The 57,671-nt window shown below is 35.6% G+C and carries 54 protein-coding genes, 3 tRNA genes, 2 pseudogenes and 1 riboswitch (1 of these 60 running past the window's edge); of the genes and pseudogenes, 31 read left to right on the forward strand and 28 right to left on the reverse strand.

Going from position 1 to position 57,671, the window contains the following annotated elements; genetic code table 11:
* Positions 1-3 precede the first annotated feature (3 nt).
* The 5 genes from ACFQ32_RS09635 (at position 4) to ACFQ32_RS09655 (ending at position 6,124) form a co-directional block, all read left to right on the forward strand.
* Positions 4-76 (forward strand) — tRNA-Asn (locus tag ACFQ32_RS09635).
* A 260-nt stretch (positions 77-336) separates the two neighbouring features.
* On the forward strand, positions 337-1,179 hold the full coding sequence (locus tag ACFQ32_RS09640) for a PRD domain-containing protein (RefSeq protein ID WP_046324091.1): 843 nt from the start codon (positions 337-339) through the stop codon (positions 1,177-1,179).
* 39 nt (positions 1,180-1,218) lie between these two features.
* Positions 1,219-3,105 carry a beta-glucoside-specific PTS transporter subunit IIABC gene (locus tag ACFQ32_RS09645; RefSeq protein ID WP_046324092.1) on the forward strand — a complete coding sequence of 629 codons (1,887 nt, stop codon included), beginning with the start codon at positions 1,219-1,221 and terminating at the stop codon, positions 3,103-3,105.
* Between the two features lies 1 nt (position 3,106).
* The gene (locus ACFQ32_RS09650) at positions 3,107-3,817 is read left to right on the forward strand and encodes a glucosamine-6-phosphate deaminase (RefSeq protein ID WP_046324093.1); all 711 of its coding nucleotides are present in this window, start codon (positions 3,107-3,109) and stop codon (positions 3,815-3,817) included.
* Positions 3,818-4,243: 426 nt separating this feature from the next.
* A complete protein-coding gene (locus tag ACFQ32_RS09655) occupies positions 4,244-6,124 on the forward strand; it encodes a flavocytochrome c (RefSeq protein ID WP_046324333.1) in 1,881 nt (626 codons plus the stop codon).
* Positions 6,125-6,166: 42 nt separating this feature from the next.
* Here ACFQ32_RS09655 and ACFQ32_RS09660 read toward each other — a convergent pair whose 3' ends face one another.
* Together ACFQ32_RS09660 and ACFQ32_RS09665 are read right to left on the reverse strand one after the other, a co-directional pair.
* Positions 6,167-7,006: a triphosphoribosyl-dephospho-CoA synthase gene (locus ACFQ32_RS09660; protein WP_244885249.1), complete on the reverse strand. Its 840-nt coding sequence runs from the start codon at positions 7,004-7,006 to the stop codon at positions 6,167-6,169.
* Between the two features lie 150 nt (positions 7,007-7,156).
* Positions 7,157-8,071: a LysR family transcriptional regulator gene (locus ACFQ32_RS09665; protein WP_046324094.1), complete on the reverse strand. Its 915-nt coding sequence runs from the start codon at positions 8,069-8,071 to the stop codon at positions 7,157-7,159.
* 517 nt (positions 8,072-8,588) lie between these two features.
* Here ACFQ32_RS09665 and ACFQ32_RS09670 point away from each other — a divergent pair.
* From ACFQ32_RS09670 to ACFQ32_RS09705, 8 genes are all read left to right on the forward strand, one after another.
* Positions 8,589-9,788 carry an MFS transporter gene (locus ACFQ32_RS09670; protein WP_046324095.1) on the forward strand — a complete coding sequence of 400 codons (1,200 nt, stop codon included), beginning with the start codon at positions 8,589-8,591 and terminating at the stop codon, positions 9,786-9,788.
* 21 nt (positions 9,789-9,809) lie between these two features.
* Positions 9,810-11,579, forward strand: a complete 1,770-nt coding sequence (locus ACFQ32_RS09675) for an FAD-dependent oxidoreductase (RefSeq protein WP_046324096.1) — start codon at positions 9,810-9,812, stop codon at positions 11,577-11,579.
* Between the two features lie 40 nt (positions 11,580-11,619).
* Positions 11,620-12,534: a shikimate dehydrogenase gene (locus ACFQ32_RS09680; RefSeq protein ID WP_046324097.1), complete on the forward strand. Its 915-nt coding sequence runs from the start codon at positions 11,620-11,622 to the stop codon at positions 12,532-12,534.
* Between the two features lie 15 nt (positions 12,535-12,549).
* Entirely contained in the window at positions 12,550-13,308 is a 759-nt protein-coding gene (aroD, locus tag ACFQ32_RS09685) for a type I 3-dehydroquinate dehydratase (protein ID WP_046324098.1), read from the forward strand.
* Between the two features lie 313 nt (positions 13,309-13,621).
* Positions 13,622-14,623, forward strand: a complete 1,002-nt coding sequence (locus tag ACFQ32_RS09690) for a LacI family DNA-binding transcriptional regulator (RefSeq protein ID WP_046324099.1) — start codon at positions 13,622-13,624, stop codon at positions 14,621-14,623.
* A 175-nt stretch (positions 14,624-14,798) separates the two neighbouring features.
* Positions 14,799-16,010: an MFS transporter gene (locus ACFQ32_RS09695; RefSeq protein WP_046324100.1), complete on the forward strand. Its 1,212-nt coding sequence runs from the start codon at positions 14,799-14,801 to the stop codon at positions 16,008-16,010.
* On the forward strand, positions 16,003-17,979 hold the full coding sequence (locus ACFQ32_RS09700; protein WP_046324101.1) for an alpha-amylase family protein: 1,977 nt from the start codon (positions 16,003-16,005) through the stop codon (positions 17,977-17,979). The genes ACFQ32_RS09695 and ACFQ32_RS09700 overlap by 8 nt, the downstream gene beginning before the upstream one ends.
* Positions 17,980-17,988: 9 nt before the next feature.
* Positions 17,989-19,014, forward strand: coding sequence for an alpha-L-fucosidase (locus ACFQ32_RS09705; RefSeq protein WP_046324102.1), 1,026 nt, complete (start codon positions 17,989-17,991; stop codon positions 19,012-19,014).
* A 226-nt stretch (positions 19,015-19,240) separates the two neighbouring features.
* Here the strand turns inward: ACFQ32_RS09705 and ACFQ32_RS09710 are convergent, their stop codons facing one another.
* The 10 genes and pseudogenes from ACFQ32_RS09710 to ACFQ32_RS09755 all read right to left on the reverse strand — a co-directional run bounded on the left by ACFQ32_RS09710 (position 19,241) and on the right by ACFQ32_RS09755 (position 26,587).
* The gene (locus ACFQ32_RS09710; protein ID WP_244885250.1) at positions 19,241-19,495 is read right to left on the reverse strand and encodes a type II toxin-antitoxin system prevent-host-death family antitoxin; all 255 of its coding nucleotides are present in this window, start codon (positions 19,493-19,495) and stop codon (positions 19,241-19,243) included.
* Between the two features lie 392 nt (positions 19,496-19,887).
* Positions 19,888-20,118, reverse strand: a complete 231-nt coding sequence (locus tag ACFQ32_RS09715) for a cytochrome b5 domain-containing protein (protein ID WP_046324103.1) — start codon at positions 20,116-20,118, stop codon at positions 19,888-19,890.
* Between the two features lie 70 nt (positions 20,119-20,188).
* A complete protein-coding gene (locus ACFQ32_RS09720; RefSeq protein WP_046324104.1) occupies positions 20,189-21,076 on the reverse strand; it encodes a lysophospholipid acyltransferase family protein in 888 nt (295 codons plus the stop codon).
* The gene (locus ACFQ32_RS09725; RefSeq protein ID WP_046324105.1) at positions 21,073-22,020 is read right to left on the reverse strand and encodes a glycosyltransferase family 8 protein; all 948 of its coding nucleotides are present in this window, start codon (positions 22,018-22,020) and stop codon (positions 21,073-21,075) included. Before ACFQ32_RS09725 ends, ACFQ32_RS09720 begins: the two co-directional genes overlap by 4 nt.
* A 21-nt stretch (positions 22,021-22,041) precedes the next feature.
* On the reverse strand, positions 22,042-22,881 hold the full coding sequence (locus ACFQ32_RS09730) for a glycosyltransferase (RefSeq protein ID WP_046324106.1): 840 nt from the start codon (positions 22,879-22,881) through the stop codon (positions 22,042-22,044).
* Between the two features lie 10 nt (positions 22,882-22,891).
* Positions 22,892-23,656 carry a lysophospholipid acyltransferase family protein gene (locus ACFQ32_RS09735; protein WP_046324107.1) on the reverse strand — a complete coding sequence of 255 codons (765 nt, stop codon included), beginning with the start codon at positions 23,654-23,656 and terminating at the stop codon, positions 22,892-22,894.
* A gap of 283 nt (positions 23,657-23,939) precedes the next feature.
* Positions 23,940-24,776 (reverse strand): PTS system mannose/fructose/sorbose family transporter subunit IID, encoded by an 837-nt coding sequence (locus ACFQ32_RS09740; RefSeq protein WP_046324108.1) that lies wholly within the window; start codon positions 24,774-24,776, stop codon positions 23,940-23,942.
* A 15-nt stretch (positions 24,777-24,791) separates the two neighbouring features.
* Positions 24,792-25,637, reverse strand: a pseudogene (locus ACFQ32_RS09745) (PTS mannose/fructose/sorbose/N-acetylgalactosamine transporter subunit IIC).
* A gap of 18 nt (positions 25,638-25,655) precedes the next feature.
* On the reverse strand, positions 25,656-26,150 hold the full coding sequence (locus tag ACFQ32_RS09750) for a PTS system mannose/fructose/N-acetylgalactosamine-transporter subunit IIB (RefSeq protein WP_046324109.1): 495 nt from the start codon (positions 26,148-26,150) through the stop codon (positions 25,656-25,658).
* Positions 26,151-26,173: 23 nt separating this feature from the next.
* Positions 26,174-26,587 carry a PTS sugar transporter subunit IIA gene (locus tag ACFQ32_RS09755; protein ID WP_046324110.1) on the reverse strand — a complete coding sequence of 138 codons (414 nt, stop codon included), beginning with the start codon at positions 26,585-26,587 and terminating at the stop codon, positions 26,174-26,176.
* Positions 26,588-26,748: 161 nt separating this feature from the next.
* Between ACFQ32_RS09755 and deoC the strand changes: the two genes are divergently transcribed.
* Positions 26,749-27,456, forward strand: coding sequence for a deoxyribose-phosphate aldolase (gene deoC, locus ACFQ32_RS09760; RefSeq protein ID WP_046324111.1), 708 nt, complete (start codon positions 26,749-26,751; stop codon positions 27,454-27,456).
* A gap of 109 nt (positions 27,457-27,565) precedes the next feature.
* Positions 27,566-28,285, forward strand: a complete 720-nt coding sequence (locus ACFQ32_RS09765) for a GntR family transcriptional regulator (RefSeq protein ID WP_046324112.1) — start codon at positions 27,566-27,568, stop codon at positions 28,283-28,285.
* Positions 28,286-28,339: 54 nt separating this feature from the next.
* Here the strand turns inward: ACFQ32_RS09765 and ACFQ32_RS09770 are convergent, their stop codons facing one another.
* From ACFQ32_RS09770 to ACFQ32_RS09795, 6 genes are all read right to left on the reverse strand, one after another.
* Positions 28,340-29,080 carry a DUF4097 family beta strand repeat-containing protein gene (locus tag ACFQ32_RS09770; RefSeq protein WP_046324113.1) on the reverse strand — a complete coding sequence of 247 codons (741 nt, stop codon included), beginning with the start codon at positions 29,078-29,080 and terminating at the stop codon, positions 28,340-28,342.
* Positions 29,081-29,440: 360 nt separating this feature from the next.
* Positions 29,441-30,175, reverse strand: a complete 735-nt coding sequence (locus ACFQ32_RS09775) for a DUF4097 family beta strand repeat-containing protein (protein ID WP_046324114.1) — start codon at positions 30,173-30,175, stop codon at positions 29,441-29,443.
* A gap of 203 nt (positions 30,176-30,378) precedes the next feature.
* Entirely contained in the window at positions 30,379-31,269 is an 891-nt protein-coding gene (locus ACFQ32_RS09780) for a DUF4097 family beta strand repeat-containing protein (RefSeq protein ID WP_046324115.1), read from the reverse strand.
* An 80-nt stretch (positions 31,270-31,349) separates the two neighbouring features.
* On the reverse strand, positions 31,350-32,159 hold the full coding sequence (locus tag ACFQ32_RS09785) for a DUF4097 family beta strand repeat-containing protein (protein ID WP_046324116.1): 810 nt from the start codon (positions 32,157-32,159) through the stop codon (positions 31,350-31,352).
* Between the two features lie 2 nt (positions 32,160-32,161).
* The gene (locus ACFQ32_RS09790) at positions 32,162-32,806 is read right to left on the reverse strand and encodes a DUF1700 domain-containing protein (RefSeq protein WP_052724607.1); all 645 of its coding nucleotides are present in this window, start codon (positions 32,804-32,806) and stop codon (positions 32,162-32,164) included.
* Positions 32,787-33,113 (reverse strand): PadR family transcriptional regulator, encoded by a 327-nt coding sequence (locus ACFQ32_RS09795; RefSeq protein WP_046324117.1) that lies wholly within the window; start codon positions 33,111-33,113, stop codon positions 32,787-32,789. The genes ACFQ32_RS09790 and ACFQ32_RS09795 overlap by 20 nt, the downstream gene beginning before the upstream one ends.
* Before the next feature lie 531 nt (positions 33,114-33,644).
* On the opposite strand from ACFQ32_RS09795, the gene ACFQ32_RS09800 reads away from it, so the two are divergent.
* Positions 33,645-35,231 carry an ATP-binding cassette domain-containing protein gene (locus tag ACFQ32_RS09800; RefSeq protein WP_046324118.1) on the forward strand — a complete coding sequence of 529 codons (1,587 nt, stop codon included), beginning with the start codon at positions 33,645-33,647 and terminating at the stop codon, positions 35,229-35,231.
* Between the two features lie 247 nt (positions 35,232-35,478).
* Here the strand turns inward: ACFQ32_RS09800 and ACFQ32_RS09805 are convergent, their stop codons facing one another.
* Both ACFQ32_RS09805 and ACFQ32_RS09810 read right to left on the reverse strand, forming a co-directional pair.
* Complete coding sequence (locus ACFQ32_RS09805; RefSeq protein ID WP_046324119.1) at positions 35,479-36,564, reverse strand: DUF4097 family beta strand repeat-containing protein; 1,086 nt, start codon at positions 36,562-36,564, stop codon at positions 35,479-35,481.
* Positions 36,565-36,654: 90 nt separating this feature from the next.
* Positions 36,655-37,530: an alpha/beta hydrolase gene (locus ACFQ32_RS09810; RefSeq protein WP_046324120.1), complete on the reverse strand. Its 876-nt coding sequence runs from the start codon at positions 37,528-37,530 to the stop codon at positions 36,655-36,657.
* A gap of 139 nt (positions 37,531-37,669) precedes the next feature.
* On the opposite strand from ACFQ32_RS09810, the gene ACFQ32_RS09815 reads away from it, so the two are divergent.
* On the forward strand, positions 37,670-38,191 hold the full coding sequence (locus tag ACFQ32_RS09815; protein WP_046324121.1) for a zeta toxin family protein: 522 nt from the start codon (positions 37,670-37,672) through the stop codon (positions 38,189-38,191).
* A 63-nt stretch (positions 38,192-38,254) separates the two neighbouring features.
* Here the strand turns inward: ACFQ32_RS09815 and ACFQ32_RS09820 are convergent.
* The 3 genes from ACFQ32_RS09820 to ACFQ32_RS09830 form a co-directional block, all read right to left on the reverse strand.
* Positions 38,255-38,330, reverse strand: a tRNA-Lys gene (locus ACFQ32_RS09820).
* 84 nt (positions 38,331-38,414) lie between these two features.
* On the reverse strand, positions 38,415-38,555 hold the full coding sequence (locus ACFQ32_RS09825) for a hypothetical protein (RefSeq protein WP_167334229.1): 141 nt from the start codon (positions 38,553-38,555) through the stop codon (positions 38,415-38,417).
* 194 nt (positions 38,556-38,749) lie between these two features.
* A tRNA-Lys gene (locus ACFQ32_RS09830) sits at positions 38,750-38,822 on the reverse strand.
* Positions 38,823-38,962: 140 nt separating this feature from the next.
* Here ACFQ32_RS09830 and yycF point away from each other — a divergent pair.
* From yycF to ACFQ32_RS09875, 9 genes and pseudogenes are all read left to right on the forward strand, one after another.
* Positions 38,963-39,679, forward strand: a complete 717-nt coding sequence (gene yycF / locus ACFQ32_RS09835; protein ID WP_046324122.1) for a response regulator YycF — start codon at positions 38,963-38,965, stop codon at positions 39,677-39,679.
* A gap of 61 nt (positions 39,680-39,740) precedes the next feature.
* Positions 39,741-41,594, forward strand: coding sequence for a cell wall metabolism sensor histidine kinase WalK (gene walK / locus ACFQ32_RS09840; protein WP_046324123.1), 1,854 nt, complete (start codon positions 39,741-39,743; stop codon positions 41,592-41,594).
* A complete protein-coding gene (locus ACFQ32_RS09845) occupies positions 41,584-42,918 on the forward strand; it encodes a hypothetical protein (RefSeq protein ID WP_046324124.1) in 1,335 nt (444 codons plus the stop codon). The genes walK and ACFQ32_RS09845 overlap by 11 nt, the downstream gene beginning before the upstream one ends.
* A 2-nt stretch (positions 42,919-42,920) precedes the next feature.
* Positions 42,921-43,748: a two-component system regulatory protein YycI gene (locus ACFQ32_RS09850; protein WP_046324125.1), complete on the forward strand. Its 828-nt coding sequence runs from the start codon at positions 42,921-42,923 to the stop codon at positions 43,746-43,748.
* Positions 43,749-43,763: 15 nt separating this feature from the next.
* Positions 43,764-44,561, forward strand: coding sequence for an MBL fold metallo-hydrolase (locus tag ACFQ32_RS09855; protein WP_046324126.1), 798 nt, complete (start codon positions 43,764-43,766; stop codon positions 44,559-44,561).
* A 64-nt stretch (positions 44,562-44,625) separates the two neighbouring features.
* Positions 44,626-45,834: a S1C family serine protease gene (locus ACFQ32_RS09860; RefSeq protein WP_046324127.1), complete on the forward strand. Its 1,209-nt coding sequence runs from the start codon at positions 44,626-44,628 to the stop codon at positions 45,832-45,834.
* A 491-nt stretch (positions 45,835-46,325) separates the two neighbouring features.
* Complete coding sequence (rlmH, locus tag ACFQ32_RS09865) at positions 46,326-46,805, forward strand: 23S rRNA (pseudouridine(1915)-N(3))-methyltransferase RlmH (RefSeq protein ID WP_046324128.1); 480 nt, start codon at positions 46,326-46,328, stop codon at positions 46,803-46,805.
* A gap of 106 nt (positions 46,806-46,911) precedes the next feature.
* A pseudogene (locus ACFQ32_RS09870) lies at positions 46,912-47,750 on the forward strand (glycoside hydrolase family 32 protein); the annotation flags it as partial.
* 123 nt (positions 47,751-47,873) lie between these two features.
* Positions 47,874-48,257 (forward strand): GH32 C-terminal domain-containing protein, encoded by a 384-nt coding sequence (locus ACFQ32_RS09875; protein ID WP_244885253.1) that lies wholly within the window; start codon positions 47,874-47,876, stop codon positions 48,255-48,257.
* 39 nt (positions 48,258-48,296) lie between these two features.
* Here the strand turns inward: ACFQ32_RS09875 and ACFQ32_RS09880 are convergent, their stop codons facing one another.
* Both ACFQ32_RS09880 and ACFQ32_RS09885 read right to left on the reverse strand, forming a co-directional pair.
* Positions 48,297-48,950, reverse strand: a complete 654-nt coding sequence (locus tag ACFQ32_RS09880) for an energy-coupling factor transporter transmembrane component T family protein (RefSeq protein ID WP_046324129.1) — start codon at positions 48,948-48,950, stop codon at positions 48,297-48,299.
* 9 nt (positions 48,951-48,959) lie between these two features.
* Positions 48,960-50,390: an ATP-binding cassette domain-containing protein gene (locus ACFQ32_RS09885; RefSeq protein ID WP_167334230.1), complete on the reverse strand. Its 1,431-nt coding sequence runs from the start codon at positions 50,388-50,390 to the stop codon at positions 48,960-48,962.
* A riboswitch (TPP riboswitch) is annotated at positions 50,359-50,450 on the reverse strand. It overlaps the preceding gene by 32 nt.
* A gap of 163 nt (positions 50,451-50,613) precedes the next feature.
* Between ACFQ32_RS09885 and ACFQ32_RS09890 the strand changes: the two genes are divergently transcribed.
* Positions 50,614-51,552, forward strand: coding sequence for a helix-turn-helix transcriptional regulator (locus tag ACFQ32_RS09890; RefSeq protein ID WP_046324130.1), 939 nt, complete (start codon positions 50,614-50,616; stop codon positions 51,550-51,552).
* 30 nt (positions 51,553-51,582) lie between these two features.
* On the opposite strand, the gene htpX is transcribed toward ACFQ32_RS09890, so the two are convergent.
* The 3 genes from htpX to ACFQ32_RS09905 all read right to left on the reverse strand — a co-directional run bounded on the left by htpX (position 51,583) and on the right by ACFQ32_RS09905 (position 54,264).
* Complete coding sequence (gene htpX / locus ACFQ32_RS09895; protein ID WP_046324131.1) at positions 51,583-52,479, reverse strand: zinc metalloprotease HtpX; 897 nt, start codon at positions 52,477-52,479, stop codon at positions 51,583-51,585.
* Positions 52,480-52,495: 16 nt separating this feature from the next.
* Positions 52,496-53,056, reverse strand: coding sequence for a LemA family protein (locus ACFQ32_RS09900; RefSeq protein WP_046324132.1), 561 nt, complete (start codon positions 53,054-53,056; stop codon positions 52,496-52,498).
* A gap of 107 nt (positions 53,057-53,163) precedes the next feature.
* The gene (locus tag ACFQ32_RS09905) at positions 53,164-54,264 is read right to left on the reverse strand and encodes an SLC13 family permease (protein ID WP_046324133.1); all 1,101 of its coding nucleotides are present in this window, start codon (positions 54,262-54,264) and stop codon (positions 53,164-53,166) included.
* A 188-nt stretch (positions 54,265-54,452) separates the two neighbouring features.
* On the opposite strand from ACFQ32_RS09905, the gene ACFQ32_RS09910 reads away from it, so the two are divergent.
* From ACFQ32_RS09910 to ACFQ32_RS09925, 4 genes are all read left to right on the forward strand, one after another.
* Positions 54,453-54,812, forward strand: coding sequence for an iron-sulfur cluster biosynthesis family protein (locus ACFQ32_RS09910; protein WP_046324134.1), 360 nt, complete (start codon positions 54,453-54,455; stop codon positions 54,810-54,812).
* 177 nt (positions 54,813-54,989) lie between these two features.
* Positions 54,990-55,130, forward strand: a complete 141-nt coding sequence (locus ACFQ32_RS09915) for a hypothetical protein (protein WP_109917899.1) — start codon at positions 54,990-54,992, stop codon at positions 55,128-55,130.
* Positions 55,131-55,247: 117 nt separating this feature from the next.
* A complete protein-coding gene (locus ACFQ32_RS09920) occupies positions 55,248-56,165 on the forward strand; it encodes an HNH endonuclease (RefSeq protein ID WP_046324135.1) in 918 nt (305 codons plus the stop codon).
* A gap of 47 nt (positions 56,166-56,212) precedes the next feature.
* A protein-coding gene (locus tag ACFQ32_RS09925; protein ID WP_052724609.1) for a BspA family leucine-rich repeat surface protein crosses the window boundary here: on the forward strand, positions 56,213-57,671 show its 5' portion. Its footprint extends 500 nt past the window's final position; only the first 1,459 of its 1,959 coding nucleotides appear in the window; it begins with the start codon at positions 56,213-56,215; its stop codon lies off the right edge, out of view.

Below are 57,671 nucleotides of genomic sequence, written 5' to 3' on the forward strand. Positions count from 1 at the left end.
TATTCCGGCTTAGCTCAGTTGGTAGAGCGCTTGACTGTTAATCAAGATGTCGTCAGTTCGAGTCTGACAGCCGGAGCGAAGAGAGAAGAGGATCAAGAGGTCCTCTTTTTTTGTGCTTTTAATGTCTTGATATAGAGCATAGACTAAGATATCTATTAATAAAATTTAGAGTTAAAATATTATAATTTAAATGTTGTAAACGCTTTTTTTATGTGGTATATTTACTACGTAATGGAATAGTTACCAACTTTTGTTGGGCATAACCATAGCTATATTTGAGACTTATATGTCTCAAATATGGCTATGGTTTTTTGCTTTTTAGGAGGTTAAGTTAATGTGAAAATTAAACGAAGAATTAATAACAATGTAGTGCTTGCAACAGGAATCGGAGCAGGAAGAACGGAAGGTGTGATAATTGGCAAAGGACTCGGTTTTAAGGCACATCCAGGGGACATAATAAAAAAGAATCTAGTCCAGACGATTTATGTTCCTAGTGGTCAAAGAAATCTTCAACAAATGGCTGCAGAATTAGGAAATGCTGATGAAAAAGATATTAGTTTAACATATAAAATCGTTAAATTTATTGAAAAACAAATTGGAAAAACAGCAGGTGAGGGTCTTTTTTTTGGTCTTTTAGATCATTTAACTTTTACTTTTCAACGTTATAATCAGAGAATAAGCATTAAAAGTCCCCTTGATTGGGAAATAAAAAACTTTTATCCAAATATTTATAAAATTGGGCTTAAAGTTGTAAAGTTCATAAACGACGAACGTAAAATTAGTCTTCCGTCTTCTGAAGCAGCATTTATTTCATTACATGTGATAAATAATGTTGAAAATCTGATTTCTATTGATACTACTATTGACTGGCTTCAAGTGTCAAAAGATGTAAACCTATTAATTAGAATTAATAGTAATAAGAGAATAGATCAACAAACTATTTCTTATAAACGGTTTAATAAGCATTTACGATATTTGGTTTTAAGGTTAGCTAGTAAGGAAACTGTGCCGACCACTACAAATAATGAACCATTAATGCAAATGATTATCGAACAGTATCCTATTGAGTACAAAATCAGTAAGAAGATTAGCCAGTACTTAACAAAGAAATTTAACTCAAAAGTCAGCGAAGATGAATATCTTTATCTTACTTTGCATTTGGTACAGTTATTAAATTAGCTAAAAATTTCTAATATTAAAATATATTTTGGAGGAAAAATGTCTGAAGATAGTTTAGCAAGGGAAATCATTGAGTTAGTTGGCGGTCAATCAAATATTCAATCGCTGACTCATTGCGTTACAAGATTACGTTTTAATTTAAAAGATGATTCTAAGGCTGATGATAAAAAAATAGAGTCTTTAGAAAATATAATGGGAGTTCAACAAAGGGGTGGACAATATCAAATTATTATCGGTCCAAAAGTAAGTCGAGTCTATAAATCTATTATTAAAGAAATTCCGATACTTAGTGAAAATAACAGTAAAATATCAAATAAAAAAAAGGAATCACTTGTTAATAGAATGATTAACGCTTTATCAGCAATCTTAGTTCCTAGTTTACCACCAATAATTGGTGGAGGAATGCTTAAAGGCTTTTTATATTTGGCAACTACTTTAAAATGGACTAGTCCTAATAGTGGTACTATGCAAGTGCTGAATATTGCTGCAGATGCAATGTTCTATTTCTTTCCATTTTTGCTGGCTGTAAGTTCTGCTCATTTTTATCGAACAAATGAATATATGGCTGCAACTTTAGCAGGAGTATTATTATATCCAACTTTAATAGCTGCTGCTACAGCAGGAAAAGTTACGCAAATTATGTTTTTGGGATTTTTACCAATTCCAATATTTAATTATAGTCAATCAGTACTTCCTATTATTTTATCAGTTTGGTTTTTAAGTTATATTTATCGTTATTTAGAGGATCATCTTCCTAGCATGATTACGGTTATTTTTACGCCATTAATTTCTTTAATAGTAGTTGTACCAATTATGCTTTTTTGCATTGCACCTCTCGGATTTTATATTGGAGATTATGTTGCAAAGGGCTTACAAATATTAATTGATTTTTCACCTTTGTTAGCAGGAGCAATAGCTGGTGGCTTGCGTCCAATACTTGTTCTAACTGGTATGCATCATGCTTTAAGAACATTAACAATTCAACAAATTTCAACTTATGGTTATTCAACACTTGCTGCAATGAACTTTATGAGTACTATGGCACAAGCCAGTGCAGCTCTTGCAATTTACTTTATTGTTAAGAGCAAGAAAATGAAGCAAATTTCTTTATCTGCTACAATTTCAGGCTTCTTAGGAATTACTGAACCAGCTTTATATGGAGTTTTGGTAAAGTATCGTGCAGCATTTGTTGGTGCTTGTATTGGAGGAGCTTGTGGTGCCGGAGTTGGAGCAGCAATGGGAGCAAAGGCAATGGCAATGGTAATGCCAAGTGTACTTTCAGTTCCAGTATTTTTAAATGATAAAACTCTCGGCTTTTTAATTGGCGCAATTGTAAGTGTTATTAGTACACTGATTATTACCTATTTGCTATCTAAAACGGTCTTAAAAATCGATAAGATTCAAACTAAAAATACAGAAACCAGTGTAACAAATTTAAACTCTTTTGAAATTAAAAGTCCTGTAAATGGAGATGTTTATTTAACAGAAGATGTTCCAGATGAAACCTTTTCAAAAGAATTGATGGGTAAAACAGTAGCAATTATGCCTAAGGATGGTAAGATTGTAGCACCGATAACTGGAAAAATTAAAATGGTATTTAAGACAAAACATTCAATTGGGTTGTTTTCTGACGATTTAGGCGTCGAAGTCATGATACATGTTGGTGTAGATACTGTGAATTTAAATGGGCAATACTTTGATTGCTTGGTTAAGGAAGGAGACCATGTTAAAGTAGGACAACAAATACTAAAATTTGATTTAAATAAAATTAAGGAAAATAAATATGATCCTACAGTGATTTTGGTAGTTACTAATTCTGAAGACTATTTCTCTGTTCTAACTCCTTCAGATAGTAAGCCAATTAAATCAGGAGATCCATTAATTGAAATCGTACCATATCAAGATTCAGTAAGGAGAGTAAACTAAAATGAAAATTATTAAAGTAAAAGATAAATCAGAATTAAGTGTTTTAACTGGAGAAATGCTGATTGGTTTAATGTTAAGTAAGTCTACAAGATATAATCTTTCGATTACTGCGGGTTCTACTCCTGCAATGACATACAAATATATGGCATCACAAATTAGGCAAAGCCACGCCTTTGATCATGTTCATTACTTTAATTTTGATGAAATTCCGTCAACTGATCCAAATTTTATCGGAATAACAATGCGAGATTTAAAAAAGCTATACTTTGATCCTGCTGAAATAAGTACTAAAAGAATCCATCATTTAGATAGTTCAAATTATCAAGTACACGATCGAAAGCTGGCACAAGTTGGTGGCTTAGATGCAATGCTACTGGGTATTGGCAAAGATGGACACTACTGTGGCAATTTACCAGGAGCTACTAATTTTGAAGATCAGACAGTAAAAGTTAGTGCAAAAGGCGATTTAAGAAAGAGAATTTGTGGTCATTTTAGTAATTCAAAATTGGTACCTGACCATTGGATTACCATGGGTCCACGAAGTGTAATGGCTACACGAAAATTAATTTTAATTGCTACAGGAATTGAAAAAGCCGAAGCAATATGGCATTTAGTTGCAGGTCCTGTTGATAAAACATATCCGGCGTCTATTTTGAAATTACATCCGGATTTAACAGTGATAGTGGATCAAGAAGCAGCAACAAAAATCTAATTTTTCAAGGGGGGTAACATATTAGCTAATCAATTTGATTTAAAATATGTATAATATATTTCTTTTTAGTAATATGGTATCGTAGAAATTGATTTATAATGAAGCACTAAAGGTGGTTAATAAAGAGTAACTTGACTTAAAATCTTTTTTAATTAAATATATATAAGGATAAAAAGCAAAATTTCATTACAAGAAAGAGTGTAAGTAATTAAGCCCAAAAGTTAGATAACTTTTGAGGCTTTTTTATGGTTAAGCTATAGTTTTAACCAATGTTTGATTACTCTAACTAGTCCAAGAGTTTATAACTTTAAAATGATGATATTGAAAACAAAACTTACATTTAATAAACTTTCTTGATTTGAAGTACAGCTAAAAAGTTAGTAAAATTTAACTGATAAGTATTTAAAGAAAGGAAGTATATTAATGATGAAACCTGGTACTTACAAAGTTAAGGCTAAAGGTCATGGCTCCAGTTTTATGCCTATGGAAGTGACCCTTTCTGAGGATAAAATCAAAGAAATAGGTATAGATTCAAGTGGTGAAACTGCAGGAGTAGCCGATGAAGTTTTTAAACGTTTACCAAAGCAAATTATTGCTAGCCAAACTTTAAATGTTGATGCGGTTAGTGGAGCTACTATTTCCAGCCATGGAGTAGTCGATGGTGTGGCTCAGGCAATTAATGAGGCCGGTGGAGACGCACAAGAATGGTTAAACAGGCCAAAACCTCAGACCGCTAATAGTTCAGACGCTGAATACCAAACTGATGTTGTGGTGATCGGTGCCGGCGGGGCTGGTCTTGCTGCAGCCGCAAGAACAATTCAAAATGGTAAAAAAGTAATAGTATTGGAAAAATTCCCTCAAATTGGTGGTAATACTACCAGGGCTGGTGGTCCTTTGAACGCTGCTGAGCCAGAATGGCAGAATAAGTTCAAGGCTTTACCAGGTGAAAAAGAAAGCTTGGAAAAATTAGCTGCTACGCCGATTGCTGAAATTGATCCAGAATACCGTGATGATTTTAAAGAATTGCAAAAGCAAATTAAGGCTTATGTGGATTCAGGAGAAAATTATCTTTTTGACTCGGTATTATTACATGAGATACAGACTTATTTAGGTGGCAAAAGAACTGACTTAAATGGTAATGAAATTCATGGCAATTATGCTTTAGTTACCGAGCTTGTCAATAACGTACTTGATTCAGTTAAATGGCTAACTGATTTAGGAGTAAAATTTGACCGCTCTGATGTCACTATGCCGGTTGGAGCTTTATGGCGCCGCGGTCATAAGCCGGTTGAACCTATGGGCTATGCATTTATTCACGTTTTAGGTGATTGGATAAAAGATCATGGCGCTACGGTTTTAACTGAAACTAGGGCACAGCATTTAATTATTGAAGACGGTAAAGTTACAGGTGTTGTAGCCCAAGGAAACGATGGCAGTAAGGTTACTGTTCATGCCCAAAAAGTAATTTTGACTTCTGGCGGCTTTGGTGCAAATACTAAAATGGTACAAAAATACAATACTTACTGGAAGCACATTGATGATGACATTGCTACTACCAATTCACCAGCAATTACTGGTGATGGGATAGCTCTAGGCCAAGAAGCAGGTGCTGATTTAGTAGGTATGGGATTCATTCAATTAATGCCTGTTTCTGATCCTAAGACTGGTGAATTATTTACCGGTATCCAAACTCCGCCTGAAAACTTTATTATGGTTAATCAAAAGGGTGAACGTTTCGTTAACGAATTTGCAGAGCGTGATACTTTAGCTAAGGCAGCAATTGCTAATGGTACTTTGTTCTACTTAATAGCAGATGAAAAAATAAAGGCTACTGCCTATAACACAACTGAGGAATCACTTGAGGCCCAGGTAAAAGCCGGCACATTATTAAAAGCTGATACTCTTGAAGAACTAGCCGAAAAAGCCGGTATGGATCCTGCTACTTTGGTCAATACCATTAAAAAGTATAATTCATACGTTGATGCTGGTAATGATCCGGAATTTGGTAAAAGTGCATTTAACCTTAAATGTGAAGTTGCACCATTTTATGCAACGCCTCGTAAGCCAGCTATTCACCATACAATGGGTGGCTTGAAGATTAATCCAAAAGCGCAGGTATTAAATAAAGAGGGCGAGATTATTACTGGTCTATACGCTGCTGGCGAGGTTGCTGGCGGCTTGCATGCTGGTAATCGTCTAGGTGGTAATTCACTAGCTGATATCTTTACCTTTGGTAGAATAGCTGCTGATACTGCATGCAGTGAGATTGCACATAATGATGCCGTAACTGGTGCATCTGAAAAATAATATTTTGATTCTAGTAAAAAGGAAGGTGATTTGCCTTCCTTTTTATATATATCCTCTTTCAAAAGCAACAAAAATGGTGACAATTAGTAAATCTGCACAACCGCCTAAGCTGTAATTATGTACTAAGCACTCTTTACTTAATTTTTGCAATTGCTTTTTCCCAGCTGCAGCAGCATAGCCGCCAAGATCTAAATATTTTGTTGCTTCTTGGTGGAGCCATTTAACTACATCATAATTTCCGGCCCGTTTAATTAGGTTACTGTCAACCGCTACTGTAGCTATTTTCATTAATGTGTCAAGAAGCCTGGTTTGAACAGTCCCAGTACTGCTTTTTAAAAAAGGCAATGCCACTTCTCTAACTATGGGATAGCCCTGCTCTGCCTGTGCTCTGGCTCCGCCTATTTTATATTTAACAAATTCTTGTTCGCCAGCTGTTTGTAATTCATTATTTTGAACTAAATCATGCTGTACAAGCCCTTTACACATCTTGGTAATAGTAAGAAACAGTTCGGTCTTGTTTGTCATACTGTAACTTTCAGCACAAACAAAAATTCCTAATGCAAAAATTGCACCTTTGTGTGTATTGGCACCACGGGTGGCGGTAAACATTTCTTTTTCGGCAGTAATGCCTCTTTGCCTTAATTGCTGAAACATTTGGGTTAAGTCAGTTGAGTGAAAAGTCTGGCCAATTTTAACAGCAGTGGCAAAATACGATTCTAAACTGATAGAGCTGTCAATAAAAGTATAAATATCCATGTCGGGATGTGGGCCTGGGCTCCCAGGATCTACCAGACCAGGTTTGGGTTCAGTAACAACTTCATACAAAAGCGAGCGTAAAGCGTTTTGGGTAATTGAATTAGTCATATTATAGGTTTGATTCATTAGTTAATTAATTCTTTGACAACTTGTTGAACGATTCTAATAATTTTTATGTTATAACTATTTACCATAATATCAGTATATCCTATTTCAAGACCTCTCTGCCATACCATTTATTAATTCCTGAAAGATGTTTGCTTTACTTTTTAGGCTTTAGTTGACAGGAATGTTATCAACAATTTTTTGAATATCTGGTTTATGACTTTTAAGAAAGTCAATGAAATCAACAGTTCCTGGTGAAAAATTTTGGCTGGAATCATAAACTAAATAAACCTGACGGGTATTTTTAGGTAAATCCAGTTTTATAATGTGAATATCGAAACCACTCAGATAAATAGTTTTGGCAACGATGCCGACAATGTCATTGGTCAGTACTTGTCCTGCAATTGCTAATTCATCATGTAGTCTATTCGTGATATTTAGATCAGATGCAGTCGCCAATAAAGCATTAGTTATGTCTTTACCAATCTGAATTTTTTTAGAGTAGGTAATAATTGACTCGCCTTGTAATTCTGCAGGCGTAATTTCTGTTATTTTAGCCAGGTTGTTTTCTTTTGAAACGATAGCAATAATTTCTTCAGTGTAAAGGGGAATATAAGTAAAATAACTAAATTCAGGTACAAATGAGGAAATTCCAATATCATACCAACCATTTTTAATACCTTCGCAAATTTGATATGAAGGATTATCGTGGTAGATGAAGTGAGGGGAAATATTACTTTCTTGTTGATACTGCTTAGTTAAGTGGGGCAATATAGTTCCAATTGCTGTAGGTATACCGGCAATATGGATATTGCCCTGATCCTGACTGATACGCTGCTCAATCTGCTTTTTACCACGATCTAAAGTATTTAAAGATTTGGTTACAGTATCATAAAAAATTCGCCCATATTCAGTTAATTGCACATAACGTCCATTATGGTTAAACAGTTTGCATTGGAGCTCATTTTCCAGTTGCTTAATCGATATCGAGAGGGTAGGCTGACTGATGAACAAATTGTCTGCTGCTTTTGTGTATTGTTTTTGGTCTGCTAATTCACGAAAATAATAAAGTTGATTTAGATTCATGATGTTACCTCAAAATTATTTTTATATTCAATATTCATATTAATAAATACTATACTTAGCTTGATAAAGCCTTTACAAAATTTATTTATATTGTTATTGCTGAAATTAATATTCATGCATTATTGTTAATTTTACTATGTTTTGACGCTTTTAACTAATGAGTCTTTTTTATTATTCGCAACTATTTACGGCTAAACTTTACATTTTTGTTTCCTTTATCTGACTACTGCAAAAGAATTAATTGACATAATTCAAAAAAATAGTTTTGAGTTAAAGTAACGGTTCAGTTTTTATATGCGTAAACTATTAATTAGTGGTATAAAGACAACCTGCTATTCAAAATAAGCCTAAAAATTAATAATCTGAAATTATGAAAATGAAAAATATTGTTGTAGTAGCACTTTTAACTATAGTTATTTTTTATAATTCAGTAATCAGAAATAATTATTCATATCCGTTTTAATAGGATATATTTATTTCTGAATTATCAGCAGTCTTAATTTTGAAAGGTAAAGCTATGAAAAAAGGGAAAAGTTATAGTGGCGTTGCCGCTTCTGTTTATACCCATTTTGCAGTTGTGGGAGCAGCTACCTTATTTATTAGTCAATACAGAGAAATATTGGCCCATTCTTGGAATGCCAGTGCGACCCAAGTTTCACTTGTAATTGCAATGGTGGGCTTGGGTAGAATTTTTACAATTTTATTTGCTGGTGCTATTTCAGATAAGATTGGTCGTAAAAGGGCCTTGTTAATTGCATTGCTTAGTGACGCAATTTTTCTTCTTGGTGCTGCTTTTGCAAACAATATTTGGATAGCGGGGTTAGCAGCAATGTTTTTCGGTGCAACCAATTCATTTGGCGATACAGCCGGTTATCCTGCACTTGCAGATGCTTTTCCAGATAAAACAGCCACAATGAACTCGTTTGTTAAAGCCGCAATGCAGGTCATGCAAATGCTATTTCCGTTTTGCGTAAAAATAATTAAAAACCCTAAGATTACAGCGTTAATATTAGTCATTATTATTTTACTGGATGTTGTATTTACAATGAAAACAGCTTTTGCCCCACAAGCTGAGGCAAAAGAGGCTCCTGCAGAAGAGGAAAGCCAAGAAACTGGTATTAGTGAGCAGAATCAGCCTAAGTTAGCGATTGATGGCTTAATGATCATTGGTTTAGGTTTTACGATTTGTTTTACATTCTATATTTTTTCTCTTTATGCTCCCTACTATGGGCAGTATGTGTTAAATGAGTCCGCTGCTAACGCCAATCAGCTTGTATCATGGTATTCGATTGCTTCCTTAATATCTGTGTTTGTGACCTCAGCTGTAGTAACTAGGGTAAAAAGATTGAATTTAATTATGGTATATTCAGCTATTACTGCCCTTGGCCTGCTGTTTATGGTCTTAAAACCGTCCCTGTTAGCTGGTGAAATAGGTTCTTTAGCTGTCGGTTTCTTTACTGCAGGGGGAGTCTGGCAAGTTGCACTTTCCGTTTTGACTTCTTATTTTCCCCAAAGTCACGGAAAAATTACTTCATACTACAGTTTTGCGCCAGCCCTGGTTTACTTTGTAGCACCACTTATAGCTGCGTTTGTATTAAAGGCCAATGCTGCAAGTACATTGATGGTATTTTGGATAACTACAGTGATAACGATCATTTCGGTGGTTCTATGTGTTGTCCTGATTAGTCGTAGTAAAAATTTCAATATTAAAAATTAAAATAAAACAGAAGGTGAATTTATGTCGGAAAAAACAATTAAAGCAACAGCAGAAGGCAGAAATGGTCAGATCGACTTTGATATCAAAGTCGAAGACAATCAAATTACGGATATTAAGGTAACCAAAACTGCCGAAACCCCGGGTATCTTCAACCAGGTTGTAGGTAAATTAAAAAAGAATATTCTAAATAATCAGAGTTTCGCTGTTGATGCTATTTCCGGTGCTTCGATTATGACACAAGCCATGCTTGACTCTGGTAAAAAGGCCTTAAAAGCAAATGGTGTAAATATTGTTTCTCAGCCTAGCGATCAGGCACATCAAGATGTAACCTATGATGTGGATGTAGCCGTAATTGGTTCGGGGATGGCGGGCCTAATGGCTGCCTGTCGGGCGCTATCAATGGGTAAAAAAGTTCTTTTACTTGAAAAAAATGGTTATCTCGGTGGAGCTACAATTTTAAATGGCTCAAACGTAGTTGGCACTGGTTCAAAATTAGCAGCTACTTTATTTGGTGAAGAAGCAAAAAAAGATTCTCCGCAGCTCTTGGTTCAAGATATTGCCCGAGAATGCCGGGGGACAAATTATCCCCTGCTTTCAGATTTACTAGCGAAAAACATTGGTAAAGCAGTTGATTTTATTACTGAATTTGCAGATCTGACCTATCAAAAGGCCGAAACACAAACTATTGAGCATTCTGTTAACCGCCAAATTGAAATGCCAACGGAAAGTTCTTATGAATTGATAACTAAAGTGGCAAATGCTTTTACCAAAAAGGGTGGTAAAATTTTACTGGAAACTCGGGTGGAACACCTGAATAAAAATGAACAGGACCAGCTCGTCTCATTAGTTGCTGAAGGCAAGCACGAAACAGTTACCGTTAACTTTAAGTCTCTGGTCATGGCAGCTGGCGGCTGGGGTGCGCGTGATTACCGGCAGCACAAGACCAACATCCCTTATTATGGTCCAATGACTTCAACTGGTGATTATTTCGATTTTGCTAAAAATATGAATTTAGTTTCCCGCAATCTTGACTGGTATAAAGTTTACCCCCATGGTTTAGAAGTTGAGCCTGGTATTGCCAAATTAACCACCTATTCAACAAAAGAAGCGACGGACATGGGTGCTATTTTTGTTAATACTAGTGGTAAGCGAATTGTAAATGAATCTGCCCCATATACTCATTTTCGGGATGCCATTGCAGAGCAAAAGGATAAAATTGCTTTTGTAGTAATGGATGAAAGAACATGGAACAGATTTTATGAACTGTTACTTAAATATGGTTTTAGCAAAGATGAAGTTCAAGGCTTCTTTGATCTTGACGGCAAGAAGAGTCCGATTTTAGTTAGTGGGAACTTGCAAACCGTGGCCCAAAAAGCTGGCATTAATTATGACAACCTCAAGAAGACTTTAACTGACTATGAAAAATATGTAACTTCAGGTAATGATCCTGAGTTTGGTCGCCCTTCCCAGTTTATGCATAAATATGAAGGCGATACCTACTTTGTGATTGAGCAGAAATTACGCTTTTGTACTACCCTTGGTGGCTATGAAACTAATCAGCGTATGCAACTTTTAGACCAAGATTTAAAAGCGTTAGACAATTTCTATGCCGCCGGAGAGATTGTTGGCGGTGCTAACGGTCATGATTCAATGCCAAGTATGATGAATTCTTGGTCTTATGCTTCAGGTTTTGTGGCCGGAACAGAGGCTGCTGATAATGCCAATTATCAAAAATTGGAAAAGACTGCACCTGATCCAACTGATACAGTGTCTGGTGCTTCTAAAAATTAGTATAGAATAATTATTTTAAATTTAATAAAGGAGAAAAATGATGACTAATAAAATTACTGGTGTTAATGGTCCTATTACTGGCTGGCTCGATGGTCATACCTACTTAATTGGGTTGATGGCTTATCCTATTCGGCATTCAATGTCACCAACAATGCACAATAATGCGTTTGCTAAGCTGGGCTTGAATTACACCTATCTTTGTTTTGAAGTTGGCAACGATAAATTAAAAGGCGCAGTTGACGCTATTCGCACGTTAGATATGCGTGGTTCCAACGTTTCGATGCCTAATAAAAAAGAGGTTATCCAATACCTCGATAAATTATCACCTGCTGCTAAAATGTGTGATGCTGTTAATACTATTGTGAACGATCATGGCGTTTTGACAGGCTACACCACTGATGGTATCGGTTTTGTGCAATCACTTAAAGATGAAGGCTTTGATATTAAAGGTAAGATTATGACCTTAACTGGTGCAGGTGGTGCTGCAACACCGATAGCAGTTCAGTCAGCTTTAGATGGTGCTAAGGAAATTAGAATGTTTAACATTAGAGATAAAAATTGGCCTCAAGCTGAAAAGACTGTTAAAACTATTCGTGAAAACACTGATTGCAAGGTTTCTCTGACTGAATTATCTGATCAGGAAGCATTTAAACAATCAATTGCAGAAAGTGATATTTACTGCGATGCAACTAGCATCGGAATGAAGCCGTTTGAAGATAAGACATTAGTTTCAGATCCATCATGGTTCCATCAGGATATGGTAGTATTTGACACGGTTTATTCTCCAAGAACTACTAAGTTAATGAGAGTGGCACAAGAGGCCGGAGTTAAGCATGTCTATGATGGTATCGGCATGATGATTGATCAAGGTGCAGCATCATTTAAGCTGTGGACAGGCAAAGAGATGCCAACTGATTATATTCGTGAGATTATATTTTCAGACGACAACGATTAGTTGAGGGATTAACTAATGGCTACTGTAAGGATTAGAAATACTGTTTTAGGTGCAGGGCTGCCCAAAATTGCCGTACCTAATGTCGGAACGACCGCAGAAGAAATTTTGACTGCAGCTGAAAAGATTAAGTCTGCCAAACCTGATTTAATGGAATGGCGGATTGATTATTATGCTGCGGGAGTTAATGACTTTGCCAAGCTAAATACTACTGCCAAGAAATTGCGGCAGGAAGTGGGCGAGCTGCCTATTTTGGTCACCTTTCGCACTAAAAATGAGGGTGGGGTCTGCAGTCTGGCTGAAGACGAATATTTAAATTTAATAGAATATGTCGTTACTAATAGGCTGGGTGATGCAGTTGATATAGAACTTTTTCATGATGAAAAAAGAGTAAAGTCTTTAGTAAACTTAGCTCATGACTACAATGTCGTGGTAATTATGAGTAACCATGACTTTGAAAAGGTGCCAGCTAAAGATGTAATTGAATTTCGCTTACGAAAAATGGCTCAACTTGGTGCAGACGTCCCTAAATTAGCCTGCATGCCTCATAGTGCCTCTGACGTTTTAACTCTTTTAGCAGCAACGACAGAAATGAATGCAGAAATTTCTAACCCCTTGATTACTATGGCTATGGGCGATATTGGTAAAGTTACTAGAGTAGCCGGTCAAGTTTTCGGTTCTAGTTTGTCCTTTGGTGCTGTTGGCAAAACTTCTGCACCAGGTCAGCTGTCGATTGCAGATTTGCGGAATGCGGAAAAGTATTTGGCAGTAGATTAAAATTAATATAATAATAGTATTAAAAAGCTAACTTTATATACTGATAAAGTTAGCTTTTTGTGTACAAATTTTATTTTGAATAGTAAAAATTGAAATAACTAAGACGGTTTATATAATAAGATTTTTTATTTTATATGTAACTAGGTAATATTATAATGTCTATTTTTTGTGAGACAGTACAAGAGTACAATTATCAAGAGAAGTAATTTGAAAGCATATTCAAACTTTAAATGATAAAATGTTTAGAGCAAAAGAATACTATTTTATTGTAAATCATTAAACTTTTAAAATAAATGTAAGGAGAGATCATCAGTTGGCTACAATTCGTGATGTTGCGAAAGAAGCAGGTGTGTCTTTAGGTACTGTTTCGCGCTATTTGAATGGATATACTCTAAAAAAAACAAATATGGATAAAATTGCTGCAGCTATTAAGAAACTTGGTTTCAAGCAAAATTATTTAGCAAAGGGCTTAAAAACAAAGAAAAGTCATGCAATAGGTGTTGTGGTAAATGCTTTAACAGATATTTTTGCTGCATCCATAGTCACTTCTTTAGAAGAACTATTGGAAAAAAATAACTATGAATTAATAATTGCTGATTATAAAAACAATATAAAATTGTTAAACGAAAAACTTAAATTTCTATACTCAAGGAATGTAGATGGCATCGTTCTTTTTCATGTTGAACAAGCAGTGCCCATATTAAAAGAATTCCGGAAGAAAAAAATCCCGGTAGTAGCTGTTGATACTCCTATATCTGGGTTTGAGTGCGATACAGTACTGCTGGATAATTATCATGCCTCTGTTGAAGCTGTTGAATCTCTCTATGAAATAGGTCACAGACAAATTGGCATTATTTCGGGTGGACAACAAGGGTATGTTGGCTCTGAAAGATTGCGCGGTTATGTTGCTGCAATGAAAAAATATGGTATTTTTGATCACGAGTTAATAGCGAGTGGAAGTTCATTTAAAGATTCAAGCTATGATGCTACTTTAGATTTACTTAAAAATAGCCACAAAATAACCGCACTATATTCTACAAATTATTATATGACAATAGGAGCTATTCAAGCAATAAATGAGTTGAACCTCAGAATTCCTACGGATATTTCTTTTATTGGCTTTGATGATTATGATATTTCTACAGTGATAAAGCCCCAGCTAACTGTTGTAGCACAACCAGTCGTAAAAATTGGCAGAGAAATCGGGAAAATAATTTTACAAAAAATTACTAATCCGGCTGACTTGAACTACCAAACCAAGCTTTTCAAAGCCAAAATTATTTGGCGAGATTCAGTCATAAATAAAAATTCCTAAGAAAGCGATTGCAATTAATTTCTAAAAGTAATATTATTATTGTGTAATTGAACCGGTTCAATTATTAAAAGCTTTTTATTGTTTAGATACATTTAGGGCTCATTTTCGTAATATATTTTATTATAAAAATGAACCAATTTTAAAAATTTTACTTATTTAAGTAAGGAGAAATTTTATGGATGACAAAAGTGTTATTCAGCAGAGTAAAAAACTAATGATAGCGATTATGGGTATTTCTCTGGTTTTATCTACTTCAGGAGCTATTAGTGGTACTATTCCTTTAATGGAAAAACATTTTGCTAACATGCCAACTTCTACCGTAGAGCTGATTGTCACTATTCCGAGCTTCTCTGGAATTTTTATTCCGTTGCTTGCTGGGTTTATTGAAAAAGTTACTGGCAAAAAACTGTTGGCATTGCTGGGATTAGGTATCACTGCAATTTGTGGTGTTATTCCAGTATTTACCGGTAATTATTGGTTAATTTTATTTTCCAGAATAATGGTAGGAGTAGGGATCTCTCTTCTTACTCCATTAAGTGTTTCATATATCACTGATATTTATGAAGAAAAAAGAGCTAATGAGCTTTTAGGTTACAGAAACTCTTTTATTAATATTGGTAGTACCGTTTTACTCTTTTTAGCTGGTTATTTAATAAAAATTGGTTGGCATTCTGCTTACTGGGTATTTGCTCTAGCTGTTATTCCGTTCATAATGACGCTGGTTTGGATACCTAAGCGTTTTGATAACTATAGTGTTACTGTGGGCGAAGATGTCGATCAGCAAAAGATTAAGCAGACAACTAATTGGCAAATAATTGGCTATGCGGTTTTGTTTGGCATTATGCAAATTAGTTATATGGGAATTAGTCTTAAAATTCCAAGCTACATTGTTAATAATCATATTGGTGATAGTAGTACAGGAAGCTTTATCTTAAGCTTACTACCAATTGCAGCTATTGTTTCAGGATTGCTCTATAAATACATTTATCATGTCTGGCAGAAAAATACTACTGCGTTTAGTGCTACCATTGCTGGTCTTGCATTAGGAGCTACACTATTTTCGCGCAATTCATACTTAATTGGCACTTGCATTATGATTTCCGGCTTTTTCTGGGGCATTATGAATCCTCATATGACTGAATTGTTTGCCCTTAGTTCGCCAAAAGGTTCAATGACGTTGAGTACGTCCATAGTTATCTTTGGAATTAATATCGGTGGAACGTTTGCTCCATTTATCTTCCAATTTTTAGGAGCTTTATTCCATAATTATAGCCCTGAAATGGGTCTGATCATTTCAGCACTTATTTGGATTATTTTTGGTGTGGTATTTTTGATTGTAAATTTGATGTTAGCAAATAAAGCTAAAGGAGACAATAAAGATGCGTAAAAGAACTGTTCACTTGGATTTTCACACTAGTCCGTATGTTAAAGTTGGTGAAAAATTTGACAGTCATGAGTTTGCTCAAACCTTAAAAAAAGCTCATGTCAACTCCATTACCTGTTTTGCTCGGGATCATCATGGGTATCTCTGGTATAATTCTAAAAATCATCCTGAAATGATTCATCCAAGACTAGTCAATCATAACTTGCTTGCAGAACAAATTAAAGCTTGTCATGAGGTAGGAATAAAAGTTCCTATTTATTCTACATGTCAATGGGATGAATATTGCATGCTAAATCACCCAGAATGGCTCTGCCGAGATCCTGAAGGCAATAGAATTAATATAGGTATTGAAAAACCTAATTTTAATGATGTTTTATGTTTAAATAGCGATTATCGTCATTATTTGTTCGACCATGTTAACGATGTGATAGACAGTATTGGAGCAGAGAACATTGATGGTTTCTTCTTTGATATTTTTTTCCTAGTGCCATGCGATTGCAAACATTGCAGAAAAGAAATGGCTCGTCTAGGTATCGACCACACAATTGAAAGTGAACGTGTGCGGTATTGTCATTTAATGCTAAAAGAGTTTAAACGTGAAATGACCAGTCTAATTCATAAACGAGTTAAGAATGCTACTATTTTTTATAATGGTTCTCATGTTGGACCTTATATTAAAACTTCACTGCGTTACTACTCACATCTTGAAATAGAGAGTCTTCCTGGTGGAAACTGGGGCTACGATAATTTTCCTCTAGTGGATAGATATGCTAGGACCTTGGGTAAGGACATTATCGGTATGACTGGAAAGTTTCATACATCCTGGGGTGATTTTCAATCCTTTAAAAATAAAGAAGCTTTGGAATATGAAGTTTTTCAAATGCTGTCTTTTGGTGCAGGGTGTTCAATTGGTGACCAATTACATCCTAGTGGTCAATTATCTCCTGCTACCTATGAATTAATTGGCCATGTGTATAAGACTGTAGAACAACTAGAACCAGAACTTGAAAATACAAAGCCTTTAGCAGAAATTGCTGTAGTTACTCCGGAAAGCATATGGGACAACGGTATGACTTTAGACGAATCCCTTATCGGAGCCAACCGAGTCCTCGACGAACTGGGATATCAATTTAATATCATAGACTTAGAAGCAGATTTTTCTCAATATAAATTGCTGATTCTGCCAGACAAAATTAAAGCTACACCAGAAAGTTTTGCTAAACTGCAAAATTATGTCAAAAATGGTGGCAAAGTACTATTGTCCTACCAGTCAATGGATCAGGGGGTTTACAACGAAAACCCTCTGACTGGTAATTTAATGGAAGGATACTCTTTCTGGGATCGCGATTATATTTATCCTAATTCACAAATAGGACGTAATTTACCTCAAGAAGAACATGTTATGTATGAGCAGGGAATGGCTGTTGAACCAATTAGTTCAAAAGTTATTTTGGAAACACGTGAACCCTACTTCAACCGTGAAGGTAAATATTATTACGGCCATAAACATGCTCCTTCCACAGGCAAAAAAGGTGTACCAGCAGCTACTCTGAAAGGAAACTGCATTTACTTTTCACATCCTGTTTTCAAGATTTATCGTGACTATGCTCCTCGGTGGGTAAAAGAAATCATCTCTGATGCTTTGAACATATTACTTCCAGATCGATATGTTGTTAAGCCAGAAGATAAACCAAGCCTGTCAGCACAGTTACATTACTCATCAAATGAAAATAAGTTTTTGTTACACCTATTAGATTATCCTCTAAAGAAAAATGCGGTTAATTTATATACTATTGATGAACGGACACAGTTGATAAATCAAAACTTTACAGTTTTAGTAGGAAACAGAAAAGTTAAAAAGGTCGAACTTATAAGGCAAAATCAAGAAATTGCTTTTCACCAAGATGATACCAAAATTAGCTTTACTGTTCCCAAAATTGACGGCTATGAAATTGTAAAAATACAATGTTAGGAGAAGTATATGAATAAAAATAATAATATTGAATGGTTCAAAAATGCTAAATATGGCATGATGATTCATTGGGGATTATATTCTCTTCTTGCTGGTGAATATGAAGGAAAATCTTCAAGTTATTATGCCGAATGGATTCAATCTAAATTGCAAATACCTATTGTTAAGTACCGCCAACTTGCAACAGCTTTTAATCCAATTTATTTTGACGCTGATAAGATTGTCGCATTTGCTAAAAATTGTGGTATGAAGTACCTGGTAGTTACTACTAAACATCATGATGGTTTTGCAATGTATCATTCACAAATTGACCCATACAATGTTTATGACGCGACACCTTTTCACAGGGATGTAATCGGAGAATTGGCAGAAGCTTGCCAAAAGGCAGGTTTGAAATTTGGTCTTTATTATTCACAAGACTTAGACTGGCATGAACCTAACGGTGGCGGCTACCTTTCAAATGATATCGAATCAGCTGGTACTACTTGGGATAACAGCTGGGATTTTCCACAGAAAAACAAGAACTTTGCTCAGTGTTTTAATGACAAAATCATACCTCAGATTAAGGAAATAATGAGTAATTACGGTGAGATAGCTACAGCTTGGTTTGATGTACCAATGACTTTGACTGAGGCTCAGAGTCAGGAAGTTTACGACACGGTGAAAAAACTGCAGCCAAACTGTTTAATCAATTCTCGTCTTGGTAATGGTAAATATGATTATGTTTCACTTGGTGACAATGAAATTCCAAGTGACAAAGAAGAAAATCAACAAAATGTTGATTATAATTCAATTGAAGGATTTAAACCGTCTCCTTATGGCTTATATGAAACGGCTGGTACAATTAACGATTCTTGGGGCTTTTCGTACCGCGATCAAAATTGGAAATCTCCCGCAACAATTTACCAATACCGCAAACATTTAAATAGTTTAGGAATCAATTATCTTTTAAATGTTGGACTTGATGGCTTAGGCAGAATTCCTTTACCAGCCCAAGAAAATATTGCTGCTGCAGCAAAATTGGTTGAAAATTAATAAAATGTTTTAATAATGATATGACCTCCGAAATTAAGTCAGTTTCGGAGGTCGTATTTTTTAGTTATTTAATACAATAAAGGGAGTGCGTCCTAAATGGATGAGTTTAATTAATGAAAGTAATTTTGGATTTTTGGAATGAGATCTTCTCTTGCTAAAACTTCTTTTTTTAACTTTTTCACCTAATCTAGTCAATAAGTATGTTTTTAGGTTTTCAAGATATTCTTTAGAAGGACTTGATAATTTTAATGAGAACGTTAGCTAAATAGTTTTCCTTTAATTTCATCAAAATTATAGTACTTTGATTTTTCAGCTTTTTTACTAGCTCAAGAGCAGTAGTAAATTCATCATATTTTTCGATATCTATGAGCGCAAATTTGCCATAGCCATTTTTGGTAAGAAAAACTGGATTATCTTTTTTAACTTTATCAAGAACTTTATTGTAATTTCTTAATTCTGAAACAGGTCGAATTTGTAGCATAATTATCACTTCCTTTGACAAATATTGTGCGCTGATTTTTAAAATGTCTCATTACTGTACGTTATTAACATTAATTATTCGTTAGACAAGGTGATTTTTATAAAACTAAAATAAGATTTCTTCCATGATAAAGTTAAATAATTAACTCTATCAATTGTTATAAGTATTAGGAAGTTAAGCTTGCACACTAATTAAATCCGGCAATAAAACTGGAATATATTATTTTTCTATTACAAATTATTTTTACGATTACAATTCCAAAGTAACTGGCAATTTTGCACAGAGAGCAAGACTTTGATTTCGATTTGGTGTAATTTAACCATAATAATACCAATAATACCCCCAAATTTATCTAAAATTTGGGGGTATTATCATTTTACTTGTTTAGCTAATTAGTCTTCGTAGGTGCCAACCTTTTTTAGTTTACCTAGAACACTTTCACCGTGAGGTGATTGTTCTATTGCAACAGTTAAATCACGGCCGGCTAGATTGCCATGGTGCTCACCATCAGTCCAGTGCGGATTACCAGTTACATCATAAACAACACCTTTAATAGCAACATAGGCTGGATTGCCATTTTTGCCATCATATTTTGCTAAAGACTCTTTTGTGAATTTTTCCATTGGAAATATCCCCTTTCCAAATACACTTACTAATTGTCACCTCAATTATAGTCGCAAAAAAATCACAAGTCTAACTTTTATTTTGATTTTTTTGATAGTTGAAACGCCAGCCAGCAATATCCCAGGGGGTAAAAGTCAGATCCAACTTACGCTGGTAAGCCTTTTCATAGGCTGTAACTTTTTGCTGATAATCACATGCCATCATCTTCTTGGAATTTTCATTGGCACTGAGCTTAACATCCGGAAAAATTGGTGGTAAAACGTGGACTACATATTTTGTTTGATAAAAATTAGGATGATCTTTTTCTAGTTTATCGATTGTCTGGATTTCAATAAAAGTTGAAATAACGGGGACATTTTGCTTAGCAGCAAAATAGTATGCGCCCCGTTTTAATTCACGGGGCTTACGGTAATTCCACCACATTTCCTGTTCAGGATAAATTAAAACCCAGTTGTTTTGCTCTAAAGCATCATGCAGGTGACGAGGAAATTCGTTACCAACATAGCTGGGAGTTTCTATTAAGGGAATAGTGCCCACATAGTTCATTAAATAGCATAAAATTCCCGGTAATTTCAAATTAGTATCTTCAATAGCAATTTTCAATGAATGATGAGCTTTATTTGCCAAATGCTTAACTGGCAGAGAATCAATTTGATTAAAATGATTGGCCGTAATAATTGCCCCGCCTTGAGGTAAATCAGCCAGGTTTTCGAGTCCGGTAAATGTGGTCGATGATGTCAAAATACGCATCAAAGTATTGAAAAGCAAGTGACCAATTCGATCATTTATTTTTCCCTTGACAGTTTTTTGTTCATGCCAAAAATTGTTGACTAATTCTTTACTCTCTTTGAGGGATAATACAGGATCACCAATTTCGACTTTGGCATGCCAATCCCTTTTAGCAATAGCTTCTTTAATATTTTGAATTACTTGTTCACGATTGTCACCGATAATCATAAACTAACAGGTCCTTGTTTTTTTACATTAGCCCAGTTATGAGGGTCATTAATGGTTTTGTCTTCTTTGGCTAGCATATGATCCAATTTGTGCCGGTCTTCATCACGCTGTTTATCAGTATAATTATTTAATTCTGCTAACAAATCATTGTAAAACTTAGTTTCTTTGGCACTGTTCCAAAAATATTCTTCATACTGCACATTTTGAAAATGCCACGGTTTAAAGAAAAGATTATAGTGAATTAAACTGGGATTAGCTAGGGGATCAGTATTATCATTTGGCATTGCGTCCCATTTGGGATCTAAATGTAAAATTCTTTTATCGCCAATTTCATTTAAGTAGTCTTGATCAGGAGCAATACAGTCAAAATGATATTTTTTAAGTAAACTCATAAAATGGTCAATAAAGTGTTCGTCGCGAAAGGTTTTGCAGTTTAAAACCAGCATTCCGGAATTAATATATTTTTTCGGATCAAGAACTAGCACTTCTTTAATATACTTCACCATTTTTGTCACATGTTGAATTGAAGAGTCGGTGCAAGCGGCAAAGAGGTGACTACCTAGCTTAGTATCATACAGTCTGCCAATATCATCGTTAACGATTGTGTCGCTGTCGATATAAATAGCTTTATCGTATTGGGGAAACAGGTCAGGAATAAACAAGCGGTAGAAAATGGACATGGTAAAAAAGTCAGCCCGCAAAAAGTTTTCGGTACGATTCTGAATAGGGGCAACTATTTCATCATTAATATTAAAAAACTTAACGTGAACATTGCTGGTACCTATTTCTTGTAGGTCCTGTTTATGCTGTGTAGTTAAATCCTGACTTAAAAAATAAACTGTATAATCTTTATCATCAGCGGCATTCTTAACCAAAGAATTGAGCGATACTGCCGCGTATTTTGTAAAGTCATCACTGATAGCATAAAAAACTGGAATTGTCATGTTGTAATTTTTCTCCAAACGTTATTTTTTTATTAAATTGCTTTTAACATTAAGATAATTAGTCAAAATGTCATCATATTCATGCAATTTTAGCACTTTATGTACACGTTGAACATCCCATGGCTTAACCGTCAAGGTATGAAAGACGGGCCAAAAGCGAAAACTGGTAGTAAAGTGCTGGATCACAGTGTCTGGCTGCAATTTATACTGTTCATTATAGCGCCTGGGAGCAATTTTCTTTTCTCGTGCATAACGGTTAAGCGCAGTTTGATCCGGCATTAAAACTGTTCTGGTTTGTAAAAGATGTCGAATGCGGGCAAATAAGTTAGTTTTCCTGATTTCAGGCAAGTTAAGCAGCAAAACGCCGGAATTAACGTAATCAAACACTTTGTGTTCGTGCAAGTTGTGGAAAAAGAAGCGCCCCCAGTAATCAAGGACACCAACAAGTTCAGTGCCAGTTAAATCTTGCTGGTAAAAGTTGACTAAGCTGCGTCTGACAATCACGTCAGCATCAAGATATAATATTTTATTTGGCAGCTGCGGTATTTCATCCGCAAAAAGTCTGAGCATAGCATAGGGAGTAAAATGAGTACTCATATTTGCTATGAGAGGTTCTCTGACAAATAAACCAGTACAGTCCATCAATTTTAAAGTGTTTTGGGGATTTTGCTTTACTAAGAGTGATTTGAGGTAATCAGCCGCTTGCTTACTAAAAGGCTGAAATTTTTTATGATAACTTTGAGTATACATTGTTAGGATGTATATATGGAGTTCTTGGGCACCACTGTTTTTCAATAATGAAAGAGTAGCGATAAGAATGCCATCCTCGGCGTTATGGTCACCGCAAAAAAGAATATTCATTGAGAACTCCTTAGTTTATTTTTTGGTACGTACAATATTCATAATTACTTTTTAAGGCTCGTTTTTGCATTGTTTGATAAATTTCCTGGTGCAGCTTTTCTTGTGCCCGCTTTTTACCAATGTGTGAATCTGGGTAAAAAGGGCCATCGAGATACACAATTATGCGCGGCCTTTTACCCCATTTGGGCTTAGTATAAGTTGTAGTCATAGTAAAACTGGCCACTTCAAGTGTAACGGGAAAGTGCATACTGGTTGCAGGAAAAGGCCTGATTTTAGTGTAATAGGGCCAAACGTGAGCTTCAGGATAGATGACAACTACTTTTTTAGCCTTAATAACGGTAGCTACTGCCTTAATTAGTTTACCAGATTGCTGTAAGTTCTGACCCACAGGAAGCCCAAAATAAGGCAAAACCAGTTTGCCTAACACAGGGATGCCCCAATTTGATTGTGCCCCAATTGCATAATAATTTTTGGTTGGAATAATACTAAGCGGCAAAACCACGTCACCAAAGGCTTGGGTATGGTTGCCATAGATAAAGTAGCCTTGATTTGCGGCAGCTTGCAGCTTATCCTTGCCAACTATCTTTACCCTTAAAACCAACTTAATATAGATTATACTAATTAAATGCCCTAATGAACGTACAATTTTTGCCCAGACTTTTCCACCTAAAGAATGGGGGAAAATATTATAGCTATTTGGCAAGTGATAATCCTGGCTCTGGCTAACTACCAAATCATCAGTTAAATGATGATAAAAGTATTTTTGCTTACCCATGAAACCCTTCTTTCGATAATGCCATCAAGTAATTCTATCATGAATCTTGTGAGATTAAAAAGGGGGCGATATAGGTTAGTTGTCATAACTTTGTCTAGGCAATCTATCTTCACATACTTGCTTAATTTATTAATAGTTAAGCAAGTACTTACCCAAAATATTATAAGTAGGTAATTACTTGTCGATTAAATTAACTTTATGTACATAAAAAGAGCACACAATTAACATGTGCTCCTAAATTAACTGAAAATAAGTATAAGATATGCTCTTTACAAATACGTGGTTAAAATAATCCAATCAAACAACCAATAGTTATAATTACTACCATGATGATAATAACTTTAGTAGCTGTCATTTGTTTACTGGAAACAAGCCACCAGCCTAAAATAACCATAGCTAAAGGCAATAGTCCAGGGAAAATACCGTCTAGAACCGTTTGTAAAGGTTGAGATTTGCCACCTAAAGGAATTTTCGCCACTGTTTTTAAGACAATGGTATTTGCGGCTAATGCGCCCACGACCATTACACCTAAGATGTTAAAAGCATCGGTAATTCTTTTGGAATTTTCGCCCACAATAGTGTCGATTGCACCAACTCCCAGCTTATAACCACTATGAAACGCAATATAGGAAATTGTAGGTCCAATTATACCGTAGGCAATGATGTAAAATAATGGTCCGACAGGACTGCCGCCCTTGGCTAGACTCATAGCAATTGATAATAGAATAGGAACAATAATTCCTTGAATAATTGAATCACCAATGCCGGCCAAAGGACCCATTAAAGTAGCTTTAATGTTAACTGGCATTTCTTCTGAAACGTCATTACCTAAAGCAATTTGTTCTTCCAGAGAGGCAACAATCCCATTAATAATTTGCCCTGTTTGTGGTTCAGTATTGTAAAACATGGAATGACGTTCAAGTAGACGTCTTTTTTTCTCAGGATCATTTTTATAATATTTACGTGCAAAAGGTAAGTAAGAATATGCCCAGGCATGTCCCTGCAACTTTTCATAGCTCATTGAACTGAGGTGTGTAAAACCCCACCGATACCATATTTGGTTAAGTTCATGTTTTGATAGTAGCTTTTGTGGTTCAGTATTATTTTCTTTTGTAGCCATTTTTAACACCTCTCGTTAAAATAAGTCTTCATCTTCATATTCGTCATCATTATCGACCGCCTGTTCTGTGTTATTTGCAGAGCTAGTAGCAGTTGAAGCACTGCTTTTACCAGTTGCCATGTAATACAGATATGCGACTAAAGCGGAAATAAAGACAATTGCAATCATGCTTAATTTGGCAAAAGCTAGTAAAACAAAGCCGACAAAGAAGAAAATAAAGTGTGATTTGTTTTTGATTACTATGCTCATTAACATTGCAATACCCAAGGCTGGCAAAACGCCGCCCAAAACCTGAATAATGTGGGTTACAATAGCCGGAATGCTGTCGATTAGCCAATTGACTAAGCCTTTACCATAATAAATTGCCAGAAAAACTGGTACGGCACGTAAAAGGAAGGTAGTGATTTGTGGATAAACTAGATGGTTCAGGACGATACCGCGATCATCATTATTATGAGCGGCGTTTTCAGCGCGAGTGTTCCAGAAAGAATAAAGAGCCATTCTGCCGTTATAGAAAATTAAGCCAAATGTCTGACCAATAAGAATGGCTAAGGTAACAGCGATTGCAGGATTTTTAGTAGTCGCCATTGCTAAGCCGATTCCACCATAAGCTGCATAAGTAATTTCACTGTTAGTAGCGCCTCCAGTTGACAGGTTAGCGATGAAAACAGCTTGTACAGCTAAGCCGCACAAAATACCATTTTTAATGTCGCCAAAGGCAAGACCGACTAGTAATCCGGCTACCAAAGGTCTACCAACAATGTAGAAGCCTCCAGTCATACCAAATAGTCAAGGTGTTTCAATTGCTCCAAGATAACAGAAAATTCCTGTTAAAAGTGCGGGAAAAAATAAATTATTCATTTTTATTGCCTCCAAAAATTAGGACATAGAATCATATTTCTTTTTCATAGTTGACCAAGGCTTAATTTCATCATCAGGTAATAGCTGAAATTGAATGTCAATACCGTGCTTGGCAATATCTTCAAAAGCGTTATAGTCGTCTTGATCGATGGCCACTGTCCGTCCGAGTACCTTAGTTCCAGGACGGGTATTCATCGGCCCCACATTTAACACTTTGCCAAAGTCAATGCCCATGTCTGTCATTTGGGCAAAAGTCTTAGGAGAGTCGCTGATTAAGAAAAATTTCTTTTTAGACTCAATGCCCTTTTTGATTTTTTCGCCAGCTTCAGCAACCGTATAAATGCCAACTTTTAAGTCGTTAGCAGCAGCTTTTAATACCTTACGGCGCAACTTATCGTGGGCTATATTATCGCCGACAACTAAAATACCGTCCACAGGACGTGCTTTTGTCCAACGGGTCATAGTTTGGCCGTGGATTACCCGATCATCAATTCTTACTACTGAAATACTCATTATTACTACACCTTTCTTATTTTTTAAAATTCAATATCGTCATCATCATCTTGCTGGTCTTGAGCAACTGCAATACCATTGGTTCCTGCCTGTAAAACTGTCTGTACGGCTTCATCAAGCGTTGTATTGTCAGATAACTGAGGAACAAGTTCTAAAAGCATTGGTAGATTCAGTCCACTGACCACTCGTATTCTTTCTGTATGAGCCAAGTAGTACTTAAAGGACTCATTGTATGGAGTTCCACCTTTTAAGTCTGCCAGAATTAAGATTGGTTCTGTTTCACTGTCAAGCAGCTTTTGTAGACGGTCACGATATGAACCAATTCCTCTTTCATCTAATGAAAGTATCATGATCTGGTCCGATTTGCCGGCAATAAATTCAAAGCCGGAAGCGATACCTTGTGCTAAATGTCCATGTGAAGTTAATAATATTTTCACTAAAATCACCCCTTTTGTAAATACATATTAATTTACAACACAATTATATGTAATCGCTTTATATAAGTCAAACACTATTTTTATAATAAAAAGTAAGCGGTTGACATTATCACTTTCTGTGGGTAAAATCAATTTATGTAAATACAAAAAGGAGAATAACAATGAGATATACAATAGATGATTTTGCGCGACTAATTGATCATACTAACTTACATGCAGATGCAACCGAAGAAGACATGAAAAAGCTTTGTGATGAAGCTAAAAAATATCATTTTAAGATGGTAGCTATTAATGAAGTCCAATCTGAATTTTGTGCCCAGCAACTAAAGGGGACGGATATTGATACTGGGGCTGCGATCAGTTTTCCTTTGGGCCAAACTACAATAACTTGTAAATTGGCAGAAACTAAAGATGCATTACAAAATGGTGCTAATGAAATCGATTATGTTGTTAATTTAACACAAGTGCGAGCTCATAATTGGTCTTATATCGAAGATGAAATGACTCAAATGGTTAAACTTTGCCGTGATCATGATGTACCATGTAAGGTTATTTTTGAAACCTGCTACTTGACTAAGGCTGAAATTAAGCAGCTGGCCTTAATTGCTAAAAAGGTTAAACCAGATTTTGTCAAGACTTCAACTGGCTTTGGCACCGCTGGCGCAAAAGTAGAAGATGTTAAGCTGATGAAAGAAAATGTTGGTCCTGATGTCAAAGTCAAAGCAGCGGGGGGAATCCGTAATACTGATGATTTCCTGGCAATGATTGCAGCTGGGGCCGAACGTATAGGTACTAGTTCAGGCGTAAAGATTATTGAAACTCTTAAACAGCGGTTTGAAAAAGACGGCATTAACGCAATTGAAATTTAAATAAAAAGTCAGTGTAAAAAAAGTAACAGCTAACTCTTTACACTGGCTTTTTGCATGGTATATTATTTTTATAATGACATAATTAGTAATGTGAAAGTGATGGAATAAATTGGCAGAAAAAGAACTCCCTAAATACCAAGTAATTGCCAATGATCTTTTGAATAAAATTCAAACTGGTTTTTACCCGCAAAATACAATTATTCCACCGGAAACTGCATTAGCGGATAAATATCAGGTGAGCAGGCCAACAATGCGGCAAGCAATTTCATTGTTAGTTAATCAAGGTTATCTGGAGCGAAAGCGTAAGCGAGGGACACTAGTTAAAAAAGTTAAGATTGAGCAAGAATTTACCCATTTGATTGAAAGCTATAGCGCAGAAATGAGTGCTAAGGGTATCTACCCTAAAACTAATTTGCTATATTTTGATGAAGAAAAAGCGACACCCGAAGTAAGCAAAAATCTACAGCTGCCTGAGAAAGCACCGGTTTTTAAATTAGTGCGGCTGCGCTATGCTAATGATCAACCGATTGTTTTAGTTACAACTTATGTGCCTAAACAGAGGATACCTGAGTTGATTAATTATAATTTTGCCCAGGAATCTTTATATAGTACGCTTGAAAAATACCATTTAAAAGTTACGCGAGTAGTGAGGCGATTGGAAGTAATAGAAGCTGACGAAACTACCGCCAACTTATTAAACATTGCAGTAAATAAACCGGTATTCTACTTTCACACTCAAGGACTGACAAGGGATGAACGGCCAATTGAATATTCGATTGCTAAATATCGGGGAGATATTAACTCATTTATAATTGATGTTCAGCGCTAATTTTATATATAAAAAAGTCTTACTTTGCCTGTGCAAGTCGAAGTAAGACTTCTTTTATTGAATTTTGATTGAGCCCACCGAGCTGATAGCAGTTAATTGGTTGGCACTGCCTTCATGCTTGTAAAAATGCTTGCCCATTCTACTGCCGTGAAAGTAGATTGAGCCAAGAGTAGTAGATAAATCATAATCAGTCTGATCATCTCTGTCGTCTAAAGTTTTTAGTGATCCGGCAGCCAGTTGAAAGTGGTTTTTTCCTTGTAAACCTTTGATCTTGACAGATCCAGCAGCTAGATTTGCATTAGAATTCATCTTACACTGGTAGATATCTAAATTACCCGCATCTAAACGTATTTTAGTATCATTTTGAATCGTGACGTCCTGTAATTTTAAGGAACCAGCATTTGCTCTGACATCAAGTTTCTGCATATTCAGGCCACTCAAATTAAGTCTACCGGAAAAGTCGTTTATTCGTACCTCATTGAGCACGACAGTCTGGGGAACCGTAATTGTCATTTTATATTCGGCTTTGCAAATATAAATTTTTTTCTGATGATTATGAGGATAATGAGGCTTTTGCTCACGAATAAAAAGAGTTTGTTCTGCCACACTAATTTTCATGCGCTCAGGATTAATGTCATGAGTTGATATATGAAAATCAGCGCCCACTTGAACAGTAACATTAGCAACATATGTTTTTGCATCTATGTTGCTAAAATTTTCCAAATCAATTTCTTGTGATTCTACTTTTTCATCTTCAAATTCTTGATCAAAGTCTTCGTCAATATGTATTTCCATAATTAAGCTATCTCTTATCTTTTAATACTAGTTTAATTTTAATCTTATGATATCATGCTAGTTTAAGCTAGGCAATAAAAAATTAAACTTTGTATTTATTACTTTGATCTAGACAGTTAAAAAGATTTGAATTAATTTTAAAAATCAATCCAAATCTTTTTGCTTTATGCGGGTAATTAGCTGCAGATTATATAGAAGTTAAATCTATAAGAATGTCACCGTCACCACAGGGAACTTTGAGTAGAGACGCATCCCTCTTAATTTTTTAGCAAAATGTTTGTGATAGGTTATTACCGTGAATACAAGTTCATCCTCAGAAGAAATTGCCAACTGGTAACTGGCCTTAGATGGTCTACTCATTTATTGAATTTTGATTGAGCCCACCGAACTGATAGCAGTTAATTGGTTGGCACTGCCTTCATGCTTGTAAAAATGCTTGCCCATTCTATTACCATGAAAGTAGATCGATCCTAAAGTGGCAAATAAATCGTAATCTGTCTTATGCTCTTCATCATCTATCATTTTTAATGAACCAGCGGCTAGGTTAAAGTGGTTTTTCCCTTGCAAGCTTGTGACCCTGATAGTTCCGGCAGCCAGATTTGCATTAGAATTCATCTTACAGTGATTGATGTATAAACTACCAGCGTCTAGCACCATTTCGGCTTTATTTTGGATCATGATGTCCTGTAATTTTAAGGAACCAGCATTTGCTCTGACATCAAGTTTCTGCATATTAAATCCAGCTAGGTCAATGTTGCCAGCAAAGTCAATTATCTGGACTTCATTGAGCTCTGCAGCTTGAGGTATGGTAATAGTTATTTTAGGTTTAATTTTGCGAATATAAACTTTTTTGTTAAAATGAGGCTTTCGTGCACGAATAAAAAGGGTTTTCTCTACCACACGAATTTTTATCCGATCAGGATTAATGTCATAAGTTGATATATGAAAATCAGAGCCTACTTGAACAGAAACACCAGAGGCGGCTATTTCAACATCTATGTTGCTAAAATTTTCTAAATCAATTTCTTGTGATTCTACTTTTTCATCATGAGTTTCAAATTCTTGATCAAAGTCTCCGCCAATATGTATTTTCATGATTAATCTGTCCCTTATCTTTTTAACACTAATTTAATTTTTGCTTTATCTTATAATATCATGCTAGTTTAAGTGAAGCAATAAAAAATAAAGTATTAGATTTAGTCAACTAAAATAACCAATTAAAGAGACTTGGATTAATTTTAAAAATTAATCCAAGTCTTTTGCTTTATGAGTTTAATCAGCTGCAAGATGTATAGAAGTTAATTTATGAGAATGTCACCGTCACCACAAGAAACTTTGAGTAGAGGCGCACTCTTTAATTTTTTAGCAAAATGTTTGTGATAGTTATTACCATGCAATATAAGTTCATCCTCTGAAGAAGTTGTCAACTGGTAACTGATCTTAGGCGGTCTGCTCATTTGGAAATCTCCTTCACTTAAATTAAAGGAGCTGTCAGCCAATAATTTGGAATCATTGACTCTGACGTCACCATCACCCAAAGTTGCCTTAATTTTAAATTGACTATTTGTAATAGTTAAATCACCTTCATTAAAGTTTAAAGTACTATTCGTTAAAATTGAATTATTAACTTTTAAATCACCGTCGACCAGGTCAAAATTGGCTTTGCGAGCTTTCACGTTTTCAGCACTGACATTACCATCTTCAAGCTGTAAGTTGAGGTCAGAAACAGTTAAGTTAGTTAGATGAATATTACCTTCAGAACATGATCCTGATATTTCTGTGATAGAGTCATCTGTTGGAACGGTAACATTTACCTGATAAGTCCCGTCCTCATAAGCATTATTGTCAGAAATGGTCAGCTGGTCGTCTTCAACTTTAGCACTAATCTTTTTGATATTAGGACCGCTGATAGTAACTTGAAAGTCGTTTCCTTTAGTGATTTGGATATTGGGCTCTTCGGCGTCAATATTAATCTTAGAAAATTTGCCTACATTAAAAGTACGTTTTTTGGCTACTACGTTGTGGGATTTTCTACTTCTTTGATTATGATTAAAAAAATTGCCAATATTAGTTGTCTGGCCCGAATGAATATTATTGATATCTTCATTGCCACCTTTGGCATGGCCAAAAATAAATAAAATTATGCCAATAATGACGATCAGCCCGCTAATTTGGTAAAACTTTTTCATTGCTCTCCTCCTTGTTTGGGCTACGTTTTTTTGAATAGGTGCTACTTACCAAGAAAGCATCTATGTAAATTACTTGCCCACTAATTAATTAGAATATCGCCATCCATACTGGTAACTTTTAGTACGGGTTTATTTTTAACTTTTTTTGCAAAATGGTTGGAATGGTAAGAACCTTTAAACATGATTTTATCATCCGAATGGTTTGTCAATACATAGTTGATTTTAGGGGCGTTTGACATTAAAAAGTCGCCGTCATTCAATATAACTGAGCTGTTATTTAGTATTTGAGAGTCGCTAATTTTAACATCGCCATCATTTAGTTTTAGTGAACTACGTGAAAAAGTCGATTGATTTACTTTGAGGTCACCGTCATTTGAATTTAGGTCAAGGTTTTTTGCAGTAAGCTTATTAAGCAAAACGTCGCCATCTTCTATTGTCAAATTGATGCGGGGAACATTTAAACTGTTGATATAAAAATCGCCTTCTTCACAAAAACCAGTTATCTTTTTCACTGCGTTTTTGGCAGGAATATAAATGTCGACTGCATAATAACCATCGTTATAATGATGTTCTGGCTGATCCGAAATAGTGAGCTGATTGTTAGCGACATTGGTTTTTATTTTTTTGATGTCTGCTCCGTGCCCACCTCTAACTACCACTTTGAACTTGTTAATATCCTTAAGTGAAATTCGGATATCGGGTCTGTAACAGGCTAACTTAATACTGTCGAACTTATTCACGTAAAAAGTCTTGCTTTCATTATAATGAGTGCGTTTACCATTATAATCATGTGACGGGTTATCATTTAATCTAAATACGAGTAGAAGAATGAGACCAACAAGCAGTATCAGTCCAAAGATTAGTCCACAGATTTTATAAAACTTTTTCATTTTTATTTATCCTCATTGGTATTCTTTTCAGAGCTCGTCTGAAAGTAATTTTTCTTAAGCAGGTTTTTACCTAAGTTTCTAATAATTTGGGTACACTTGGCAATCAAAATTTTGCCCAGTTTGATAATAAACGGCATTAACAGTAGGATGACGCCGATACAAATTAACGATTTACCTAAGTAAACGTAGCCTGTTGGCCAATCACTGGTGAATAGGAGAGATAGTGACTTCAGGAAGTTTAAACCACCACCAACAAAAAAGTTAAACAAAAATCTTATTAAAGCAAAAAGTAAGCCAAAGAAAATTGCCAGTAAAAAGAAAATTACGAATAAAATTACCAAAATAAGCGGTATCCCGATCGGAGCAGCACAAATACCCAATAATATATACCAGCTGGCCTTTAAATTTGACCGTGGAGTTTCTGTTTTAGCGGGTGCTGAGTCATCTTTAGTTGAATAATCAGCTAAGATATTGATTGCCAGCTGTTTAGGGGTTCCTAATTCCGCCTCAATTGTAGAACGTCTGACGAAGTCGCCATCTAATAAAAATTCACGGTAAAATTCAACGACATCTTCGCGGTCTTTTGCAGGTAAATCGACTAAGTTTTGTTCAAGTTCGGCAATATAATCAGCAATTACTTTGGTCATTTTGTCCTCCTAATACTTGATTAACTTTTGCACTAAAATCTAGCCATTCATCTTGAATTGAGTTTAGCATCGTTATTCCTTCAGCAGTAATATGGTAGTAGCGCCGGTTTCGCCCCTGATAAGGCTCATCATAAGTTGTTAAGCAGTTATCCTTTTTTAGTCTTCGTAAAACAGGGTAAATAGTTGACTCGGAGATAGAGAAAATCTTTTGCACATTTTGCGTCAAAGCGTAGCCATACAGATCATCTTGTTTTAGAAAAGCTAAAACCGCACCATCTAGCAAACGAGTTGGTATTTGGATTGCCATGCTTTGCCTCCCCTAATATTATATGTTATATAATATTTTAATTTAGGCCGCAGAAATTAGCAAGTACTAAACCGTAACTTTTTATAAATAGACCGAAAAAACGGACAATTGCTCTTCCTTAAAGAGTTAGGACAAAAAATAACCGTCGCTGTTTTAGCACACTTGGCGGTTTTAAGTAATACAGTTTATTAATAAAAGATCTAAAATTCGCTGCTTAATTGTTCTAACAACTATAATTATTGTAAATTAAATTAGTTTACTAAAAACTATAATAAAAAGATTGCAATATTATAAAACTTAATTTTAAATATTATTTAATAGTTATTGAGAATTTTTAAAACAAGGATTGCATGATGAATTAATAAAAAACTTAAATAAGTTCTTAGAACAAATACTTCAAAATGTCGCTTTTTGAAACACTTGGGCTTAAACACTGATCTTATAAAAAATAATGAGGAAGTACAAAAGGGTTTAAGCTCACCTTATGCGAATATTTTTACTATCAATAAATTTATATTAGGGGGGTTGTAAGTGAAATATATTTTTAAAAAAGATCCTAAAAGGGTAATAGTTTACCTTATTTTAACCATTATTTTGGCGTTATTAATGGTTTCGAACTCGCTAGTATTAAAGTATATTATGGACGTGGCTTCAAGCAAGGGCTTGAATAAATATGTGTCCTTGGTTATCAATGTATTGTTATTTATTTTGGTTCAGTCTTTGGCATATTATTTGCAGCAGCTAAATTCACAATATCTAGCAAAAGAAGCTGTATCGGTCTATCGTAATGTGATTTTTAAACGCTTGTCACAACAAAGACTGATAAAACTTAATTCAAATGAATCTGGGCAATACATTTCGTTATTGACTAGTCAAATGGATAATTTAGGGCAAAATTATTTTTATACATTTTTTTGGGGATTATACTTATTGATACAATTTTTTGCTGCCAGTTTGCTCTCTTGGATAATAAACCCAGTGATGGCAGTATTTGCTATTATTTTAAGTATTCCAAATATTCTGATACCAATAATTTTTAGGAAAAAATTACAACTTAAAAAGAGTAACACAATTGCTGCAACTAATAATTACGTTAATAAAACGAACGACTTATTTTCTGGTCTAACAGACTGGAAGGTAAATCGTTCTGAAACTGCAGTAGTTACAGAAGAAAACAAAATCAATGAAAAATTATTACATAGTGAAAAAGAAGAGCTAAAAACAGAAAATACAGTTACAGTTCTCAATAAAACTTTTTCTGATTTTTTATATTTTGGTACATGGCTAATTGGCACGTTTTTTATTATGAAGAATAATTTATCAATAGGCCAAATTGTGGCATTTACTCAATTAGTTACGAATATTTCTTTTCCTATTTACAGTTTTTCTGATCTATTTTCCCAATGGATCGGAGGAAAAAAGGTATTTGACTCTATAGAAAAGGAAACTGGCGAAGAAGCAATTACCTTTGAAAACGATAAAGTCATTGCGCCTTTTTCTAGTATCGAATTAAAGGATGTAAGTGTTTCTTTTAAAGAAAAAAATATTATTGATTCACTGAGTCTTAAAATTACAGCTGGGCAAAAATATTTGATTGTTGGTAAAAGCGGTAGCGGTAAATCTACTTTCATCAAACTTATTACCAAACAATTAGATGACTACCAGGGAGAGATTTTCTTAAATGGAATAAATATAACCCAACTTACTGATAACCAAATTTATCAAAATATCAGTTACTTACCACAAGATGGCCACGTTTTTGCGACTACATTGCGTAATAATTTAACTTTATATAAAAATTATCCGGATGAAACTATAATTAAAGTATTAAAGTTCGTAGAATTAACTAAATGGGCTAATGCCGAATCTTTGAATATGAATCTTGGAAATTCAGATACAAAAGTTTCAGGAGGAGAAGCTAAGAGAATTGAATTGGCAAGACTAATACTTCGGGAAAAAAGTGTGTTAATTTTGGATGAATTCTCTTCTGGAATAGATAAAATAACTTTGCAAAAAATAGAAAGCAAGCTTTTAAGTTTACCTGTTACATTATTATACGTAACCCACACATATGATGATGACTTAATAGCTAAAGCGGATGAAGTTATTCGATTTTAAAATGTAGTAGTACAGCTTTTTAGAGGCAGCTTTAGATCTTGAATAAAATAAAAAAACCTGATAAGCAAAAAGTTATCGGGTTTTAGGCCAGCCATAATACGGGCTAGAATCTAAATTAATGATCAAAGTGGGCTATTCCAAATATATGTCGAGAAACAGGTCAACCCTTTTTCTTATTAGTAAGCGCAATATAGAAATATATATGATGGTAAATTGATTAGACGATATCTTTTTAACAGATGTATTTCTAACTGATGATAATATCTCCGTCTCTTGAGACTGCTTTTAGGGAATCACTTTGTGTGTTTTGACTATTAAAGCTGTTGCCAATATTGGAATGGTGATAAATGATGTCCCCATCACTTGTTTTTAATTGTACGCTGATCTCGTGAGCAAGATGGCTTAACCTCAAATCACCGTCTGCAGTTTTAACAATGTTTTGGTTAGTAAGCTGACTGCGCTCAATCTTAATATCCCCGTCTCTTGCTTCTAGGTTGAGGTTAGCGTGACATTGGTTAATTTCTACATCGCCATCTCCTGTTTTGACGACTATTTGCTTAAGGATACTGCGTTTAAAACTGACATCTCCGTCATGAACTCTGCTTGCTAACTGAGCAATTTTTGACTGGGTGACAAAGAAGTCAGAGTCTCTGCCAGAAAAGGTTAGTTGGTCTGAGACTTGAACGTTATTTAAGTATAAATCTCCATCATGCAAGTCAAGTACAATATTATTAAGACTGAGATTTTGTAACATAACGTCACCATCGCGGTTATGTCCACTAATTTCAGTTAGCGAATCTACATTAGGAACGGTAATTTCTATGCGACTGGCATCGGTAAGTCTGTTGAACATAAGCACATGAGTTTTTTGTTCAGTGGGAAACTCTTTAACTACTAATGTCTGCTTAACTAAATCTATTTGTATTGGCCGACTACTATAATCTGCCACTACTATTTGAAATTGCTGACCTTGACGAATCACTACATCAGTGTCCAACACTTCCAGTTTTACTTCACTAAAGCCTCCAGGAGCAATAGTACGCTCCTTGCGCGGATATTTTTTAACACGCAAGCCGTTAAAATAATTATCACTGGCATGCGGAGCATTAGCAGAAGATGTGGCTGCTATTAAAAACCTAACATAATCATGTTTAATTTGTTGGGCCAAACTGTCTGGAGTTCCTAATTCTCTGTTAATTTCTTCTTTTGTTTGAAAGTCACCATCAAGTAGAAAATCACGGTAAAAATCTAATGTGTATTTTTGCTCAGCTGTGGACAAAGTTGATAAATTAAGAGCTAACTTTGAGATGAAATTTTCAAATAGTGGATTCATCATTTTTCTCCTGTTACTAAAAACGTACTTTTCCTTTTATTATACGCTAAAAATTATGATAAAAATATTAAAATTACTTAAAATAAAAAATTATTTAGACCACAAAAATTGCCCAATGATCCGATCTACTTTGTAATTTTCATGTAATTTACTGTGTTGACCATTTGTGCCCTTAATTTCGATTTCATGATACTTGCCTTTGCCTCTTAGCAGGTAACGTAAAGATTGCGCTGAAACACAGCTGACATCATCATCTGAATTAGTACCGTCTTCTTTATTACCAAAAATATTTAATATAGAAACATTATTGGGAAAACTATGACGGTGCATTAAAAAATATTTGTAGGATTGAGTCATGTACTTTGGCCGCCCATTTTTGAGTAGGTAATTATGGTTAGGTTCCTCATCTATGCCAATGATGCCATTAAAGGGCGCACCAAGATTAACTTGCTTTTTTAATCGCGGTAAGTTACTATCTTTACCATATTTTAGCTGGTAGGCAAGTGTCATAATGTTTCCCATGGAATGAGCAACGGTATTATAGTATTTAATATGATATTTTTGTTTTAAAAGTAAAATCAAATTATAAAACCACTCGCGGGTAGTATAATAATTACTGTTTTTATTGTCCTGTAAAATCACTTGAATAAGTGGTCGTTTAGTAGCGTGGGGCCAACTTCCTCGTAAATCAACTTTGCCGCTAGCAGAAATTCTGGCTGTTAAGACTTTATGAGCACCATTATGCTGCTGAGCATATGCAATCATGCCCGCAGTAGATCGTGCTCCCGCACCATAGCCATGCAAATAGATGGTAGGCACTGCTGCAAAAGGAGTTTTTTTCTTGAATGTGGAGCTGACTTCTTCATCCGGCTGAGGGCTTGTCTTTTTAAAAGTATGGCATAACATGGTTATAAGCAGCAACACACCTAGAATACTGCCTAATCCGATTAACCATTTTTTCTTCATAATATTACCTTTTTTATAATTGATTATTAATTATATCTTACGTGTATTATTCTAATATTAAAATGGCAAAGTGCTAATAATATAGCTTAAATAGCAACGCTAGCTCTAGATATTCTTACATTGAAAGGAAAAAGATTTAATGGCACCAATTTTTATTTTAATCAGAGGAAACTCAGGCAGTGGTAAAACCGTTTTAGCTAATTATTTGCAAAAACAGTTTGGCTACCAAAGATGTTTACTTTTGCATGAAGATGTATTGCGCCTTGATCTTTTACATGTTAAGGAAAAAGTAGCTGCACCAACTGCCAGTCTAATAGACTCACTGGTAATGTGGGGCCGGCAGTATTATCCCATAATTATATTAGAAGGGATATTGCCCAAAAAGATTTATGGCCCAACTCTAACTAAAATAATACATGAATTCGGTGCAGGAGCTTTTGTTTATTATTTAGATATTTCTTTTGCACAAACTATAAAAAACAATAATAAAAAGGGCAATCCTTTTCCACTCGCAACTCTTCAAAAATGGTGGCTTGAAGAGGATACACTTGGCGGAAATGAGCGTAAACTGGCAGAAGGCTCGATCAAGGAATCGGCAGAGGCAATTTTGACAGATATTGCAGATTATAAAATGAAAAAAGGTGACCGGAACGTCACCTAAAATTTAATTAATTAAAAAAGGCAATAAAAAAAGCACCGACTACTTGCAGTGCTATTTTTATTATGGTGGGTGGCCAGGGGCTCGAACCCTGGACCCACGGATTAAGAGTCCGTTGCTCTGCCAACTGAGCTAGCCACCCGCTATCATTTCTGTTGACAGTTAACTATGATAACAATTAATTTGCTTTTTGACAAGGCTTTTGTGTAAAAAAGTATGAAGAATTCTACTTATTAAGTTTATCCTCTAACTGTCGTAAATATAGCTTATTTTTGAAAATACCCATTTTTTGTGATTCTTTGAGTTGATACTTAGTAGCTTTACCATTTCCAACTCTATCAATTACTTTTTTATTTTCTAAGTTCATAAAATTTCCTCAAAAGTAAATCAACACGAATTGACAAACAATAACTATATGGTATAATAGCAACCAAATTTATTTGGTTGCTATTATACCATATAGTAAACAAGAAATTAAATAGGCTTTATATTTAGATTTAATATCATTTTTGACAAACAAAAAAAGACAGCAATCAAGTAATTGCTGTCTTTAATAATCAATGGGTGGCCAGGGGTTCGAACCCTGGACCCACGGATTAAGAGTCCGTTGCTCTGCCAGCTGAGCTAGCCACCCATCAGCGTCATTACAAATAACCAACGGAGACTATTATGCTATTATTTTCGATGAAATGCAAGTTTTTTTATTAAATTTTGATGACTTTTTTGGCTAATAAACTAAAAACCAGTATAATGATAACAAAAGGGGGCTTTTCGATGTCAAAGAAAATTCTCGTTGTTGATGATGAAAAACCGATTTCTGATATTATTAAATTTAATTTGACAAAAGAGGGTTTTGACGTTGACACTGCATATGATGGTGAAGAAGCCATCAAAAAAGTTGACGAATACAATCCTGACTTAATGATTTTAGACTTGATGTTACCCAAAAAAGATGGTTTGGATGTAGCTCGTGAAGTAAGACAAACACACGATATGCCCATAATTATGGTTACGGCTAAAGATACTGAAATTGATAAAGTTTTGGGTCTGGAAATGGGTGCAGATGATTATGTGACTAAGCCTTTTTCTAACCGTGAACTAGTGGCACGGGTGAAGGCTAATTTGCGTCGGCGTAATATTGTTAAAAAAGATGAAAGTGCTGGCGATGATAGTTCAACGAAAAATATTACTATTGGCAATTTGGTAATTATGCCAGATGCCTATATTGTTGAAAAAGAAGGCAAAAAGATTGAGCTGACTCACCGTGAATTTGAGTTGCTCTATTATTTAGCCCAGCATATGGATCAGGTAATGACCAGGGAACATCTTTTACAGACTGTTTGGGGTTATGACTACTTCGGTGATGTCCGGACAGTTGATGTTACTGTGCACCGTTTACGTGAAAAAATTGAAGATAATCCAATTCAGCCGCAGATTTTAGTAACTCGTCGCGGTGTTGGCTATTACGTTAAACAGCCTAATGAAGACTAACAAAGAAAGCCCCGCAGTATTTAGCAAGCGCGGCTTTCTTTTTATTTAATTTTGTAAAACTATGAAAAAATTCAAGAATAAGTTTAAACATTTAACCATTTCGATAAATACTACTTTAGCTATTGTGTTCATGGCGATGATCATCGCTACCATTGAAGTTATTGGTGCCTATTTTACACGTCAATTGGAACAAAACAGTATTGAAAATTTTCAATCATCCATTCAAGTTTTGCCAATAGTTTCTAACCAGTTGTCAACGCAATTACTAAAAGACAATAAGCATACTGACAGTAATTTAAACAGAATTGTCAATGACTACAGCAATGGTATAGGTACGATTAGTGAAATTATTGTTGTAGACAATAAGGATATTATTCGTGCAGTTTCAAACCTAAATGATAAAAACCGGATTGGTCAGCGTGTCAATAATACTTTAGTTAAGCAGGTAACTTCAACTGGCAGACAGGCAACTAAAGTTGTCAATGAAAACGGAGACTATATGGTGCAAGTTACCCCTTTGAACGCAGGTAACGGCTCCGCCAACACTGTTGGTGCGATTTATGTCCGAGCGTCAATGCAAGGGGTTTTTAATGACCTGCGCAATATTTCATTGATGTTTTTGGTCACTTCTATGATTGCCGCAGTAATGGGGGCAATCTTATCTTTAGTAGTCTCCCATGCGATTACTAAGCCCATTGAGGAAATGCAGAGTCAGGCGCTTAATATTGCCGATGGTGATTATTCAAGCCAGGTAAAAATCTATTCCAACGATGAATTAGGGCAGTTAGGTCAGGCTTTTAATACCTTGTCTGTTAGAATTGAGCGCTCTCAAGAAGAATCTGAAAGTGAACAGCGCAGGCTGGACAGCGTTCTGTCTCATATGAGTGATGGTGTTCTTGCAACTGACCGGCATGGTAATGTTAATGTTGTCAACCAAATGGCGCTCAATTTTTTAAACCAAACGGAAGATGAAATCATTAATCAGCCCATCGCTACGGTTTTAGGTTTAAAAGAGTCTTCACAAGATTTAATTGCCAATCAGAAAGGCATAGCAATCACCCTGAGTAAGGGAACAAGGGATGAAGTCATTCTACACGCCAGTTTTTCTCTTATTAAAAGAGTTACGGGCTTTGTTTCTGGTAGTGTCTGTGTTTTGCATGATATTACTGAACAACAGAAAAATGAAAATTCACAAAAGCAGTTTGTTTCTAATGTTTCCCATGAATTACGTACGCCACTTACTAGTTTACACGCGTATATTGAAACGTTAAATGAAGGAGCATGGAAAGATCCCAATGTTGCCCCCAAATTTTTGCAGGTAACGCAAGAAGAAACTGAGCGCATGATTAGAATGATCAGTGAACTTCTCAGCCTGTCAAGAATGGACAGGGGAGTTTCCAAAGTTGATTTAGAGTGGGTTAACTTTAATGATTTTGTAGCTCATATCTTGGATCGCTTCGACATGATTGTTAAAACGGATAAAAAAGAAAATAAAAAGTACACCATTACTCGTGAGTTGGGTACGCAGGCGTTATGGGTAGAAATTGATACTGACAAGTTTGCGCAGGTAATTGATAACATTATGAACAATGCCATTAAATATTCGCCTGATGGTGGCGTGATCACAGTAAAATTGCATTCAGAGCAAAAGCGCATTGTTTTGAGTATTACCGATCAGGGCTTGGGTATACCGCGAGAAGATTTAACTAAAATTTTTGATCGCTTTTACCGCGTTGATAAAGCTCGCTCACGGGCTCAGGGTGGTACAGGATTAGGCTTGGCGATTGCTAAAGAAATAGTGGAAGAACATCACGGTCATATTTGGGCCAACAGCAGTGAAGGAAAGGGCTCTACTTTTTATATTGCACTGCCTTATGAACCAATGAGTGAAGGGGATGATTGGGATGAAGTCTAAATTTAAGCTTGGCGACGCGTTGCTTTTAATAGGAACTTTGGCGGTTTTTGGTCTGTCAATTGTACTCTGGATATTCATTATGACTAATGACCAGTATTTCAATCGTATTAGTCAAACCAGCAGGGTTGCAGAACAAACACGAAGCCACCGCGATCGGATTGTTTCCAATCTATATATTCCTACTAATTCTTATGGCTTTAAAAATGGTCAGTTGTACCGCTTGTATGATGCTAAAAAGAATTTACCTCTGGAATTTGTCAAAGAAATAAAAGGGGTAAAGTACCGTAATATTAAGAAAATTAGCACGGATAAAAAACAATATGAGGAAATGTTGCATAATTCGGAGTGTGTCCAGTTAAGCTTTCCAAAAGAAGTCAGCATTAATTTGTTCACTAAGAAAAACGTTAAAAAAGGCGATCCTAAGTTTCGTCGTATCTTCATCACAAATAGTAATGATTTCCTTTATTTAGGTAATGATAAGACTTATACCATTTACCGCATTAATTTAATTAAGGGTGACTTTAATAAGCTGCGTAGTTATGCCAGTAACGCTCGAGGCAAGATCCCCGTTGAGTTTGTGCGTCTCAAAAATTGCTATGAGGTATTTTTTACCAGACAAGACCACTGGCGCATATACAGCTATCTGACAAATACACAAACCGATTCTTACTTTGTTTCTCGCCTTCTCGGTACGACAAATGTAACTACACGCTCTAATAAAAAAGGCTGGGTTACGTATTCGCTTAACTACTATACTAACTTAAGAGTCCCAAAGGCTAAAACCGACCGGCATGATTTTCACTATACACGTTATGAAAAGCGCAAAGACAAAACGCTGAACGATCAACTGCTGGAAAGTGTCAGTTTTGTTCATAAACTTGGCTTGAGTGAACAAGATTTACGTTATTTTGATACAACGGATGATTCCATTAGCTATGCTAATTATGTTGAAGGGATACCCGTCTTTTGGGATAACAGCAGTCCTCAAGTGATGACATCATTTACTGGAGATGCAGTTAAAGTTGATTTTAACAATACGGATTTACAAATTCCGATACCTTTTGATGGACAAACAAAAACCCTGCCATCAAGTATAACGGTAATGCAAAGATTAGTTAATGCCGGTATGAGAAAAGAAGAAATTCAGCGCATAATAGTGGCTTTTGGTGTAGAAAAGGATAATTCACATGACCACCTGGTTAATCTAGTACCGGGTTATTATGTGAAAGCTTATAATCAATGGAAGAGTTTAGCTGAATGGGAAAAAGTTGATTTTCTGAGTTTAAATAAATATAAACAGGCAATAATGGAAGAAGGGAAATAAAAATGGACCGTAAAAGAATAGAATGGTTATTTTTCATTATTTTCTTGTTAATTGATATTTATTTAGGAATAGAAATTTGGCGTTCTCCTATTAGCTTAAGTGATACCTCCGGTTCCACTGCAACAAGTATCCGGGCCGAGATGCGTGCTGACGGCATTGATATTCCCCTCCATATTTCGCATAAGCAACAATCTGGTTATTACTTAGCTGTTAAGAATCGCGACTATCTTTCTCGTAAAAGCAGCAGTTTAACGCAAGTTACCACCCATTATTCCAAGAGTGATAATTCTTTAACTGGTACACCAAAATCCCTGATTTTGCTTAGTGGGAATCGTAAAAAGAATTTACAACAACTAGAGGATTTTAAAAATGATCCTAAAAATGTTCCTTACGGTAAAGAATTTAAATTCGAACCTAGTATGTCAGGCGATAATACCTATTGTTATGTCCAAAATACTGACTATGGCCGTATTTATGACAGTGATGCCCAGTTAACAATTAATGTGCGTGATAATCAAATTGTTAACTATACTATTTCTTATATGGGGCCTATTAATGCTGTACGTGAACCACAATTAATTATCAGTGCCTGGCATGCTGTCAAAGCAATGTATACTGATAGGGAAATTGTCAACAATTCACGTGTAATGCAGGTTAGCCTGGGTTATTCTAAATTAACCGATGTTCGCGGGAGTACTATTTTATTACCAACTTGGTTAATTCAGGTAGAAAATAAGACTACTAAGAATATTACTGTTAAAAGAGTTAATGCATTTACAGCACAAATCTTGCAGGGCAGCTCATATAATGTTAATGTACAGAAAAATTAGGAAGGAAAGAATGCGGTGCAGGTTTCCGTTTTGGCCAGCGGTTCGACTGGCAATACCAGCTTGATTGAAACTGGGCAGCATAAGATTTTGATGGATGCCGGCTTGTCAGGCAAAAAAATCAAGATGTTGCTAAGTGAAGTTGGCGTTGATATTAAAGATATTGACATGGTTTTTTTAAGCCATGACCATTCAGATCATAGTAAAGGATTGGGGGTTTTGATGCGACGCTACCCTCAAATTGCTGCTTTTGCCAATAGTGGTACCTGGGAATATTTAACTGAAACGCAAAAAATTGGGCAGATACCGGTTGAACAAATTAATGTTATTGAACCGGGGCAAACAAAAACATTTGGTGATTTGGATGTTACTGCATTTGCGACCAGTCACGATGCGGCTCAGCCACAATATTATGTTTTTACAAGCGGCGGTAAACGAATGGCCTTTTTGACTGATACCGGTTATGTTTCCCGTAAGGTAAAAAGTGTAATTGCAGACGCAGATGCTTATCTAATGGAATTTAATTATGACGACATGATGCTACGTAATGGCCCGTATTCCTGGGGCTTAAAACAACGCATATTATCGGATATTGGTCATTTATCAAACGATGATGCAGGGCAGGCTCTGCTGGATGTAGTAACAAGTAAAACAGAACATATTTTTTTGGCACACAGGAGTCAGCACAATAATACGGCAAAGTTAGCTTACAATGCTGCTAAAAAAATAATGGTTGACGGAGATGCTAATTTGCCCAGTGATGTTAAAATTGTTTTGACCGACCCGGTCCAGCCAACTAATTTAGTACAAATTTAAGGAAATTTTTTACCTTTTTTCAAATTTTGTTAGTATAGTAAAAAAGATGTATAAAGGAGACTAAATGATGAATAATCAAAACTCTGGTCGTAACCAACATGGCATTTTGAAGACTGCTATTGTTGGTGTTGTAGCCGGACTTATAGGTGGTGGGGCCTCATATGTGGCCTTAGATCAAATTAATAATGCTAATATGAATAATAATGCACAGACTAGTATTAGTTCCAGCAGTGCTAAAACCTCTAGAAACAGTGCTAAAACCAGCGGGACAATGACGCCAGCTTATAACGACGTTAAAGGTGCTGTGGTTTCAGTTATTAATATGAAAAGGCAGACAAACAGCAGCAATTCCCTTTTCGATTTTTTCGGCGATTACGATAATGATAATAAGGGCAAAGGAAAGCTGCAGACATACAGCGAAGGTTCAGGCGTAATTTACACTAAGTCCGGTAATAAGGGCTATATTGTTACCAACAACCACGTTGTTTCTGGTAGTGATAAAGTTCAGGTTATGCTGTCTAATGGTAAAACAGTTAATGCCCGTATCATTGGTACGGATGCTACAACAGACTTAGCTGTACTTTCAATTGATAGCAGCTATGTTACTCAAACGGCTGAATTTGGCGATTCCAAGAGCTTACAGGCAGGACAAACAGTAATTGCGGTTGGCTCTCCTCTGGGCAGTGAATATGCTTCTACGGTTACGCAAGGGATCATTTCGGCTCCTGCACGTAGCATTACTACTTCATCTGCTAATCAGCAAACAGTTATTCAAACGGATGCAGCAATCAACCCTGGTAACTCAGGTGGTGCATTAGTTAATTCTGCAGGACAGGTTATTGGGATCAACTCAATGAAACTTTCGCAATCAAGCGACGGTACATCAGTTGAAGGAATGGGTTTTGCTATTCCTTCTAATGAAGTAGTGACTATCGTTAATCAATTGGTTAAGAAAGGTAAGATTGTACGTCCACAACTGGGAGTTAAAGTAATTGCTTTACAAGGCATTCCTTCCAGTTACAGAAACCACCTTAACATCAAATCTAATCTTAAAAATGGTATTTATGTAGATTCAGTTACTAAGCACAGTGCGGCTGCTATAGCAGGAGTTAAAGCAGGCGATGTAATTATTAAAGTTGACAACAAAGCTGTTTCAGATGTCGCTTCGTTACACAGCATTTTGTATAATCACAAAGTCGGAGATAACGTCAATTTAACCGTTAATCGTAACGGAAAAGAAATCAATTTGCGAGTAAAATTGCAATCGGACTAAATCAAAAATATTCCAGAATTAAGTAGAAAAATGGCTATACTATGCGGTTTAAAACATAAGTATAGTTTTTTTCTTAATATTGTTATTGGGAAACAAATTAAAGTTCGGAATTAATAGCTGTCAAGTAAAACACAAAGATAAAAATCTTGTTGATAACTGTGGATAACTTTGTGGATTGTGCATAAAATGCGAAAAAGTAGTTAGGACAAATTGTGGAAAACCTGTGAATTGTGTGTAAATAATAGTGAAAATTAATTAGCTCAAACAGTTGTTCAAGGCTTAACAGCAGTATTTGAGAGCAAAAAGTTTGTGAAAATTACCTATAATTAATCTCACTGTGGGTAAATTTAATTTGATAAATTTAAAAAAATAAGCAAAACACAATTTATTCGCTTACTAAAGGTAAAGACCACAAAATGTAGTTTTTAACTTTACACAGTTGTGGAAAAGGTCAGTGGAAACTTTGGGAATTGGGGGATAAAATAGCAGTTATGAATATCAAAATTGTTTGTGTGGGTAAGTTAAAAGAAAAGTATTTTAAGGATGCTATTGTTGAATATCAAAAAAGGCTGAGTAGGTTTGCCAAAGTTCAGGTAATAGAAGTGCCAGATGAAAAAGCTCCTGAAAAATTTAGTGCGGCAGAACAGGAAAATGTTAAAAAAATAGAAGGACAAAGGATCTTGAGCAAAATAAAAGATAAAGAATACGTTTTTGTGACCGCAATTAATGGCAAGCAGCGAACCAGTGAAGAATTTGCGCACGAAATCAAGGATCTTGCAACCTATGGACATTCTGATCTTACTTTTGTTATCGGTGGCAGTTTAGGTACCAGTTCAGAAGTGGATAAAAGAGCGGACGATTTAATGAGCTTTGGTGAAATGACTTTGCCCCACCAGTTAATGCGGGTCGTTTTGATTGAACAAATTTATCGCGGCTTTATGATTAATAGTGGCAGTCCGTATCATAAGTAGATTTGATTATGCGAAAGGCAATAAAAAAACAAAAATGCAAACTCCGGCTAAAATTACTAACAAGCGGTATCGGCTAAATTATCACATAACAACACCTTCTGGATGGATGAATGATCCTAATGGCTTTTCATATTACCAAGGATATTATCATATTTTTTACCAGTACTATCCTTATTCAGCTAAAAGGGGCCCTATGCACTGGGGCCATTATCGCAGTCAAGATTTGGTTCACTGGGAAGAATTGCCAATTGCACTGACCCCGGATAGTCCTGAGGATAAAAATGGCTGTTATTCTGGCAGTGCAATTGAAAAGGATGGTCGCTTGTATCTGATTTATACAGGTAATCATTACTACGATGTCAATGATCATAGTCGCTTTTATCAAACACAAAATGTTGCTTTTAGTGACGATGGCATTCATTTTACAAAATATAGTGGTAATCCTGCGATTGCATTGCCACCGACGGATAACTCACAGCACTTTCGTGACCCTAAAGTATGGCAAGATGGAAATGAATATTATATTGTTGTGGGTGGTCAGGATAAGAAAGGATTAGGCCGTGCAATTACTTATAAGTCGACTGATTTATTGCACTGGGATTATTTGGGACCAATTGCTGTTTCTCAAGGAGCCGATATTGAAGGCTACACCTGGGGGAGTGCCCTGATCTTTTTTCATTGGGCAGAGAGGACGTTTTGGTATGTTCACCTCAAGGAATCGTGGCAAAGGGTAAAGAATATCTTAACTGCTATCAAACGGGATATTTTATCGGCAAAATGGATTATCGCAACAATCAGTTTAAACATGGTGCATTTCAAGAACTTGATCACGGACACGACTTTTACGCTGCCCAAACTATGTTAACGCCTGATAATAGGCGTATTGTTTTTGGCTGGCTCGATATGTGGCACGCTGACTTTCCCGAACAGGCTGACGGCTGGTGTGGGGCATTAACTTTGCCGCGAGAATTAACTTTAAAAAACGACCAGCTATATATGACGCCAATTAATGAGTTAAAACAACTACGGCAAGAAAAAGTAGTTGACGAAAAACAAACGAGTTCTTCAATGCAAGTTAATGTTTCTGATCCGCAGCACTTGGAGTTGCTTTTAACTGCTAAAACTGAAAATTGGTCAGGTAATGAGATTAGCTTCATTTTTAAAAATGAACAGGAAAATCTGGTTACATTATCTTGGAATAAGGAAAATAATGAAGTAATTTTGATCAGAGCGGATAAATCGACAACCGACGCACAACGTTATGGCAAACTGAGACCAAATTCAAAATTAAAAATTCAAGTTTTTATTGATACAAGTTCAATTGAGTTTTTCTTAAATGACGGGGAGCTGGTATTTTCAGAACGCTATTACACAACCAAAAAGCCAGCAATTTTTATTAATGCAGACGAGCCGGTTAATATTAGTGTTGCAGGTTATTCTTTAGCTGAATAAATTAAGGGATAGAAAAAGTGGACAAGCATGTCCACTTTTTTATTTTAACGTCAATAATGCTAGATTTACTAAAACCAAAATTGCAATTGACTGCAGCCAGTCACTTTTTTTAACAGGAACAGCTGCAATGACAGAACGCTTGGCATTTTCGCGGTAACCATGGGATGCCATACCTTGAGCTAAATTTTCTGCAGAATTCAGAGCAACTAAGATAGCTTTAAAGTAAAGAACTGGCGACCAAAAGCTTAAATATACTCCCCGCATCATGCCAGCAGTACGAATTTGCTTAACAGCCTCTTTCATTCGGGGAACGATATTAAGAGCAGCTAAAACTCCATAAGCAAACTTGCTGGGCAAATGAAAATTTTGTTCAAAAGAGCGGGCAAATTCTGTAGCAGTAGTGTCTATTGAAACGCAGTAGATAGTCAAAGTATAAACGTAAATTCGACTAGATAAGCTTAGTGCGTTCTGTAAGTTGGGCTGTGGCGAGAACCAGTATAAAGTCGCAAAAACTGTAAAAGCGGCAATTAAAGGCATTAGTAGAGTTAAAAGCAAATTGCTTAATTTAATGTGTTTGTAAATTAAATAGACCAATGCCAAGAATATGATTAAGAGGTTTGTTAGTAAACTTGATTTCAGTGATATTTCTACAGAAATAATCAGAGCCAAGATAAATTTAAAACTAGGATTCATGATAGTACCTCACTTGTTCGTGTAAGCTAGATGCTGGTCTTTAAAAATAAGGTGAAAGTCACACCAATCAGCTAAATTTCTTAACTCATGACTGATAATTAAAAGCGTTTGCTTCCGTGCTTTCTGACTCTCTCTTAATAAAGACATCACTTTGACAGCGGAGTCTGCATCCAGGCCGTTAAGTGGTTCGTCAATTAACAATACATCCTGATCTGAAATCAACATTAACAAGATTTGCAGTTTCTTTTGTTGCCCACCGGATAATGAATATACGACATGATCAAGCAGTGAATCAAGTTCAAGAGAGGACAACGCAGCAGCTATTTTATCATCAGTAAAATAAGAATTGGTCCGCTTTTTTTTGCTGAGGTTAATTTCATCTGCAACAGAGACATTGATAAACTGGTCAGTTGCATTTTGAAATATTTGGCCTACATGAAGCAAATACTTACGAGTAGGTAATTTATTAATTTCACGGTTGTGGTAGGTGATGCTGCCTGAATAAGGGATCATTTTAGTCAGAGCATTAAAAAGCGAAGTTTTGCCCACACCGTTGGCTCCTGTAATCAGAGTGGTTTTACCAGAGACAATCTTTAACTGTTCCTGCTTTAGAAGTAAACGATTTTGTCTAATCTGAACGTTTTGCAGGGTAAAGCACGACTCCTCAGTCTGCTGCGGTAAGACAAAAGTATAGGAATTAGAATCCGTATTTTTTCGCAACAATTTTTCCTGTTCTGCTTGAGAAAGCTGCACCAGGCGTTTACCCTGAAATTGAAAAAGATTGTCGCAAATTCCTTCATAACCAGCTAGTACATGATCACTTAAAATGATTGTTTTTCCTTGATCGCGCAGATGTGCTAGTTTAGCGATTAAAAACTTGCGGGCAGCGGGATCACAGCTGGCGAAAGGCTCATCAAGTAAAAACAGGTCAACATTCATCGCTATAAGAACAGCCAATGCCACTCTTTGTTGTTCACCACCAGATAATGTGTTAATTTTTTGATCAAGTAAATAATCAATTTGGGTAAACTGAACAGCTTCATTTAACTGCTTTAGATACTGGCCTTTATTAAGGCAGAGGTTTTCCAGTGCAAAAATAATTTCTTCTCGAGGAGTTGCCATAGTAAATTGCTCACTCGCATTTTGAAACATCATAGCAGCCTTTAACCCGCCCAGAGTAACAGTGCCGCTTAATTGTCCCGCAAATTCAGGATATAACTTTGCTATTATTTTCAATAAGGTAGATTTACCACAGCCAGTTGGTCCAACTAACAATGAAAACTGCTTTGTAGGAATATTTAAATTAATGTTTGTTAAAATTTGGTTTTGTTTATCATATGAAAATGTTAGGTTATTTAATTTAATCAATTTAGTTACCAAAAAAATCGTCAGGATAATAGCCTGACGATGTAAAATCTTTCGTTTTCCCTTCGCTGGCATTATCCATAGCAGGTTCTGCGGGTTTAATCTCAGCCTTTACAGGCACCCCGATGTTAAATTTTATTATACAGAAAAGAAAATTAGTTGTCTAGATGCACAAGGAGTTTCCGTTACCCATGTAGCAACAATGATAAAGGTAAAATAACAAAATTATATTAGTAAGATGAAAATTTGCTATATAATAAAACTATATAACTCCAAAATTGTATAAGAGGTGAAAGAAATGGCAGCAGTTAAATTGGAACAATATTTAGCCAGTATCATAGATGCGGCTAGGTCTGATACTAATGAAGTGAAAATAAAACCAGGTAACAGCAACTTTGATTTGTTTATAGCCTTTTTAGAAAATCGTAATACGGGAATTCATCGCTACCAAACAACAGGACTGACTATTCTGTATGAGGCAAAAGGTTCAACTAAAGTGAGAATCAATAGTCAGAATTTTATGCTCAATGATGGTAATATCATCTTTTTACAGAAAAAGAGCAATTATGAAATATTAAAACCTGGTAGTAAAGATATTTTAGTTAAACTCGAATTTGACCCCAATATAGATATTCGGAACTTTTTTGACAATCTAACTGTAATGAATAATTATGAGAAAAAATTGCTTAAAAAAATCAATACTACTTTTGAGCAAAAAAGATTATTAGGGTTAAACGGAACCTTAATGTCAGAATCTGCCCATCTACTTAAAAAGATAATTAATGAATATCTTAATCATGACTTATTTACCCGCAACGCTATCATGGCAGAACTTACTTTGCTTTTCGTTTCTGCTGTCAGAAAGCAAAATTTAACTTCCACTCCAGCAACAAGTCATCAGTTTGCACAGACCGATCTGGAAAAATATATTGATGCCCATTTTACTAACATTACGCTTAATGATGCAGCCAAGCATTTTGGCTTTAATCCTAATTATTTTTCAAGTTTGGTCAAACAAAAAACTGGCAAAAGTTTTGTGGAACATGTCGATGAAAGGCGCATGCTGGAAGCACGAAGTTTACTTGCCCGCCCAGATATTTCCGTCAAAGAGATAATTACCCGTGTTGGTTATAGCGGTAAATCCTTCTTTTATAAGAAGTTCAGTGAATATTATCATGAAACGCCAGTGCAAATGCGTGCAGAGCTATTCAGACAGGCGAATATTAATTTGAAATAAAAAACAACCTTGAACAAGAAGGTTGTTTTTTTACATTTTTTCTAAACGTTTAATTCTGTCTGCTGTTGGCGGATGGCTATCAAACAAATGGGTAAAACTGCGTTTTTTACGCATAGGATCTTCAATATACATTCCAGCGCTACTAGGGTCAGCTTTTTTCATTGGTGCAGAACCGTCAATTTTTTCAAGCGCCGAAATTAGCCCTTGAGGATTGCGCGTTAACTCTACTGAAGAAGCATCAGCAAGGTATTCGCGGTTACGTGACAATGCCATTTGCGCTAAACTGGCACAAATAGGCCCCAAAATTAAGACAAACGCTATAGCTATTACCTTAAAAATGACAACGATAGTGCCACCACTATCATGATCACTATCACGATCATCATCAATCCACCAGATATAGCGGCTGGCGATCCCAGAAAGATAAGAAATGACTCCTACTAGCACTGCCGCAATAGTAGAAACTAAAATATCGTAGTTTCTGATATGAGAAATTTCATGACCCAAAACTCCTTCCAGTTCCTCGCGGTTCATCATATCGAGTAAACCTTGAGTAACTGCAACTGCTGAATGGTTCGGATCCCTTCCCGTAGCAAATGCATTAGGGCTAGCGTCATCAATAATAAATACCCGTGGCATGGGCACACGACCAACTAGTGCCATATCTTGCACAACGTGCCATAACTCTGGATTATCTTGTTCATGAACTTCTTGGGCATGATTGAGGCTCATAACCATGTTGGCCGGATTGGGCAAGACAATTAGCATGTAAATTATACTAAAAATCACTGCAATAACTAAACCTAAAATTGGTCTATCGCTAAAAAGGTAACCCAGTCCCGCACCTACAAGTGCCAAGATAATAACAAACAATCCCATAATACCTACAGTTTTGCGCTTATTGCGGGCAATTTGTTGAAATAACATAAAACTGGCCTAGTATTTAAAACTTAACTTTAGGTACTTCTTTTTCAGATTCACTGGTTTGCAAGTAGTCAACTTTCTTAAAACCGTGAATGTGAGCAACAATATTGGAAGGGAAGGTTAAAAGTTTTTGATCGTATAAAGCAGCAGATGAATTATAAAGCTGCCTTGAATAGGCAATTTTATTTTCAGTATTAGTCAATTCTTCTTGCAATTTTAAGAAGTTTTGATTAGCTTTAAGGTCAGGATAATTTTCTGATAATGCAAAGATGGACTTAAGCGCATCAGAAATTTGGTTAGAAACTTTTAAGGTTTGTGCATGGTCATCGCTGGGAATGTTAGTTAACTGATTACGCAGCTGCACAACGTTTTCCAGTGTTTCTCTTTCGTGTTTAGCATATCCTTTGGTGGTTTCGACTAAATTAGGAATCAAGTCATTACGCCGCTTTAATTGGACGTCAATTTGGCTCCAGGACTCATCGGTGTAAACCTTGGCTTTTTGTAAGCCATTGTATACCGCAATATAGATTGCAATTAATAAAATAATAATAATTACAATTATCCAAGTTAAACTGTTCATAGTCTTCCTCCTTATATATCTCTTAATTATAACTGATTAAGAGACTTTTGAGTATAAAAAAGGAGCTTATACTACCTTTCATTAGCAAAGCTTTACTAAATTGATTATTAAATTAATAAAAGTCCCCAGCCTACAACTGTCAAGACCAGCAAACCTATGAACTGCATTACAGTCCATTTTTTGAAAAATTCTCCTCTGGAGACTGTCGCATTTTGCGTAAAAGTTTTGAGCACCAGCATATTTGCCATTGAACCAATCGGTGAACCAAAGCCACCTATATTGGAACCTAAAAACAATGCTTTAGCGTAAGGGGTAAATTTACCAACTAATATGGTTGCAGGAACATTACTGATAATTTGACTTGAGATGATTGAGGTGAAGTAAGTTGAAGTTTCTGAATTAATCATGGTATGGATAATGCTGACAATCATCGGAATTTGTTGAATATCACTAATGAAAATAAAGAAACAGGTGAAAGTTAATAGCAGAGCGAAATCAACCTTAAGCAAGATTCTAGGATTTATTAATAACGCCAGGATAATTGCAACAATCAGCGGAATTACCACATTAATAACTTTAAATACGCCCAAGAAGAATAGTGCAAACACTGCTGTAGTAATGATTGTTGGTCTTAAGCTGATATTAATCTGTTTAACATCCTGCCGCGGAATTTTTTTGCGGGGGATAAAGTGAAAAATAATCAGCGTAATAACCAGTGCCATTATTAAATAGGGCAAAGACCATGAAAAAAATTGGACAGCGTTAACAGAATATTTACTAACTAAAAAGATGTTATGAGGGTTACCCCAAGGAGTAAAGGCAGCCCCAATGTTTGCACCCATACCGATTAAAGTAACGGGTAAAATCTGGGGTAAATCACATCTCTTAGCAATATTCAAGTATAGGGGAATCAATGTAAGCGCTGTTATGTCATTGCCCAAAAACATCCCCGCGATAATTGCTAAAGCCGTAAATAAAATATTTAGTTTTTGCATATTATCAGCAATACTGGTCAGTTTATACGCGAGCACATCAAGGACGTGTAAGTAGGCGTATATTTGAATAATGATTAGCATCGCGGCGACTGAAAAGATCGTATGTAAGTTAATGTCTTCAAACCGCGGTCTAGCAAAAAAAAGACTGATAATCGTTATTACAAAAGTAATCTGCAGGATTTTATCGCTAAAAACCTTTTTCAAGACGGTCATAAAATGTCCCCTTTCACAAGTTATAATCATCTGTAATCGCTATATACATTTTGACCTTTTTTTCCCTTATTAGCAATAATAATTTTTTAGATTAAGGGATACTTTTACTATAAACATAATTTTTGACACTATAACTTAATATATCCTATACTTGAGAAAATTGCTAAGGATTAGGAGGAAATATTAAAATGAGTAATTCCGAAACAGTTAAAATGAACGTTAAATCAGGTGCTGCTGATAAAATTAAAAAGAGTGTGAAAGAGGGGCAAGTTGTTTTATTATCGTTAAACGACGGCTCTAATAAATACTCTAATATTGCTGGCAGTTGTGCTGCCGGAACCCGTTTTCAATTTGTGGTCTTGGATAAGCAAGATCCAGACTTTTCAATTAAAGTTGAAAATAATGCGGGCTTTGACTTATACACAAGTCCTGCAGAAATGCAATATTTAGGCAATAACTTGGTAGTTGATGAAAAGAATGCAGCAATCAGCTTAGCTGACGACAGTGGCGTGATTGATGCTGCTATGACCGTTAGTGAAAATAATTAGTGTGATAAACTGATAATATTTAATAAATAATATTAGATTTTAAGCGGTTCCAAAGGAACCGTTTTTTGATATTAAAAATCACAGTAAAATGATCTAGTACGAGCAAATCTTGCTTCATTATAGCTTAAGTGGTAAACTATATGAGATTTTCGAAAATCTGAAAGGAAGTATAGTACTATGCGTAAAGGTGAGAATTACAACACTGGTTGTGAACCAAACCAAAGACCTAAGAACAAGAGAAACGGCAAGAAACGTGTTGCGCACGTGGCAGCAGTTGTTGCTTTCTTGAACAAGGCCAAAGCAGACGAAAATAAATAGTTTGTTTTTAAATAAGACTAAAAGGTGGATGACATTACGTCCACCTTTTTTTATTATCTTAAATTGAGTAGAATTGAGTTAAATATTAATGTCTTATTTTAAGGAGAACATTCAAAAGTGAAGTTTCAATGCAGTGCGTGCGGTTTGCGTATCAATGCCAAACATTTTAAACAAGCAGGTTTGGTTAATCCTAAGTTAACCAGTATCTGTGATCTGTGCATTCAAAGAGGAGAAGTGCCGGAGAATTTTGCCAATATTGCAGTGAAAGTCTTTGGGCAATGCCTACTGTTTACTTTTGTCGGAAAAGATGAAGACAATGGCAATACTTCTTTTTTGGTAGCTAAAAATGACCTGCGCAAGCGTTATGAAGCCTTTATTCAGGATTATGACGGCAATGAATTAGCCCAGCAACAACTATCAGCACATGATTTTAATCAAGCGGTAATTGACAGCGAGACAGGTCAAACTGGCTTTATACCCAGTAGCGAATTTACTTTTGCTGAAAACTTAAGGAAATTAGGCTTAAGCGTCGACTTTAAGCTCAATGAAGTGGATTATATTGACCGCGAGCGTATTCGTGCCAAATACCATTATCGCTGCCAATATTGCGGCAGGCGCGGCCGCAGCGTTGATCACAAAGATCCGGTTTCACTGTCACATAATAATGATTTTGACAACCTGATTTTATCCTGCACGGAATGCAATCGTATTAAGTCCAACATGCCCTATAAATTGTTTGTCAGTCTGAATAATGAAATTCCTGAAGTTAACCACAAACTGGTCAAATATGAAAATGCTCTTGCTACATTGAAGGGTGAATTTGAAGAAAGACGCCGAGAATTAGCCGCTAAAATGCATCTTAAGGGTGTGGTTAATGATCCTGAACTTGACCAGATGCGTAAGCAAAACAAAAAATTGCAGGATGCAATTGATAGCTTGGAGAGCGATTATACTGACTTGCGTTCTTTACGCGAGCAGCACTTTATGACTGGCTGGAAGCTGGCGCAAGTAAACGCAAAAGAAGATATTATTTAGTTTTTAAAAGGCTTACAATGAAATTGAGAGCAAAAGGAGGTCAGAAAATGAAGTCAACTAAATTCAAGCAAAATATTTTAACAAAAATAGGCATCAGTATGGCTGCCGCAGTCTTGGGCATGATGAATGGCGTTAATCTGGTGCAGAATGTTTCTGCCAATTCAGTAACACCTGCTGCTAACGGTCAAACTGCAAAAACAACACCGGCTGCAGCCAGCACTAGCAATAATCAGCTAGGTTTTTGGACTGGAACGGATGGCAGCTGCACTTGGCAATATGATGTCCTTACTAATACGCTGACTATTAGTGGTGCTAAAGGAGCACAATTGTCAAGCACACCTTTTATTAAAAAATTTAAATGGGCTGGAAGTATTGAGCATATCGTTTTTGAAAGTCCGTTTAAGTTGTCTGCAAATTCAAAAGAAAAATTTGCTAATTTGAGATATTTGTCTGATATTAAGGGTTTAGAGAACGCTGATACCAGTGAGGTAACCGATATGTCTGGTTTATTTGCTGGTGATGCAAAACTTACTAGCTTAGATATTAGTAAGTTTGATACCGGTAAAGTTACAGATATGAGTAACATGTTCTTTAAATTAGGTATGGATAATGCTACTGCTACAGCAATAGATTTGAGTAAATTGAATACCGCAAATGTAACCACTATGAACAGCATGTTTGCGGCGGCCAATTTTAAAAAGCTGGATTTAAAAAACTTTAATACTAGCAAAGTAACCGATATGGCAAATATGTTTTCCAGTACCAAGGCAGAAACGATTAATGTAGATAGCTTTGATACCAGTAAAGTACAAAATATGAGCGGAATGTTCAATAATTGCCTGATTAAACAGCTCGACTGCTCTGGCTTTAATACCAAAAACGTAACGGACATGAGCAATATGTTTTCTCATAGTATGGACATAACAACTCTAAACTTGAGCAATTTTAATACTAGTAATGTTCAAAATATGAAAGCTATGTTTTTTGGAGATTCCAATTTGACCAGTTTGGATTTGAGTAATTTTGATACTAGTAAAGTAACTAATATGTCAGGTATGTTTTCAAACGATACAGCATTAAAACAACTTAATTTAACGGGCTGGGATACTGCCAATGTTACTGATATGAGCACTATGTTTGCACGATTAAAAAATATGGTTAGCTTGGATATTAAGCACTTTAATACCAGCAAGGTAACTGATATGTTTGGCATGTTTGAGGGTGCTGAAAATTTAATTGATTTTGATATTAGTAATTTTGATACCAGCAAGGTCACTAGCACCAGCTATATGTTTTCTGGTATGAAAAAAATTACCAGCTTAGATTTAAGCCATTTTAATACTAAGTCCAATAAAAATTTGTCTGAAATGTTTAGTGATGATGACAACTTAAAGACGGTTAATTTGAAAGGCTGGAATACCAAACGGGTCAGGAGTATGAGTCGCATGTTTAAAAACGACCCGCAGCTGGTCAATATTAATTTAAGTCATCTTAAAACTAATAGTC

The organism is Lactobacillus melliventris (assembly GCF_042679465.1).
Classification (GTDB): domain Bacteria; phylum Bacillota; class Bacilli; order Lactobacillales; family Lactobacillaceae; genus Lactobacillus; species Lactobacillus melliventris.

Bases quoted from the DNA above. Each gene is read 5' to 3' on its own strand.
- ACFQ32_RS09645 (WP_046324092.1), top strand. From the start codon at position 1,219: ATGTCTGAAGATAGTTTAGCAAGGGAAATCATTGAGTTAGTTGGCGGT.
- ACFQ32_RS09650 (WP_046324093.1), top strand. From the start codon at position 3,107: ATGAAAATTATTAAAGTAAAAGATAAATCAGAATTAAGTGTTTTAACT.
- ACFQ32_RS09655 (WP_046324333.1), top strand. From the start codon at position 4,244: ATGAAACCTGGTACTTACAAAGTTAAGGCTAAAGGTCATGGCTCCAGT.
- ACFQ32_RS09660 (WP_244885249.1), bottom strand. From the start codon at position 7,006: ATGAATCAAACCTATAATATGACTAATTCAATTACCCAAAACGCTTTA.
- ACFQ32_RS09665 (WP_046324094.1), bottom strand. From the start codon at position 8,071: ATGAATCTAAATCAACTTTATTATTTTCGTGAATTAGCAGACCAAAAA.
- ACFQ32_RS09670 (WP_046324095.1), top strand. From the start codon at position 8,589: ATGAAAAAAGGGAAAAGTTATAGTGGCGTTGCCGCTTCTGTTTATACC.
- ACFQ32_RS09675 (WP_046324096.1), top strand. From the start codon at position 9,810: ATGTCGGAAAAAACAATTAAAGCAACAGCAGAAGGCAGAAATGGTCAG.
- ACFQ32_RS09680 (WP_046324097.1), top strand. From the start codon at position 11,620: ATGACTAATAAAATTACTGGTGTTAATGGTCCTATTACTGGCTGGCTC.
- aroD (WP_046324098.1), top strand. From the start codon at position 12,550: ATGGCTACTGTAAGGATTAGAAATACTGTTTTAGGTGCAGGGCTGCCC.
- ACFQ32_RS09695 (WP_046324100.1), top strand. From the start codon at position 14,799: ATGGATGACAAAAGTGTTATTCAGCAGAGTAAAAAACTAATGATAGCG.
- ACFQ32_RS09700 (WP_046324101.1), top strand. From the start codon at position 16,003: ATGCGTAAAAGAACTGTTCACTTGGATTTTCACACTAGTCCGTATGTT.
- ACFQ32_RS09705 (WP_046324102.1), top strand. From the start codon at position 17,989: ATGAATAAAAATAATAATATTGAATGGTTCAAAAATGCTAAATATGGC.
- ACFQ32_RS09710 (WP_244885250.1), bottom strand. From the start codon at position 19,495: ATGCTACAAATTCGACCTGTTTCAGAATTAAGAAATTACAATAAAGTT.
- ACFQ32_RS09715 (WP_046324103.1), bottom strand. From the start codon at position 20,118: ATGGAAAAATTCACAAAAGAGTCTTTAGCAAAATATGATGGCAAAAAT.
- ACFQ32_RS09720 (WP_046324104.1), bottom strand. From the start codon at position 21,076: ATGATTATCGGTGACAATCGTGAACAAGTAATTCAAAATATTAAAGAA.
- ACFQ32_RS09725 (WP_046324105.1), bottom strand. From the start codon at position 22,020: ATGACAATTCCAGTTTTTTATGCTATCAGTGATGACTTTACAAAATAC.
- ACFQ32_RS09730 (WP_046324106.1), bottom strand. From the start codon at position 22,881: ATGAATATTCTTTTTTGCGGTGACCATAACGCCGAGGATGGCATTCTT.
- ACFQ32_RS09735 (WP_046324107.1), bottom strand. From the start codon at position 23,656: ATGGGTAAGCAAAAATACTTTTATCATCATTTAACTGATGATTTGGTA.
- ACFQ32_RS09740 (WP_046324108.1), bottom strand. From the start codon at position 24,776: ATGGCTACAAAAGAAAATAATACTGAACCACAAAAGCTACTATCAAAA.
- ACFQ32_RS09750 (WP_046324109.1), bottom strand. From the start codon at position 26,150: ATGAGTATTTCAGTAGTAAGAATTGATGATCGGGTAATCCACGGCCAA.
- deoC (WP_046324111.1), top strand. From the start codon at position 26,749: ATGAGATATACAATAGATGATTTTGCGCGACTAATTGATCATACTAAC.
- ACFQ32_RS09770 (WP_046324113.1), bottom strand. From the start codon at position 29,080: ATGGAAATACATATTGACGAAGACTTTGATCAAGAATTTGAAGATGAA.
- ACFQ32_RS09775 (WP_046324114.1), bottom strand. From the start codon at position 30,175: ATGAAAATACATATTGGCGGAGACTTTGATCAAGAATTTGAAACTCAT.
- ACFQ32_RS09780 (WP_046324115.1), bottom strand. From the start codon at position 31,269: ATGAAAAAGTTTTACCAAATTAGCGGGCTGATCGTCATTATTGGCATA.
- ACFQ32_RS09785 (WP_046324116.1), bottom strand. From the start codon at position 32,159: ATGAAAAAGTTTTATAAAATCTGTGGACTAATCTTTGGACTGATACTG.
- ACFQ32_RS09790 (WP_052724607.1), bottom strand. From the start codon at position 32,806: ATGACCAAAGTAATTGCTGATTATATTGCCGAACTTGAACAAAACTTA.
- ACFQ32_RS09795 (WP_046324117.1), bottom strand. From the start codon at position 33,113: ATGGCAATCCAAATACCAACTCGTTTGCTAGATGGTGCGGTTTTAGCT.
- ACFQ32_RS09805 (WP_046324119.1), bottom strand. From the start codon at position 36,564: ATGAATCCACTATTTGAAAATTTCATCTCAAAGTTAGCTCTTAATTTA.
- ACFQ32_RS09810 (WP_046324120.1), bottom strand. From the start codon at position 37,530: ATGAAGAAAAAATGGTTAATCGGATTAGGCAGTATTCTAGGTGTGTTG.
- ACFQ32_RS09815 (WP_046324121.1), top strand. From the start codon at position 37,670: ATGGCACCAATTTTTATTTTAATCAGAGGAAACTCAGGCAGTGGTAAA.
- ACFQ32_RS09825 (WP_167334229.1), bottom strand. From the start codon at position 38,555: ATGAACTTAGAAAATAAAAAAGTAATTGATAGAGTTGGAAATGGTAAA.
- yycF (WP_046324122.1), top strand. From the start codon at position 38,963: ATGTCAAAGAAAATTCTCGTTGTTGATGATGAAAAACCGATTTCTGAT.
- walK (WP_046324123.1), top strand. From the start codon at position 39,741: ATGAAAAAATTCAAGAATAAGTTTAAACATTTAACCATTTCGATAAAT.
- ACFQ32_RS09845 (WP_046324124.1), top strand. From the start codon at position 41,584: ATGAAGTCTAAATTTAAGCTTGGCGACGCGTTGCTTTTAATAGGAACT.
- ACFQ32_RS09850 (WP_046324125.1), top strand. From the start codon at position 42,921: ATGGACCGTAAAAGAATAGAATGGTTATTTTTCATTATTTTCTTGTTA.
- ACFQ32_RS09860 (WP_046324127.1), top strand. From the start codon at position 44,626: ATGATGAATAATCAAAACTCTGGTCGTAACCAACATGGCATTTTGAAG.
- rlmH (WP_046324128.1), top strand. From the start codon at position 46,326: ATGAATATCAAAATTGTTTGTGTGGGTAAGTTAAAAGAAAAGTATTTT.
- ACFQ32_RS09875 (WP_244885253.1), top strand. From the start codon at position 47,874: ATGCAAGTTAATGTTTCTGATCCGCAGCACTTGGAGTTGCTTTTAACT.
- ACFQ32_RS09880 (WP_046324129.1), bottom strand. From the start codon at position 48,950: ATGAATCCTAGTTTTAAATTTATCTTGGCTCTGATTATTTCTGTAGAA.
- ACFQ32_RS09885 (WP_167334230.1), bottom strand. From the start codon at position 50,390: ATGCCAGCGAAGGGAAAACGAAAGATTTTACATCGTCAGGCTATTATC.
- ACFQ32_RS09890 (WP_046324130.1), top strand. From the start codon at position 50,614: ATGGCAGCAGTTAAATTGGAACAATATTTAGCCAGTATCATAGATGCG.
- htpX (WP_046324131.1), bottom strand. From the start codon at position 52,479: ATGTTATTTCAACAAATTGCCCGCAATAAGCGCAAAACTGTAGGTATT.
- ACFQ32_RS09900 (WP_046324132.1), bottom strand. From the start codon at position 53,056: ATGAACAGTTTAACTTGGATAATTGTAATTATTATTATTTTATTAATT.
- ACFQ32_RS09905 (WP_046324133.1), bottom strand. From the start codon at position 54,264: ATGACCGTCTTGAAAAAGGTTTTTAGCGATAAAATCCTGCAGATTACT.
- ACFQ32_RS09910 (WP_046324134.1), top strand. From the start codon at position 54,453: ATGAGTAATTCCGAAACAGTTAAAATGAACGTTAAATCAGGTGCTGCT.
- ACFQ32_RS09915 (WP_109917899.1), top strand. From the start codon at position 54,990: ATGCGTAAAGGTGAGAATTACAACACTGGTTGTGAACCAAACCAAAGA.